This window comes from Bacillus sp. HMSC036E02 (assembly GCF_001836235.1).
Lineage (GTDB): Bacteria > Bacillota > Bacilli > Bacillales > Bacillaceae_G > Bacillus_A > Bacillus_A cereus.
Map to the genome: position 1 here is coordinate 257,696 of NZ_KV827816.1, position 57,671 is coordinate 315,366.

Here is a 57,671-nt window from a genome sequence, read left to right on the forward strand (position 1 = left end):
CCTTTATAAAGGGCGTTGTTTTTTTATTTTTACGCTTCAACAGATTTCTTTTTCTTAGCAGCTCTTTCGCGCTCACTCTTATCAAGAATCTTTTTACGTAGACGAATTGATTCTGGAGTTACTTCACAGAACTCGTCATCGTTTAAGTACTCTAATGATTCTTCTAAAGTCATTAGGCGTGGTTTCTTCATTGTTGAAGTTTGATCTTTCGTCGCAGAACGAATGTTAGTTTGTTGTTTCATTTTCACAACGTTAACTGTTAAGTCGTTCTCACGAGTGTGTTCTCCTACAATCATACCAGCATATACTTCTGTACCTGGTTCAACGAAGATTACACCACGGTCTTCAACTTGCATAATACCGTATTGTGATGCTTTTCCTGTTTCAAGTGAAACTAGAACACCTTGACGACGTCCACCAACTTGTCCAGCGTGTACTGGTTGGTAGCAATCGAATGTATGGTTTAAAATACCGTAACCACGAGTTAATGTTAAGAATTCTGTTGTGTAACCAATTAAACCACGTGCTGGAACCATGAAAGTAAGGCGAACTTGACCGTTTCCGTTATTCACCATATCTAACATTTCACCTTTACGTGCACCCATAGATTCCATAATAGAACCAGTGTATTCTTCAGGTACATCGATTTGTACACGCTCTACAGGCTCACATCTTACGCCATCAACTTCTTTAATGATTACTTCTGGCTTAGATACTTGTAATTCATAACCTTCACGACGCATGTTTTCAATTAAGATAGATAAATGTAGTTCCCCACGTCCAGATACGATCCACGCATCAGGAGAATCTGTATTATCTACACGTAAACTTACATCTGTTTCTAATTGTGAACGAAGACGCTCTTCAATTTTACGAGATGTAATGTATTTACCTTCACGACCTGCAAATGGGCTGTTATTTACAAGGAACGTCATTTGTAGTGTTGGCTCATCAATACGTAATAATGGTAACGCATCTTGATGTTCAACTGGACATACTGTTTCACCTACGTTAATGTCTTCCATACCAGAAACGGCTACTAAGTCCCCTGCTTTTGCTTCTTCAATTTCTTGACGTTTTAATCCCATGTAACCGAATAATTTCGTTACGCGGAATTGCTTCACGCTTCCGTCTACTTTCATTAAAGCAACTTGTTGTCCAACCTTCATTGTACCGCGGAATACGCGACCAACTCCAATACGTCCAACGTAGTCGTTGTAATCAAGAAGTGCTACTTGGAATTGAAGTGGCTCTTCGCTGTTATCAATTGGTGCTGGAATATGTTCGATAATTGTATCGAATAATGATTTCATATTCTCTTCTTGATTTGCTGGGTTTGAATCTAAGCTTGCTGTTCCGTTCATTGCTGATGCAAATACAACTGGGAACTCTAATTGATCTTCGTTTGCACCAAGCTCAATGAATAAGTCGATTACTTCATCAACTACTTCATCTGGACGAGCGAAGTCACGGTCAATTTTGTTTACAACTACGATTGGAGTTAAGTTTTGCTCAAGAGCTTTCTTTAAAACAAATCGTGTTTGTGGCATACAACCTTCATATGCATCAACAACAAGTAAAACACCATCAACCATTTTCATGATACGTTCTACTTCTCCACCGAAGTCAGCGTGACCAGGTGTATCTAAAATGTTAATTCTTTTATCTTCATAGTGAATCGCTGTATTTTTCGCTAAAATTGTAATACCGCGTTCTCTTTCTAGATCATTTGAATCCATTGCGCGTTCTTCAACGTGTTCGTTCGCACGGAAAGTCCCCGCTTGACGTAATAACTGGTCAACAAGTGTTGTTTTACCATGGTCAACGTGGGCAATAATTGCTATATTACGTAAATCTTGTCGTTTTTTCAACATGTCCAACTCCTAATGTCTTTTTAATCCTTCTCTATTATAAGAGCGAAGGGGATACAATAGCAATTAAAATAAAAGCAAGAATGAAAATATAGTTGTATTCTTACTTTTGTGAAAGTAAAATGAGATTGGAGGGTGAAGAAATGGAACACATTCAATATCGCTTTTTATTAACTGCAATTATCGGTGTTATTTTCTTAATCGGTATCGGCATTATGATTGCTGAAAATAGTCCAATCGGTATTATTATTTGCATTATCGGCACATTTGTTACAGTTGGATACGGTTTTGTAACAAAAAGAAAAATGCGCAAATCACAATAACGCTAAAAAGTAAGAAGCTTATACACAGCCTCTTACTTTTTTTGTTGCTCTCATATAAACGATAACACTTCTTCATACACTCCTGGTTTTGCAACTAACACACTGCTCTTCTCTATGATAGAAAGTGGCGCTCCAGAGAATGTCGTCACCTTACCTCCAACTTCTTCTACAATTATCTGTCCTCCGCCAAAATCCCATGGTGATAATCTCGGCGTTACATATGCATCTATTCTTCCTGTAGCAACGTATACCATCTCTAACGCTGCACAGCCATATGATCTTGTGCCTCTTGCTTTCTTAACAAGTGCCATCATACTTTCCATATTAAGCAATGGATTATCTGTAAGCCATATCGCATTTAAAGCTACAATACCTTGCTCTACAGTTCCTTTTTTCAGTGGAGGAATTGATATATCATTACAAAAAGCTCCAGATCCCTTGACTGCATGATATAGTTCATCATGCACTGGATCATATATAAGTCCAATCTTTCCGATACCGTTCTCATAAATCCCAATTGAAATCGCAAAATTTCTTTTTTGATGAACAAAGTTCATCGTGCCGTCAATTGGATCAATTAACCAAACAACCCCGTCAGAAGACGTTATCTCGTCTCCATAACCCTCTTCTCCTAAAATATTATGATTCGGGAATGTTTCTTTAATTTTCCCAATTAAAAACTGTTCTATCTCTCGGTCCATATTTGTAACTAAGTCAGCTGCATTTGATTTTGTTTCTATAATAAGTGCTTTTTTCATTGATGCCATTAAATGCTCTCCTGCATCCCGAATCCACCGTTTGGCGTGTGCATCAATGTCTTTCCATACTTCTTGCATGTTTAAACACTCCGATCTATACTGTTCACAGAAAAAACGAACCCTTTATAAGGTTCGCACCAACTAATTTTTTATACATATACTATTATTACGCTTCTAAACGAATCATTTCAAGTCTTAACACTTCTAACTTTTGTACACACTCTTCTTTTTTCTGTTTATCATCTTCCATCATCGCATCATATAAAGTTGCTAATTCATAATCTAGCTCCAAACGTAGCACCGGTATTCTCTTTTCAGCATCTGTTCTCTTTAACGCATTAATCACCTGTCTCATATTATTTGCCTCCTCCCAATATTCGTCTGCCCTCGGACTAGAATTAATTCAATTTTCTGATTTTTTGTTTTATACTATACTATGTTGGATAAATCATCTATGCAACAAAATTATATTTTTTTATTTAAATTTTTTTGTGCTGTTTTTTTTATGAATAGTACAAGCTATGCTAAAATAAAAGCAAAATAGGAGTTGGAGGAACAATCATGACAATACAAACATTCAAGTCAACTGATTTTGATGTCTTTACAGTTGATGGTCTCGAAGAACGAATGAGTGCAATTAAAACGAACATTCATCCTAAGCTAGAAGCTTTAGGGGAACAATTTGCAGAATACTTATCCAAACAAACTGATGAGAACTTTTTTTATCATGTTGCAAAACACGCACGCCGCAAAGTCAATCCACCAAACGATACTTGGGTTGCTTTTTCAACAAATAAACGAGGATATAAAATGCTACCGCATTTCCAAATCGGCTTATGGGGTACTCATGCCTTCATATACTTTGGTTTAATCTATGAGTGTCCACAAAAAGTTGAGACGGCTCATGCCTTCTTAGAACATTTAAATGATTTAAAAACAAATATTCCAAATGACTTCGTTTGGTCCATTGACCATACTAAACCAAGTGTGAAATTACATAAAACACTTGAAACCGAAGACTTACAAAAGATGATTGAACGATTAGCTACTGTAAAAAAAGCAGAATTATTAGTTGGTATTCATATATCACCAGAGGAGTTTTCAGCAATGACCAACGAACAATTCCTTGCTAAGATTGAATCTACGATGCAATCACTCCTTCCTTTATATGCACTTTGTAATCGATAGTAGAAAACGGACAATTTATATTGTCCGTTTTTAGTTGTTATCACATTATATCACTTCAGTTTTTATTTTTCAAAATATTTTTTACATTTTTACAAGCTTTTGTTCTTCGACTTCTTTTGCCCTTTGAATAGCACGATATATAGAGTATCCACTTACTTCTTCAAATTCTTTATCAATTTTCTTTTCTTCTGCTTTCGATGGAACAATCTCTTTAAAACGACGATATAAACCCATTAATTCTTCTCTTATAATCCCTTTTTCATAAGCTTTCTCAATCGCTTCATAAAACTTAACAATTGTAACCATTTCCTCATTTGACCAATCATAATCTAACGGATATTGATATTCCATTTCGCACCTCATTTATCATTTCTTCTTGTTTCATTATGCTATCTTAAAGAGAATATTTTATTCTTCATTATAGCCACTCTGCATTATACACTATTTATTCATTTTAATGGAATTGTCTTCCTCTATTCATTAATTGAGGCTAACTATTAAACATACTCACCTTAAAAACATTTTTTTCTATACATCTATAATTATTGGTGATATAATGCTTTTGTTTTATAGAAAGTAAAGTGAAGCTACCATCTCAAAAACGATTTTTTGAATGGCAGAAAAACAAGCCTTATTCTAAAAAGACTAAACTTTTTAGAGCAGGATTATATAAAACAAATTACACTAAATATTATGAAGAAGAAGGGGTGTATAGATTGTCCCAATACGAAACACCATTGTTTACCGCTTTAGTTGAGCACAGTAAGCGAAATCCAATTCAATTCCATATTCCTGGTCATAAAAAAGGACAGGGCATGGATCCTACATTTCGCGAATTTATTGGGCATAATGCATTAGCAATTGATTTAATTAATATTGCGCCACTCGATGATTTACATCATCCAAAAGGTATGATTAAAGAAGCACAGGATTTAGCAGCCGCTGCATTCGGTGCAGATCATACTTTCTTTTCTATTCAAGGTACAAGTGGTGCTATTATGACAATGGTGATGAGCGTTTGCGGTCCTGGTGACAAAATCCTAGTACCACGAAACGTGCATAAGTCAGTAATGTCAGCTATTATTTTCTCAGGCGCAAAACCGATTTTCATGCATCCTGAAATCGATCCGAAGCTCGGTATTTCTCATGGAATCACAATTCAATCTGTCAAAAAAGCACTTGAAGAGCACTCAGATGCAAAGGGCTTACTTGTTATTAACCCAACGTACTTTGGGTTTGCTGCAGACTTAGAACAGATTGTACAATTAGCACATTCTTATGACATCCCTGTACTAGTCGACGAGGCTCATGGTGTTCATATTCATTTTCACGATGAATTACCCATGTCAGCGATGCAAGCTGGTGCAGATATGGCAGCAACAAGTGTTCACAAATTAGGAGGCTCTTTAACTCAAAGTTCTATTCTTAATGTGAAAGAAGGCTTAGTGAATGTAAAGCATGTCCAATCTATTATTAGCATGCTTACGACTACATCAACTTCTTACATCTTGTTAGCATCCCTTGATGTTGCGAGAAAGCGTCTTGCTACAGAAGGAACAGCACTCATAGAACAAACAATACAATTAGCTGAACATGTTCGTGATGCTATAAATTCTATTGAGCATCTTTACTGTCCTGGAAAAGAAATGTTAGGTACAGATGCTACCTTTAACTATGATCCAACAAAGATAATTGTATCTGTAAAAGATTTAGGTATTACCGGCCACCAAGCTGAAGTATGGCTTAGAGAGCAATATAACATTGAAGTAGAACTCTCAGATCTATACAACATACTATGTCTTATCACTTTGGGAGATACAGAAAGTGATACAAATACACTTATTGCAGCTTTACACGATTTAGCAGCAACATTTAGAAATAGGGCAGATAAAGGTGTTCAAATACAAGTAGAGATTCCAGAAATTCCAGTGCTAGCACTTTCTCCTCGAGATGCTTTTTATTCGGAAACAGAAGTCATTCCATTTGAAAATGCAGCGGGTCGTATTATAGCTGATTTTGTTATGGTTTATCCGCCAGGGATTCCAATCTTTACTCCGGGGGAAATTATTACACAAGAAAACTTAGAGTATATTAGGAAAAACTTAGAAGCAGGTTTACCTGTACAAGGTCCTGAAGATATGACCTTACAAACATTACGTGTTATTAAAGAGTACAAGCCTATCAGTTGATAGGCTTTTTTTTTCACCTTTTTTCCTTTTCTTCATACGATACTTAAGAATGTAACGTATAGGTGGGGATACTATTATGATTGTAATAGGCCGTTCTATTGTACATCCTTATATTACAAATGAATATGAGCCATTTGCAGCAGAGAAACAACAAATTTTATCAATAATGGCAGGAAATCAAGAAGTTTATTCCTTCCGAACAGCTGATGAACTCAGCTTTGATCTCAATTTACGAGTTAATATTATTATCTCTGCACTAGAGCTTTTTCAAAGTGGATTTCAGTTTCGCACATTTCAACAATCCTTTTGCAACCCCCAGTATTGGAAAAGAACATCCCTTGGAGGATTCGAGCTTCTTCCAAACATACCATCTTCTATTGCCATACAAGATATTTTTAAAAATGGAAAACTATATGGAACTGAATGCGCAACCGCTATGATCATTATTTTTTATAAAGCTTTACTATCATTGTATGAGGAAGAAACTTTCAATCGTCTATTTGCAAATCTTTTACTTTATACATGGGACTACGATCAAGATCTAAGGCTCATAACAAAAAACGGTGGCGATCTTGTTCCAGGTGACCTCGTTTACTTTAAAAACCCACAAGTGAATCCAGCTACGATTGAGTGGCAAGGAGAAAACACAATCTATTTAGGAAATTTCTTTTTTTACGGACATGGCGTGGGTGTAAAAACAAAAGAAGAAATTATTTATTCATTAAATGAACGAAGAGTCCCTTACGCTTTTATTTCAGCTTTCTTGACTGATACTATTACCCGTATCGATAGCCGTATAATGAGCCAATATGCTTCTTCTAGTACACCACAGACATCCATAAGCTTTATTCCAATTAGAGATGATGCAATCGTTGCAACAGTTGGTCATACAACTACAATTTATTAAAAAAGCGCCTACACATGTAGGCGCTTTTTCTTATTATTAAGCTTTTGTATGTTCTTTATGGTCACATTCGCAATGAGATCCACATTTCCCGTATAGTACTGTTGATTTTTCATCTTCAAAATGTCCAATTGTTCCTTCACATACTTGGCATACGATTGTTCCCATTTTCATTTCCCCCTGAGTTTTAATAGTAATCTATTTATTTATCATTAAGCTTTCGCATTATCTTTTCTAGCACAGTCACAATTTGTTCCACATTTTCCGTAAAGTACCGTCGTTTTCTCATCTTCAAAATGTCCGATTGTTCCTTCACATACTTGGCATACGATTGTTCCCATTTTTCATTTCCCCCTAAGTTTATAATCCCAAAAACTTTTTTGTAACCGCTTAACTTTCTGTCTTTATTTTAATATGTTATACTTTTTACGTCAATAGGTTTTTAGTATAACACATTAAATATTTTTAATTTAAATTAGTATGCGATATTAAAATAAAAAACAGCCATATTTATAAGTACGACTGTTTCACATTAATTATTCTTCATATTCCGCATGTAAAGAAGTTGACGGAACTAGAAATTTGAAAAACTGAGCTAACTCCTTTGCTTCCTCTTCTGATCCTAATTTAAAAATCTCCTGTATATATTGAACATTCTCTACATCATCTCGTCCGAGTAAAGTAGACCTTCCTGTTTGCATACAAACAATGAGCGGCTTTCCAAAAAACATATTTGTATAAATAACACCAAAATCATAACGTGTATCATGTGTCATAAACCCTAAAAATCGTACCTTCACACTTTCATGCTCATCATACAATTTTTCAAACATTAGTTTCCACCTTTCTACATCACGTTTCATTAATAGTATATTAAACAAAACATGTAATACTCCTTTTAATTGTCAAAAAATTCAGTAGGATGTAGAATGATAGTATTCTACTAAGCTAGGGGGAACTTATATGCAACACGCCTTTATTACGCTTGTACCGAAATCCAACCAACAATCAGTTTCAATAGATGATATAAAACAACTTTTTCATTATTATAAAACAGTTACTTCTAAAACTGGTGCCCAAATTAATTACACGTATACAAATACCGCTTTTCCTTATGAAATTTTAGATACATCTACAACAACATTAAAACTTCAATCCACTCACGACCGGTATGACTCAATTTATATTGGTGTTGGTATAGAAAATGAACAATCTTTCATCCAAGTTTCTTTACCACCTAATGCAACATTTGGTGACAAAGGGAAAGCAAATGAATTTTGCCGTTTTTTAGCGAAGAAATTAGAAGGAGAGTTACAATTATTTAATGGAAGAACAATGTATTTTTATAAACGCTAATTTAAAAAATAGATAATATGATTAAAAATAATATACAATTCGAACATGTAAGAAATAAAGCTTGCTTTCTTACGTGCAATACAAAATATGCTATTACATAGGCTAAATATAGAAATACGAAAAAAAGAATAACTTTATAATGAAACTTATCACCATTCGATAATGTTAATACAGTGGAAAAGCCACTCCATAGTAGTAAATGATAAAATATAACATGTAATATTTTCATGGAACCTTCTCCTTTGACATGCTCTATTTTATTAATATATGGGGTTAAGTTTGAATCAATTACATATTATAGGATGATATATATTACCTTTGAAGTAAGTTAAGCCTGAATCATTTGTTAAAGTATTATATATTCATTCGACAAGTACGTTTAAAGACCTTGCAAGTCATTTGATGAAAATAAAAATAGCCCTTCTCTTATTGTAAGAGAAGGGCTATTTACATTACTTAAATTATTTTACAATGTGAATTGGCATTCCAAGAGCAACTTCAGCTGCCTCCATTGTGATTTCACCTAATGTTGGGTGAGCATGGATTGTTTGAGCGATATCTTCAGCTGTCATTCCAGCTTCGATAGCTAAACCAATCTCAGAAATAATATCAGAAGCACCTGCACCTGCAACTTGAGCACCTACAAGAAGACCATCTTCTTTACGTGTTACAAGTTGTAGGAAACCGTCAGTGCTGTTTAATGATAATGCACGACCGTTAGCAGCGAATGGGAACTTAGATACAGTTACAGTCATTCCAGCTTCTTCAGCTTGTTTTTTAGTGTAACCAACAGATGCTAGTTCTGGATCAGTGAAGCATACTGCAGGAATTCCGATGTAATCGATAGCTGATGCATGGCCACTAATTGCTTCTACAGCTACTTTACCTTCGTAAGAAGCTTTGTGAGCTAATGGTGGTCCAGGAACGATATCACCGATTGCATAGATGTTTGGTACATTTGTACGACATTGCTCATCGATTTCGATGATGCCGCGGTCAGTCATTTTAACTCCAACTTGCTCAAGACCGATTTCTTGAGTGTTTGGACGACGACCTACAGTTACTAATACGTAGTCTGCTTCTACAGTTTGGATTTCACCTTTAACTTCAAAGCTAACTTTTACGCCAGTTTCTGTTTCTTCAACGCCTTTAGCCATAGCTTTTGTATGGATATTTACGTTACCTTTTTTCTGTAGAGCACGTTTAACAACAGAGCTCATAGCTTTTTCGAAACCAGCTAAGATTTCGTCGCCAGCTTCTACTACAGTAACTTCTGTACCGAAGTTAGCATATGCAGTACCTAATTCCATACCGATGTAACCGCCGCCGATTACAACAAGTTTTTTAGGAATTTCAGGTAAGCTTAAAGCACCTGTAGAGTTGATAACACGTTTAGAGTATTTGAATCCTGGAATTTCGATTGGTGTAGAACCAGTTGCAAGAACAGCATTTTTAAACGTATAAGTTTGAGCTGCATCTTCAGTCATAACGCGTAATGTATTAGCATCTACGAAGTAAGCTTCACCGCGAATGATTTCAACTTTGTTACCTTTAAGAAGGCCTTCAACACCGCCAGTTAATTTCTTAACTACGCCGTTTTTCCATTCTTGAACTTTTGTAAAGTCAACTTTTACGTTTTCTGCAGTAATACCCATGTCATCAGAATGCATTGCATTCTCATAACGATGACCTGCATTGATTAACGCTTTTGAAGGAATACATCCAACGTTTAAGCATACGCCACCAAGGTTAGCTTTTTCAATGATTGCTACCTTTTGACCTAATTGTGCTGCACGAATTGCCGCAACGTATCCACCAGGACCTGCACCAACAACGACTGTATCTAATTCAATTGGGAAATCTCCTACTACCATTGTTATTACGCCTCCATTACTAATAATTGTGGGTCATTCAATAGACGTTTAATTTGGTTTAACGCTTTTTGAGCAGTTGCACCGTCAATTAAACGATGGTCAAAGCTTAGAGATAATGCTAATACTGGAGCTGCAACGATCTCACCGTTTTTCACAACTGGTTTTTCAGCGATACGGCCGATACCAAGGATTGCTACTTCTGGGTGGTTGATAACTGGAGTGAACCATTGTCCACCTGCAGAACCAATGTTTGTAATTGTGCAAGAAGCACCTTTCATTTCAGCTGGAGCTAGACGACCTTCACGTGCTTTACCAGCAAGATCATTGATCTCGTTAGAGATTGTGAAGATAGACTTACGATCTGTATCTTTAACAACTGGTACTAATAGACCTTTGTCTGTATCAGCTGCGATACCGATGTTGAAGTAATGTTTATGAACTACTTCTTGAGATGCATCGTCTAAAGAAGTGTTTAACATTGGGTATTCACGTAATGCAGATGTTAAAGCTTTAACAACGTACGGAAGGTAAGTTAATTTAATACCTTTGTCAGCTGCTACTGCTTTGAACTTCTTACGGTGAGCAACAAGTTCTGTTACATCTACTTCATCCATTAATGTTACGTGAGGAGCTGTGTGTTTAGAGTTAACCATTGCTTTCGCAATCGCTTTACGGATACCACTCATTTTCTCACGAGTTTCTGGATATTCACCAGCTGGGATTGGTTGTGCTTTTGGTGCTTCTTCTTTCGCTGCTGCTGGAGTAGCTTCTACTGCTGCTGGAGCCTCAGTTGCTGCTACAGTTTGTCCACCATTTGCAAATGCATCGATGTCAGCTTTTACGATACGGCCATTCTTACCAGTACCAGCTACTTTATGAATGTCTACACCTTTTTCACGAGCGTATTTACGAACAGATGGCATAGCAATTACGCGCTCATTTACTACTTCTGCAGTTGCTGCTGGAGTAGCTTCCGCTGCTGGAGCTTCTACTGCTGCTTCTTCAGCTTTTGGAGCTTCATCATGATCGTCACCTTTAAATTTAAGGTTTTCGTATCCAGGAGCATCAAATTTAATTAATGTATCTCCTACGATTGCAACTGTTCCTTCTTCTACAAGTACTTCAAGTACTTTACCTTTAACAGGAGAAGGGATTTCTACTACTGCTTTATCATTTTGTACTTCAAGAAGTACATCGTCTTCGTTTACTTCATCGCCTGGTTTAATAAACCATTTTACGATTTCACCTTCGTGGATACCTTCACCGATATCTGGTAGTTTAAATTCAAATGCCACGGAATTCAGCCCCCTGATTCATTTCATTATTATGGAATATGTACAAAAGAAACCAGCATGTGCTGATTTCTTTTGCACATGAAAAGCTAAAAATTAGAAGTTCATTACTTTGTTTACAGCTTCAACAATATCTTTGTGGTTTGGTAACCATACGCTCTCTGCTTGAGAGAATGGGAATACTGTATCAGCAGCTGCAACACGTACAACTGGAGCTTCTAAGTTTAAGATTGCACGGTCGTTAATTTCCGCTACAACGTTAGCTGCAATACCAGCTTGTTTTTGAGCTTCTTGAACTACAACTACGCGACCTGTTTTTTCAACAGAAGCGATGATTGTTTCGATATCTAATGGTTGAACTGTACGTAAGTCAACAACCTCTAAAGAGATACCTTCTTTTTCAAGTTCTTCAGCAGCTTTTAATGCAGCGTGAACCATAGCACCGTAAGCGATAACAGATACATCTGTACCTTCACGTTTGATATCAGCTTTACCTAAATCAATTGTGTAATCACCTTCTGGTACCTCTTGACGGAATGAACGGTACAATTTCATATGCTCTAAGTAGATAACTGGATCGTTGTCACGAATCGCAGAGATTAAAAGACCTTTAGCATCGTATGGAGTAGATGGAATAACAACTTTTAGACCAGGTTGTTGAGCCACTAATCCTTCTAAGCTATCAGCATGTAGTTCAGGAGTATGAACACCACCACCGAATGGAGAACGAACTGTTACTGGAGCAGTCCAACGTCCACCAGAACGGTAACGCATACGAGCTAATTGACCAGAAATTGAATCCATTACTTCATAAACGAAACCGAAGAATTGGATTTCTGGAACTGGACGGAATCCTTCAAGTGCAAGACCAACTGCAAGTCCACCAATACCAGACTCTGCAAGTGGAGTATCCATTACACGATCTTCACCAAATTCAGCTTGTAAACCTTCAGTAGCACGGAATACACCGCCGTTTACACCAACGTCTTCACCAAATACAAGTACGTTAGGGTCATTTTTCATTTCAACGCGTAAAGCATCAGTGATTGCTTGAATCATTGTCATTTGAGCCATGGCTTACTTCGACTCCTTTTCTTTGTAGATTTCATATTGTTCAGCTAAGTTGTAAGGCATTTTTTCGTACATGATTTCCATTAAATCAGTTACTTTTTGTTTTGGAGCTTGGTCAGCCTTAGCAATTGCTTGTTTGATATCTTCTTTTGCTTCTTCGATTACTGTCTCTTCAACTTCTTGAGACCATAGGCCTTTAGCTTCTAAGAACTTACGGAAGCGTACGATTGGGTCTTTTTGTTCCCATTCGTTTTCGATATCTTTTGTACGGTAACGAGTTGGGTCATCACCAGCCATTGTATGTGGACCGTAACGGAATGTTAAAGTCTCGATTAAAGTAGGGCCTTCGCCATTTACTGCGCGCTCACGAGCAAAAGCAGTTGCTGCGTATACAGCTAATGGATCCATACCGTCTACTTGAATTCCGTAAATACCTGCTGCTACTGCTTTTTGTGCTACAGTTTTAGCTGCAGATTGCTTTTCTACTGGAGTAGAGATTGCATAACGGTTGTTTTGAACAACGAAGATTGCTGGAGCTTTGAATGCACCTGCAAAGTTCATACCTTCGTAGAAGTCACCTTGTGAAGCACCACCGTCACCAGTATAAGTAATTGCAACAGATTTTTTACCACGTAGTTTCATACCTAACGCAACACCAGCAGTTTGGATGATTTGCGCACCGATAATGATCTGTGGAGCTAATGCATTTACATTCTCAGGCATTTGGTTACCCATGAAGTGTCCACGAGAGAATAAGAATGCTTGGTATAATGGTAATCCGTGCCATACTAATTGTGGTACATCACGGTATCCTGGTAAGATGAAGTCTTCTGCTTCAAGTGCGAAATGACTTGCTAATTGAGAAGCTTCTTGTCCAGCTGTAGGTGCGTAGAAACCTAAACGTCCTTGACGGTTTAAAGAAATAGAACGTTGATCTAATACGCGAGTATACACCATACGACGCATTAATTCTTTTAATTGATCATCAGATAATTCAGGCATAGCTGCTTCATTCACAACTTCACCGTTTTCATTTAAAATTTGTAATGTTTCAAATTGAGCTGCGATAGCTTTCATTTGCTCATCAACATTAAATAGGGTCTTTTTTGTTTTAGTACCCATTCCGTTCACCTCTTCCTCTCTTGAACCATATTCTGAAACGCTTTCACTGGCTATTTTCCAGTTTAAAAAGCGCAACGATGTAAACCAACATGTTTGTATGTCGGTTGAGAATAATTTTGTGTACCTAACAATCTGTACTAATGTTTTTTCAGAAACATATTAATACAATCTTGATCACGTTTTTTAGTTTACAACTATTCTAATTACGATGTCAATTACTTTGAATACGTTTTTTTATAAATAATATGCAGGTTTCTACTACACAAACGTGTTTTTATTTTTTACATCTGTATTAGTAAGCATTGACCTACTGTTATATTATTCCCTTTTTCACTTATTTTTTCTCTTAGAATAATATGTAAACGATTTAATTCTCTTTAGTTTTTCTCTCTTCGTAACAAAAATATACAAACTACTCTTCCTTTTTTAGGTAAATACCTATACATTTCTACCCTCTCTTCCATACATTATAGTAACCGCAGTATTAGCGGGAAATGATAAAGGAGGTCATCTCATGTACGGATACTCATATTGCTATCCAACTTGTTCATATCCTTCCTACGGTTATGGCGGTTCTTGTGGCGGGTCTGGACGCGGCTTCGCCTTAATCGTTGTGTTGTTTATTCTTTTAATTATCGTTGGTGCTGCTTGCATTCGCTAATGTAAAACGAAACAACTATGGAAAGAAAAAGACGGCTTTGCCGTCTTTTTCTTTTTATCACATACATAACTACTCTATAATAGAACAATTTCCAAAATGCCTTCCCTTTCTTGCCGATGACTTTTTCCATCTCCTTTGGTAGACTAAAGAGGAAAGGAGAGATTACATATGCTTACAATGAAAGATGTTATTCGCGAAGGAGATCCTATTTTGCGCAACGTTGCAGAAGAGGTGTCATTACCGGCAAGCGAAGAAGATACAACTACCTTAAAAGAAATGATTGAATTCGTAATAAATAGCCAAGATCCTGAAATGGCTGAAAAATATAGTTTACGCCCTGGAATCGGATTAGCGGCTCCGCAAATCGGTGTTTCAAAAAAAATGATTGCAGTTCATGTAACCGATGCGGATGGTACATTATATAGCCATGCATTATTCAATCCAAAAATCATTAGCCATTCTGTTGAACGTACATATTTACAGGGTGGTGAAGGCTGTCTGTCTGTAGACCGCGAAGTACCTGGTTATGTTCCTCGTTATACAAGAATTACAGTAAAAGCAACTTCTATTAACGGAGAAGAAGTAAAATTACGTTTAAAAGGTTTACCAGCAATCGTATTCCAACACGAGATTGATCATTTAAATGGCGTTATGTTCTATGACCATATCAATAAAGAAAATCCTTTTGCCGCTCCTGATGATTCCAAACCTCTAGAGCGATAATAATAAAAAGGCGGAAGTTAATCTTCCGCCTTTTTATTATGAAATGGGTTCCATATTCACTTATAGCAATCCAGCCCACTTTAGTCCATGATATATACCGTCTTCATTAACATCCTTTGTCACATGATTTGCAAGTTTTTTCAAGTCTTCATGGCCATTTCCCATCACAATACCTGTGCCAACGGCTTCGATCATTTCTAAATCATTTAAGCCATCTCCAAATGCATACACTTGATCACGATTAAAACCTAACTTTTCAATGTATTTCTCAATTCCTTTTGCCTTAGAACCACCATTCGGAATGATATCCATTGAATATGCATGCCAACGAATAAAATGAAAATCTGGATAATGATTAATAAACTTTTCCTCTTCATTTACTTCACAAAAAAGTAGTGTTTGATAAATATTACGTTCCTCATAAAAATTAGGCTCATATGCTGGATGCTCAAAGTTTAAGCTTCCAAAGCCTTCTTTCACATAATCATGATATTCCACTGATGCTCTCATATCTTGATGGTCAAGATATACAAGTGGATATCCTTCTTGTTTTGCAAACTGAGTAAACCTATGTAAAGCATCTGGATGTAACGGATTATTAAATATTACCTCATCTTCAAAGACAACATATTGTCCATTAAAACTAACATAATTATGTATATTAAGTTCCCTGCGAATATCTTCGAACATAAATGGCGCGCGCCCTGTCGCAATTGCTACATGTACACCTTTTTCTTGTAACTGTTTTACTGCATCTCGTGTAGATTGCGGAATTTTTTTATCATGATCTAATAATGTTCCATCAATATCAAAAAAGACAATTTTATCATTCATTTGTCAAAATCCTTTCTGGCACTCTATATTCCTATTTTGAATATCACTTTTCAAATTCTAAAAAAAAGTATAACATATTAAACATCTGTGAAGAAAGCGTTCCCTTTCTGACCTTATTTGTAAACTTTGCATATATATATTAGTAAAACATGTAGATACTTGTTCGGATGAATTTTCTTTTCCATTCTTCCTCATACTATACCTATAACTAACGGCTACTGATCGTTACTATAGAATAACTTTCACTGTATGGGAAAGGACAAGATTCACCATTCACTTTTGTCCTATCTCTTATATCAGAGATAGAGTTTTCACTAGTAATAGGCATGTTTAAAATAAGGAAAGGAAGGAGTAATCATGCTGAAGAAGCTGAAGAAAAAGCTCAAGCGTTATTTAAACGGTCTAGTCCGTAAAAAGACAATCGCTTAAATTGTGCCCATTTCGGGCTTTTTCTTCATTCTCATTCGAAAAAACATGAAAATCGTGACTGTTTGCTTTATAATAAGTAACAGATAATGCAAAACATAGACAAGGAGAGGTTTTCCAAATGATTTTTAAAGTATTTTATCAAGAAAAATTAACTGAGGTTCCAGTACGTGAAAATACAAAAGTTTTATATTTAGAGGCTACGTCTGAAAAGGATGTTCGTACAAAGTTAAATAAGTTCGCATATAATATCGAGTTTGTTCAGTCTGTTACTGGCGCTCATCTTGAATATGAAAAAGAAAACGCTGATTTAACATTAGCGGAAATCGTATAGCGATATGAAATTTCTAAAAAACGACCAAGTTGCTGTATTTGCTCTCGGTGGGCTTGGTGAAATCGGTAAAAATACATACGCTGTTCAATTTCAAGATGAAATTATTATAATTGATGCTGGAATTAAATTTCCAGAGGACGAACTTCTCGGAATCGATTATGTAATACCAGACTACACTTATTTTGTGCGAAACGAAGATAAAATTAAAGGGTTATTCATTACACATGGTCACGAAGATCATATCGGCGGAATCCCTTACCTATTACGTCAAGTGAACATTCCAATTTACGGCGGAAAATTAGCAATTGCACTCATCAAAAATAAATTAGAAGAACACGGCTTACTTCGTAAAGCAAAACTTTACGAGATTCAAGAAGATGACGTTATTAAATTCAAAAAAACGTCTGTATCCTTCTTCCGTACAACTCACAGTATTCCAGATTCGTACGGCGTTGTTGTGAAAACACCTCAAGGTCAAGTTGTTCATACTGGTGACTTCAAATTTGACTTCACACCAGTTGGTGAACCAGCTGATTTAACAAAAATGGCTGAAATCGGTAAAGATGGCGTACTATGTCTATTATCTGATAGTACGAACAGTGAAGTTCCAAACTTTACTATGTCTGAGCGTCGCGTTGGTGATAGCATTCAAGACATTTTCCGTAAAGTAGAAGGACGGATTATATTTGCAACCTTTGCATCAAATATCCACCGCTTACAACAAGTTGTTGAAGCTGCTGTTGAAAACAACCGTAAAGTAGCTGTGTTTGGTCGAAGTATGGAAGCAGCGATTGAAATTGGACAAAACCTTGGTTATATTCGTTGCCCGAAAGATACATTCATAGATGCATCTCAACTAAACCGCTTACCAGCTAATAAAGTTGTTATTTTATGTACAGGTAGTCAAGGTGAACCGATGGCAGCACTTTCACGTATTGCAAATGGTACACACCGCCAAATTCAAATTATTCCTGGAGATACAGTTGTTTTCTCTTCTTCACCAATTCCAGGAAATACAATTAGCGTAAGTCGTACAATTAACATGTTGTACCGCGCTGGCGCTGATGTAATTCACGGGAAACTTTCAAATATCCATACAAGTGGACACGGTGGACAAGAAGAACAAAAGTTAATGTTACGTCTAATTAAACCGAAGTACTTCATGCCAATTCATGGTGAATATCGTATGCAGCGTATGCACATGAACATAGCAAATGATTGTGGCATCCCTGAAGAAAATTGCTTCATTATGGATAATGGCGATGTTCTTGCTTTACGTTCGGATGAAGCTAGCGTAGCTGGAAAAATCCCATCTGGTTCGGTCTACATTGATGGAAACGGTATTGGAGATATTGGCAATATCGTATTACGCGATCGTCGTATCCTTTCTGAAGAAGGACTTGTAATTGTAGTTGTAAGCATTGATATGAAAGAATTTAAAGTTGCAGCAGGACCTGATATCATCTCACGCGGTTTCGTTTACATGCGTGAAAGCAGCGATTTAATCAATGATGCACAAACATTAATTACAACTCATTTAGAAAAAGTAATGGAGCGTAAAACAACACAATGGTCTGAAATTAAAAATGAAATTACAGACACATTAGCCCCATTCCTATATGAGAAAACGAAACGTCGTCCAATGATTTTACCAATCATTATGGAAATATAAGAAAAAGGACAATGCCATGAAGGCATTGTCCTTTTCTTTTCTCTTATCTTAAAAAGTGTTTAAATCGATCCACTTCATCGTCATGACCAATGACAATTAATATATCTCCTGCTTGAATATTCTCCGTAGCTCGAGGGGATACGATAACTTCTTTACCTCGTTTAATTGCTACAATATTCAATCCAAACTTCGCACGAATATCTAATTCAATTAAAGAGTGCCCATCAATTTTTTTATTCGCAATAATCTCTACAATACTATGCTCATCTGAAAGCTCAAGGTAGTCTAGCACATTGCTTGATGCAATATTATTAGCAATCCTTTTTCCCATATCACGTTCTGGATGCACAATATGATCTGCACCTATTTTACTTAACACTTTTTCATGATAATCATTTTGAGCTTTTACAGTAATATTTTTTACACCCAACTCTTTCAAAATCAAAGTCGTTAAAATACTTGAATTTAAATTATCTCCAATAGCAACGACTACGTGATCAAAATTTCGAATACCAAGGCTTTTTAATACCATCTCATCTGTTGAATCTGCAATTACAGCATGCGAAGCTATATTTGCAAATTCATTAATTTTATCCTCATCTGAATCGATTGCCATTACTTCCATGCCTAATTGAGCTAGTTCTCGGCAAATACTTCCACCAAAGCGACCAAGTCCAATGACAGCAAATTCTTTTTCTTTCTCACCCACAAGAATTCCTCCAATAACTTCAAGTACTATTTATTTTCAGTGTAACACACTTTATATGCGTCACAAAAACTATGATTAGCTCTTATTTTTGTTTTTGTATATAAAAATATTGTTGCAAGTAAAAAGCGATACCAACAAGTAGCATAGCAAATACAAATATATTTCCAAAAGAACTAAATGTTTCAAAAACGAATAATAATGTTTCTTGACCAAAAAAGGCAAATAGAAGCTGTGTGAATGCAAATAACAACGCCCATATGTAATGATGTTGATGGAATAAATAATGCGTTGCACCTAAAAAAGCAATAAACGAAAAGATAAAGATCCACCAATTTTCTAAAAATAGTTGCCAATTAGAAAATTGATATCCATTTACTAATATCGCAATAAGCGCGATAACTGCCATCGTCGGCACACTCCAAAATAATGCCCGTCCTCTAAAGAAACGAGTGCCTTTAACATCTCCTTTTTCATGTGCAATATATGTTAGTACTACTGTGCTTATATACAAAACAGAAAGAATTGTTAAAACGATAATAAGCCAAAAATGTAATTGATAATATTCATGCTCTATATTTGTCACGATTGCAGCTAACATGCACGGAATTAACATTCCCGTCCAACCATCTACTTTTCTTTCATTCCAAAAGACCGTATTACCAATCCTTATTCCTAACAACATAAAAATAATGATACCCAATACAAATAACGTAGTTTTATTCCCTACTAAACTCGTTGAGAAAGCAATTAATCCAATAAATAAAAAGAGCACAAACCCATTCATAATTTCTAGTACAGGTGATAAATATCTCTTCACCCATTTGTATGTTTCGTCATATTCATTATTATCTACTAGACGATAGGCATAAAAACTTATCCCAAAATAAACCGCCGCAATAATAACATACGCATATAAGACGAAACATAAAATCGCACTGCTAATTTGCACGTAATTCCCCACCCTTTTTTCTATGTTTCACATTGATTTTACACACTTTTCATACTAAAAGTAAACATATATAAGTTAGTCAAATAATTAATAATGAGCAGTGGCTAAACCCCCTGCTCATTATTAAAACAGTACAATTAACTTTAATTCTTCCATTTGTATGTAAATGTCTAAAATCAATCTATACGAGCGTTACTTACACCTCAGAACAAAAAGTTTTTTGGAACCTTCAAGAGAGCGGAAGTTTTATTTTCTATTCCCTTTCCACTTTACATATTGGCTTAAAAATGTGATTGCCTTTTCAATCACTTCTTCGTCTGGTTTTAATTTTGCATGATGTAAACCATATTCTGAATTTACTCCAAGCCAAAACATAAATCCAGGGATTTCTCGAAGCATATAACCAAAATCTTCACCCGTCATTGCCTCAGTACATGTAATAACATTCATATCAGTTTGTTTATGTACAAATTCCATAAACTCTCTCGTTAACTCTTCATGGTTATATACTTGATGATACATTGCTCCGTAATCTATAATCGCCTCACACTGGAAAGAAGCTTCGATACCTGCAACAATTGACTCAATTCTGCTTTTCACACGCTTCATTGATTCCACTGATAATGTTCGAATCGTTCCTTCTAAACGAGATTTTTCTGCAATAATATTTTGAACCGTACCACCTGTAATTTTCCCGATTGTAATTACTGCACTATCAAGAGGATTTACATTGCGACTAATAACGGATTGAAGCTGTGTAACAAGGTGACTCGCTGCAACAATCATGTCATTTGCAGTATGCGGATAGGCAGCATGGCCACCTTTCCCTTTTAAATCAATATATAATTCTGAAGTATTGGCAAATAACAGTCCTTCTTTCGTTGCAATTGTCCCCACAGCGTATTCTGGTGCAATATGAAGACCAAGAATTATATTTGGTTTCCATTCTTTTAACTCTTCACTTTCTAACATAGGAAGAGCACCGCCTGGTCCTTCTTCTGCTGGCTGGAATAGAAATACAAGGTCATCATCTATTCTTTCGCTCACAGCTTTCGTTAGAAGGCCTAAACCGATTGTTGTATGTACATCATGGCCACATGCATGCATCATTCCTTCATGAATAGAAGCAAACTCGTATCCAGTTTCCTCTGTAATTGGTAAACCGTCTATATCTGCACGATAACCTATTATTTTTTGGGGATTTTTTCCATTTACTTTAACGATTACACCCGTTTTCCATGTCTTCACTTCCACAAATTCATGAGAAAGTGTTCCTATATAATCTAAAATATACTGTTGTGTTTTCCATTCCTTAAATCCGATTTCTGGAATTCTATGTAAATCTCTACGAATTTGGATAAATTTGCTTACTGTCATTTTTGCACCTCTATCTATAAAAAGCGTAAGAGCCCATTTACGCTCTTACGCTTTTTTTACTTTTTATTTCTCTGGGTTTAATTGACGAAGCTCTTGTTTAATTTCTGTTTTTGCTTTTGTCTTCTCATCAATTTCTTTAATTACACGTGCTGGAGTACCTGCAACAACTGTGTATGGAGGCACATCTTCTGTTACAACAGCTCCTGCTGCTACGACTGCACCTTTCCCTACTGTAACACCCTCTAAAACAACCACGTTTGCACCGATTACTACATCATCTTCAACGATAACTGGTTTTGCAGAAGGTGGCTCAATAACACCTGCAAGTACAGCACCTGCACCTACGTGACAGTTTTTACCGACTGTTGCACGTCCACCAAGTACTGCGTTCATGTCGATCATAGAACCTTCACCAATTACAGCACCAATGTTAATTGTTGCATTCATCATAATTACAGCGTTGTCACCAATTTCAACATGGTCACGAATAATAGCACCTGGCTCGATGCGAGCTTTAATACCTTTTAAATCAAGCATCGGGATTGCAGAATTACGACGATCGTTTTCTACAACGTAGTCAACGATGTGCTTATTATTCTCATCAAGAATTGTCTTAATTTCAGACCATTCTCCGAATAATACACCTGACTTTTTATTCACAAATGCTTGTACTGTTTCAGGGAATGTTACTTCTTTTAAATCCCCTTTTATGTATACCTTTACAGGAGTTTTCTTTTCACTTTTTTGAATAAACGAAATAATTTCGTTAGCGTCCATCATTTTCATTCTTGTTGCCTCCTAAATCCATTTATAATGTTACTCTACCAAACGAAAGAGCGAGTAGCAAGATAATAATCTTATTTTTCCCTTTGAATTTCTTCTATAATTTCTAAAAATGCTTGTACTTGCTTCAACTGCCTTGCCGAGTCACTTGTTAACAACCATGTTTCTCTCGTCAGTTGAACAGGTGTTTTATACATATTTTCCTGTACTTCCTTTAAAACAGTAGAAGGTAAAAGGGCATAACCTATACCATTTAAAACAAGTTGTTTACATGTTTCAATTTGGTCAACTACAATCGTTCGCTTAGGCGGATTAGAAAATAAACCATACCACCAATTTTGTATTTGTCCATAATAAGTCGAATCACTTTTAAATTGAATGAACGGCCTATTTGTTTCTTTTAACATCGAAATATCTTTTATTTCTTTATCAACTAAATACAGTTCATCTTCAAATAATTGTTGCTTCTGACCTTTATATTCTTGTGTTCCCCTCAGTATAGCAACATGAACGTCTCCTTCATAAAACTGCTTTTGCACTTCACTACTCCATCCAGTAAACAGCGATATCTTGACAGAAGGATATTTATGCACAAACTTTTTCAAAACAGGAGGGAGCCAATATTGACCAATAACTGATGCAACAGCTATTTTTAACGTTCCATGAGTTTCCGTTCTGAAAACAGCTAGCTCACTTTTTATATCTTCTTCCCTTTGCAACATTTCTTTAGCATAATTTGCAACTTTTTCCCCTTCAGGTGTAATTGTCAATCCTTTTTGTGAGCGAATAAAAAACTTCATTCCCCATTGTTTCTCCATAGATTGTAATCGTTGACTCAGCGCAGGTTGGGAAACAAATAAACGTTCCGCCGCTTTTCTCATATTTGATTCCTGAGCTAACACAACCATCATTTGAAAATCATCAATTTGCAACTTTCTCCCTCTTTCCTTAGCTTCCATACACCTTATTTCAATAAGCTTTTCATCCTTAATTTACCCGAATGCTTTCATTCAGAAAATACAATTGTCCAGCGCAAACTTTCCTTATGTTTTATGTCTTTTTAAATATAATACATACACAAGTGATATGCACGAAAAAAAAGTGACTTCTTCGTTTCTATGAAGTCACTTTTCTTACGTTATCGATTATGTTGCCTTACTTTCTTATTCAACAATTTTAAAATAGCCCGACGTGTTAAAATCCCCTCAAAATAGCCTTCTTCATTAACAGCGCAAATAAAAGGATGATCAATTGTCATTTCTAAAGCTTTTGCAAATGAATCGTCTAATTTAAGAACAGGTATATCTTCTTTCATCACCTGCTCTACTTTCATATCATCGAGTCTTTCAAACTCAATACGTTCTAATCCTAACATACCATCTAATATCATGGCAGTACTAATCAAACCATGTAGTTTATACATTGGATCTAAGACAGGTATCGCCGAATATCCAGATTTCACAAGAACGAGTAAAGCATGTTCTAAACTATTTCCAATTTGGACATGAGCTACTTTTTCCGATGAAATCATTAAATCCTTCACAAGAATTTGTTGAAATTCGTCTTTCGGAATACTAATCATATTACATCCCCCATTTTCCCTTTTTCCTGCTTATGTTCACAACTCTATTCACATTTTATGACAGCGTTTTCATATTATTATTTTGTCCTAAATTTATTTCAATAAAAATACAATCACACAGCTATTTTAGCATACAGCACAAAAAAAAGACTACCATTCCGGTAGCGCTTAATACCCTTTATTTTTTAATCTGTAAAATAACCTTGTGATTTTTTTATATTGCATCACATCTGTCTGTTTCAAACCATTCTCAATATCTGTAAGTTCCACAGCTAAAATTTCACTTGCGTAATTTTGCTGAAATAAAATATCTAGTAGTAAACTTTCTTCTTCCTTCGTTAAAACAACTTCCCTTTGCATATACCCCTCTCCTTACACTCGCATCGTTACTCTTATTATATAAAAAATTCAACCTATTTAATAGATGTAATATTCAGTTTTTATTAAAAGATATGTAGCAATCGTATACATACAAAAAAATCATTTCGTATATCGATTTGCATAGCTAAACGCCGCATAAGCATCTGGCTTAATTTTTGCAGTTAATCCCATCGCTCGAATTTTTTCTGTCATATCTAAAATAAATTCTTTTGTTAAACCATCATTCCCAATGTCTAAATGAATTTCCATTATGAATCCAGCCCCATCTTGAGCATAAGGATGCAATAACTCCCATATTGTTTGTATATGAGTAGGCGTAAATAGACATGCGATTTCTTGACTAAACTGCGTTTCTAAATATATTTTCTCACGTAAGGTTGCCGGCTTATCTTTTACTGATCTATGGTGTAAACAGCCCCAGGCACCTTTTCCAACACGATGAATATGGATTGCTGTAATAAACCTCGTATCCTTTTGATGCGCTTGTGAGTCTGTCCCAATGGATAATCGATATAAATTTCGCGGATCCTTTTCAATGAAACTACAAATACGGTTAAAGACCATATCAAAATTTAAATGTCTCTCTGAAACATTGTAAAATTTATGTGCACCGTCCACAGAGTCACGTCCTTTCAATTAGACAGACTTTTCGTATTCTCATTGTATGGGACAAAAACTAAAATTATAACTTCCTATCCTTTATTCGTTTCAATATTTCGAATTACAAAGTGACAAACTTGGCACGTATAAATTACATTTTGATTAGATTGAGCCGTTAATACATGAATAATCTCAGCAGAACTTTGACAATTAGGACAAATCACAACTGGTAAACGTTCCATACGATAACCTCCTAGTTATATTTCTCCCGCTATTTGCAGAACCCAGCGATTGTGAGAAGTTTAGCTTCACATATTCACCCGGTTGACGGGACTCATTTTCCACATGGATAAGCAAACTTGCACGGATTAAAATTTCATTTTAATACCATTGTAGGAAAAATAAAAAACTTCTATACATTCCACTAGAAAGTAATAGAACTAAAAAAGGTACTGCCACATGGCAGCACCTTTTTTATATGTATCAAGAAATGATATCGTAAATCTCAATTGCAACCATGTCGATATTATCGAATTGATACACTTGAGGTTTTTCACCTTGTTGATACACTTCTAACTCATACATTTCACTTTTATCGAAAAATTTCACGCTACATTTGCGCTCACCGTTCACTTCAAAATAGCGTTGTGCTACTTCACCGCTTTCAGCTTGTTCTTGTAGACTAACAAGTCGAGTTAAAATTCCTTGGAGTAGAGACATGAAATCTCTCCTTTCTCTGATCTTCCTACCAATAGGTTTTACAGCTATACTCATTCTATCCGTCATAACAGAAAAAATGTTCCACACTCTAGGATAAAGGTTATTGGCCAGAAACTCAACTAAAAATTTGTCGAAATGCGAAGGAAAAAACAGAAAGAACATATTTCCCCTTCTTTATTGCGGTTTTTATACTGGAAGAATATAATAAAAAACAGAAAAAAGGAGGAATAACAATGAAAAAAATTGAGGTTTATACACAACCCGATTGTCCGCCCTGTGTTATTGTGAAAGAATTTTTGAAGCATAATAACATTGCATATGAAGAATTTGACGTAAAAAAAGACGCTGCTGCTCGCAATCGTCTTTTATACGACTATGATTCTTATTCAACTCCAACAGTCGTAATTGATGGCGAAGTAGTTGCAGGGTTTCAAATTGAAAAGTTACAACAACTACTCAATATAGAATAGGAATAGGTAAATACCTATTCCTATCCTTATCCCGCTATTTGTAGGTAGTAAAACTCCTACCCCAAATTTAGCTACAGCAAAGAAGTTAGATGGAAGAGTAATCCCTCCCACTGATTAAAAGTTTCACTTTATAATTGTTGCAACCTTTTTATTTCAGTTAAAAGTTCCTGACTTTCATGATATCCTGCTAGCTTCCATTTATCTTGATCCCTTTTCAATGTTACAATTTGATACTGTCCACTTTTTGTCCGCTCATATACATATAAATTTTTATGTTCTTCATCATACGACATTTTTGTTTCTGAATTAAAAGAAAACGGTGCTTCTTTTGCCGGAAGTAAATATTCACCACTTTGTTTATCACTTCTGCTATTTTCATCTGTAAATACTTGAAGGAAATTATCTGTAAAATACGGTGATAACGTCTCTATCATCTTATTCATCGGCAAATGCTTCCCACGAATTGAAAACTGGGTTTCATAGCCTTTTTGTATCGTTGTAAATACTTCTTTCCGATCGACTTCCACTTCCTCTTTTCCTAAAACAGTCGTAACACTATAACCAACTAGAAAGGCAACACATACAAATAGAACAAGCCATATTCCATATTTCCTCATTTTTTCACCTTCCTTTTAAAAGAACTTGTCTTTGTAGTATTCATTGTAACAATGATTATGCAAAGAAAGGACAGATTTCGTTCGTAAAATCTTTACAACGATAGACAGCATTTTCATCACCATTTTCACTATTACCAATTTATGATAAAAACAAACAAAAAATGCACGAATCTCTTCGTGCATTAAAATAAAACATCTTCTTCATATAAATATTCATAAGATAAATCTATAAATAAAAAGTTGTCATCATCAATCGGGAAAGAAAATGTTCGTACCATTTCTCCCGTTTCAATATCTGCATATAAATCTGAAAGCCTCGCCTTATTCTCAAAACGCATTTTCATGATATTCTCGAGAAAATACGGGCGCCAACTCCAGTTCTTCATATAATAATCCGGCATCACAATCCATTCTCCATCTTTTTTCATAACATTTCCTGATTGTTGGAAACCATCTTCATTACAAATAAATATACGAAAACTACACTGTGATACACTTTGACTAAATTGTAATAACCAATCATTTATATCTTCATTCTTTTTTTGTTTTGATAAAACATCGCCAATGCGATCGCGTAACATCTCTGTTAAATTATAAATTTTTTGTAACTTCTTCTTTTCATGCTGAATAAACTGATGACATTCATTACCTAGTCGCTCTTTCAAAACATTCGTTTCAATAAAATCAGGTAAACATTCTTTCAAATAATTACCTTGATAATATCTTCCGCCGTTCTTCCAAGCATATTGCAGTTGATAAAAAGCATCTATTTCTTCATATAACAAAGTTGCACCAATTCTTCTAGCAAGTAATGATAAAGAATATAAAATATCTTGATAAGATTGTAAAAGTGCTGTTTGCCTTAAGTTCGTTAAATCTACTTTTAAAATATCAGGTGCTAACACGCTAATACGCTCTAAATTACTTGTGCCCGTTCCGACTTTATTAATCGAAATTTGAATACCATATGTACGATAATACATAAGCAAATGATTAAATTGCTCTATATCTTCTTTACATTCATGCTCTGTAATCTCTAAAACAATTTGTTTTAAATTTAAACCTTGTTCTTCATACCTCAATAAAAGTTGAAGCAAGCTTTCATCATCATCATTCATTAATACATTAGCATTCCGATGTATAAATAATAATAATTTTTGATCGCTTTCTAAATAACGATTTAAAGCTTTTTCTACTATAATATTATCCGCTTCCAGTTGAAATTCACTTGGAATCGAATCATCGTGAAAGAAAGAAGCTAAACTTTGTATGCCCTCTTCTGTTTGAATACGTCCTACTACTTCGTATCCAATTACAGTATGCTCATCAGCACTAAAAATAGCTTGATAATAAGGAAGGACTTTATCCAAGTTACTCATTACATCTAATGCATCTATCAACGTGCTTCCCTCCCTTTACTTTTCAAAAATTATAACATGATATTTACGGAAAAATAATAAAAAATCCCTTCAGTTTTCCTGAAGGGATTAGAGGGGTAAAATGCTAAGGGGAATTAGCAATTCTACTATGAAGAAAAAAGAGGTCTTAAATATAACGTATATATGACCTCTTGTAAATACTTTTCTTTCATATGTCACAATTCCGTCACATTTAGCCATAAAAAAATGAATCAAATATTCATTTTTTTATCCCTTTAAAATGGATATTGATGTAAATGTTGTCCTCCATCCATTGTCATGCAAGTTCCATTTATGTACGCAGCTTCATCTGAACATAAATAATAAGCTAGACCAGCGATTTCTTCTGGCGTACCCAGCCTTCCAAGCGGAACACTTTGTATCGTACGTTTAGCCATTTCTTCTGAAATCCATAATTTATCAGCACCGCCCGTACGTTCAATTGGTCCTGGCGCGATAGCGTTAACTCGTATTCCATATTTACGTCCCCACTCAACAGCGAGCGTCTTCGTCATCGCTAATACTCCTGCCTTCGCTGCAGCCGAATGAATAACTCCTGGACCAGCATCCCATGCATATGTTGCTACCATGTTAATGATATTCCCTTTTATACCTTTTTCAATCCAATATTTTCCGACAGCATGACTACAGTAAAACGTACCGTTTAATACAATATTAATGACTGAATTCCAGCCATTCACAGATAAATCTTCTGCTGGACAAATAAAGTTTCCAGCTGCATTATTTATTAAAACATCAATTCTACCAAACTTCTCATCAATCTGTTCAATCATTTTCTGAATGTCATCCGTATTTCTTACATCCATTTGTACAGGTAATACTTGCCCTGGAAATTGTTCAATTTCCAACTTTGTTTCCTCTAGTTTTTCCTTTGTACGTCCTGTAATAACAACTCGTGCCCCTTCTTTTGCAAAACGAGTCGCCATTCCTTTTCCCATTCCACTCGATCCACCTGTTATAATAACTACCTTTTCTTTCACATACATCCCCTCCAAAAAATGAATACACATTCATTTTATCACTTTATTTAATAGAAATCTTTATATTTTTAAACTTTTCTGATATTTTAGCGTAAAGAACTTTCTTTTTATTCATTTTTTTTCGTAATCTATACTACTTTTTATTATGTAAAGTATATTTTAAATAAACTGAAAGGAGATTTGAGTAGCCTATAAATGGAATGAAAACATTGAGGTATACTCATATTTTTATGAAGCACATTACAAGAAGAAATTTTTTGAAAATTGGTATGCGCACTTGTCTCTATTCATTTATAACCAGTAGCATCGGATACTACTATGCTAAATATATAGAGCCCCATTTCATTTCTTTTACACAGCACACATTAAAATCACAACTCATCCCAAAAAGTTTTCATGGTATGAAAATTCTTCAATTCAGCGATTTACATCTCGGATACTATTTCTCGCTTCAACATTTATCTAAAGTTGTTTCTAAAATTAATGCTGTAAATCCAGATATTGTCCTTTTTACCGGAGATCTCATTGATAATTATCAAACGTATACTGACACTCCTTTCGTTGCATCCATTTTAAAAAATATACAAGCCCCCTTTGGTAAATTCGCTATTTATGGTAACCATGATCACGGTGGATATGGAACTGAATACTATGAGCACATCATGCGTGAATCAGGATTTGAGCTATTGCTCAATAGTGAAAAAAGAATTCGCTTAATGGATAATAGTGAAATTTCTATTTTCGGTCTCGATGATATACTATTAGGCAAACCAAAAATAGAGAAAACATTAGAACATGCACGGCAAAGTACTTATAACATTGTTCTTGTTCACGAACCAGATATCGCGCCCAAAGTTTCTAGATATCCAATCAACTTGCAACTTTCTGGTCATAGTCACGGCGGACAAGTACAAATTCCTTTTTTAGGAGCTATTATTACACCTTCACTCGCCAAAGACTATATTGAAGGCTTCTATACAATTCAGGATTTAACTCTCTATGTCAATCGAGGCCTGGGAAGAACACGTGTCCCATTTCGTTTTATGTCAAAACCTGAAATCACAATTTTCACACTCCAACATTCGTAATAATTCGCCTATTTTCTTACATATCCTTTCTTGTACGCGCTCATCCACGTTTTGTTTACCATATGATAAAAGTGAGTCCAATAAAGGAGGTATGTTCATGTATCCATATTATCAACCAATTCCAGTCCGTTCAGCACCTATTGGTCCAGTAGGCGACTCACGCTTCTTCCCGTTTTTTGGCGTTCCCTTTCTAGCTGGAATTGCTGGTGGATTGCTCGGCGGAGCATTAGCTTTTGGCCCTCGACCATTTTATCCACCTTATCCACCACCTTTCCCGCCGCCAGCACCTTATCCTTGTTACGGTGGACCATGTCAGCAACCATACTATTACTAAGTTAAAATAACGATTCTTTCAAATATTATTCTCTCAACGAGCCATCTCATTACACGCTTATAATAAAACTATTGTTTCTACTCATCCTTCCATTTTTGGAGCATATGAGTAGAAAAAAGTAAAAACCTCTTATTGACATAAGAGGTTTTTACTTTTTTCATTATTCAGCGTCTGTATTTTGATATGCCATCTTAAACAACTTCACTTGGCTATCAATTTCTTCTGTACTACTATTAATAACATAATAGTAATCACCATCTTTATTTTGTTCACGTGTTTTCACATTATCAGCTAATGTAAGCTGTAAAATCGCCTTAATTCGTGCCTTCATTTCAATATCTAATATCGGGAAAGATATTTCCACTCGCTTCTCCATATTTCGCGTCATCAAATCAGCTGAAGATAAATATATTTTCTCCTCCCCATTATGATGGAAATAATAAATACGGCTATGCTCTAAGTATCTTCCAACAACACTAACTACACGAATATTTTCACTTACATTTGGAATGCCAGGTCTTAAACAACATGTTCCTCGAACAATGAGCTCTACCTTTACTCCAGCTTGTGATGCTTCGTACATTTTTTTAATTAATGGTTTATCTGTTAATGAATTCATCTTAGCAATAATATATCCATTTCCATATTGCCTATGATAACGGATTTCTTCATCTATTAAATCTATAAATTGCTCTCTTATATCAAATGGAGCAACCGATAAATGATGAAAATGTGGCTTTGTTGTATAACCACTTAAATAATTAAAGAAATTGGTTGCATCAACCCCAAAGTCTTTTCTTGATGTAATATATCCAAAATCAGTATATAACTTCGCTGTTGCATCATTATAGTTTCCAGTTCCGAGATGTACGAACCTTTCGATTTTTCCGTTTTTTCTTCTTACAACTAATGTAATTTTACTATGTGTTTTCAAGTGACTTACACCGTAAATAACATGACAGCCTGCCTGTTCCAATTCTTTAGCCCAATGAACATTGTTTTCTTCATCAAATCTTGCCTTTAATTCAACTAATACTGTCACTTGTTTTCCCTTTTCAGCCGCTATCTTTAACGCCTGAATAATCGGTGAATCACCACTTACACGATATAACGTTTGTTTAATCGCAAGTACATTCGGATCGTCCGCCGCATCACGGACAAAATCAACTACCGGCTGAAATGATTCAAAAGGATGATGTAATAAAATATCATGCTCAATTGCTTTTTCAAATACATCTTCTTCATCACCTAAATCTTGAGGTGGTTGCGGAATAAGAGCCGGATATACAAGATGTTCATATAAAGGAGCTAGTTTTTTATATAAAGAAAACAAACATGTTAAATCTAATGGACCATCCATTATATATACATCTTCATCTTTTACTTCCAGAACCTCATATAATAACGCTAGTACTCTTTCATCAATGTGTTCTTTCCCAACTTCTAAACGAACAGCAGCCCCCCACTTACGCTTTTTTAATTCTTTTTCAATTACCTTTAATAAATCTCTCGCACCTTCTTCATGAATCGTTAAATCTGCATTGCGTGTAATACGGAAACGAGTAACAGATGATACTGTATATCCCGTAAATAATTTATGAGTAAAGCTACTAATTACGTCTTCTAATAAAATAAATTTATGCTTTTGCCCTTCGCTCGGTAAAATTATGAAGCGCTCAAGTAATGAAGGAACTTGCACAATTCCTAACTTCGTCCTGTTTTCTTCTTCCGCTTGCTTCTCATCATATAAAAGAGTAGCCAAATTCAAACTTTTGTTTAATAACATTGGAAATGGGCGATATGCATCAATAGCTACAGGAGTTAACACTGGAAAAATTTGCTCATCAAAATACTCTTCTATAAATTCTCGCTGCTCTTTCGTCAAATCATTGAATGTTAAACGTTCAATTCCCTCTAACTCAAGCGCTGGTAATACATAATTTTTAAATGTATCATATTGTACTGTCATTAGTGCATGGGCTTTTATCGCAATTTTATTTAATTGCTTTTTTGGTGTTAAGCCAGCTTTATTTTCTGGCTGATTAAATCCAGCACTCACTTGATCCTTTAATCCCGCTACACGTACCATAAAAAATTCATCTAAATTCGAACTAAAAATACTAATAAATTTCAATCTTTCCAAAAGTGGATTATTTGCATCTTGCGCTTCTTGTAAGACACGTTCATTAAATGCTAACCAACTTAACTCTCGATTATTGTAATAAGCTGTATCATTTAAATTTACTGCATTCCCCTTCAATAATTCCATTCTCTTCACACTTCCCCTTGAAACTTTTTCACTATAATTTAGTTACTTTTATTTTAGCAAATTACAATATTATAAAGTGTAAATTTTTTGTAAAGACATCCGTACAACCTAATGTTTTAGTTCAAATAACAAGTTAATATTCGTTTTTAATACTCTTTCTAACTGTTTTTTTTGTTTTTCAGCCTGCACTTTTTCCGCTAATGCCGATTTTTCACATAAAGCTTTAAATGTTAATCCTTCTTCGTTTTCTGTTATAGATATGGTATCAATAAGCGATCGTTGCCTTACATTTAAAGTAGCTGAAAATTGTAAAACAGCTCCTAACAGGCGGATTTTTTTTTGTTCGCTTTTATCAAACCAACCTTCAAATGGAGATAAATGTTGTTTAAATAACATTTTTGATTTATACGATGCAATAAGCGCTAGCCTTACTCGATCTTTATGCATCATGCCATCAATTGTCTTATTCGCTAATAAATAAAACGTATGTAAACGACTTGCTTCTTCGTCTATATATTTGCCTATATTAAATACTTTCGCTACTTGATGGAACACTTCCCAGTCTTTTACTGACATAGAAATAAGTCCTATTTCCTCAAGTTGTTTGCAAATTAGTCTTCCATGTTTAATAAGCTGAATAACAAATTCCATGTCCATTTCGTATTCATGTGATAGTAAATGCAGACTTTCTTCAACTACGTTCGGATAATATGAAATCCCCAAATCTTTTGTCAACTCTTCATAGAAAACACCTTCTCTTAACCCTTTTCTACTTAATACAAATGCCGGTGCCTCTATAACATTAACAAGTGTATGAAATACTTCAACCGCTGGAATAATCGTATCTGCTCGATCTTTTGCCAATCCTTCCAATTTCTGAAGTTCTATGTACGACAATTTTTCCAATTCATCTTTTACACTTTCAATATCTTCTTCTTTCATCTTGTATAAATGTAATCCTGCTATAGGATAGCATATTAAATTTTGATGGATTTTCACTAAGTTCCTAGCACTACCACCAATTGCAATAAGAGGCAATTTCTTATTGATTAACCATGGTAACGTTCGAAATTGAAACTCTAAATACTGTTGCATTCCCTCTAACTCATCTTTAGTAGGAATATCCCCTTTAATAAATTGTTGCTTTAAAGAAAGTGCCCCAAATGGAAAACTATGGTACTCTAAAATCTCTCTATTTCTAAAGTATGTAACTTCTGTACTTCCCCCGCCGATATCTACCGTTATTCCTTCTGAAAACGATGTAGAATTCATAACCGCCAAGTATCCGTAACGCGCTTCCTCATACTCTGATAATACTCTAAGAGTAAAGTCCGTTTGTCCTTCAACAAGCTTTTTAATTTCCTCTTGATTCTCCGACTGTCTAATTGTTGCTGTTGCAACACAAAGTACATGATGCAACTGATGGAATCTTGTACTTTCTTGAAATTGAAATAATGTCTGTAATAATACTTCTATTCCCTCTTCATTCAACACACCATCAATTAAGTAATTCCTTAACCTAGCAACAACTTTCGTATTTTCAATCTCTTTATAAAAACCTCCATTTTGCTTTTCATAAATAACTAAACGCATTGTATTAGATCCAATATCTATAATGGCATACTGTTGTTTTAATATTTCTTTCAAACTTCTCACTCTTTCATTATCAAATTTCAAAAACATATTCTATTACTATTATACAAAATAGTTGTTTTTTGTAACAATATTGCTTTAATATTGAAAATATATACAATCACTTTTTGCGTATAATAAATACCTATTTTATTTATGGTATAATAATGAAAAATTGAAAGGAGATTCAATATGAAACCTTCACAACCACAATCTCAATTACAAAACCAACATTCTATTAATCGACTAGCTCAATCTATTTTCGTTGTGAATCGTCATGCTAAAGCAGCTACTAATCCTAAATATTTATACTGGTTAAAAAAGACAGCTTTAGAACGTTTGATTGCTGAAAAAAAAGCAATTAAAGAAGGATTACATTTTTCTAGAAACCCACGTTTTAGCCAACAACAATCTGATGTCCTTATACGTTTAGGCGATTATTTTTTCCACATCCCTCCTACGAAAGAAGATTTTCGAATTCTACCGCATCTTGGTCATCTTGAATCCTCCTATCGAAATCCGAAAACAACCTTATCTTTAACAGTGGCAAAAAAAACAATTCAAGATTATATTGGTCCTGAAGCATTAAAACAAGAAAAAAAATTAAGTGAACCTGTTCCATGGTATAGTCGTACTTATACAAAAAAATAAAACAGTTTGGCCAAGTGTAGGCCAAACTGTTTTATTTTTTCTCTTCTTTAATTTTAATATTTGCTTGTTTATAAAAAGCTACTTTTTCTGTATTATAAGACTTTGTGAATTCATTAAATTTATCTTTTTCTGACTCAATATCCTTATAAGATTGATTTACTACTTTTACTTTTTCACTAATATCTTTTAATTTAGTACCTTTATCTTGTAACATTGTATATAACTCTTTTTCTTGTTTTAAAGATTTGTCATAGCTGTCATACATTTTATTAAATGAATCGTGTCGTTTCTCATACGTGCTTTTCACTTTATCAGCTTGATCTTTCAATTTCTTATCTTCAATTTTCTTCACATACTTATCAGCTGACTTCACTTCTTCTTGCGCTTTATTTAAAACTTCTTTTTCTTTTGCAAGCACTTTTTCTCGTTCAGTTGTATTTTTCACTGCTTGATTCAGTTTTTCTTTAACAGTTTGATTATTATCTTTTCCTTCTTGAACAATCTGGTTATATAATTCTTGTCCTTCTTTCTCTAAAGTCTCAAGTTTTTTTGCATCTTCAAACATTGTTTTTTCTTGTTTAGCAGCGTTTTCAAACGCTACATATAATTCTTCTTCTGGTTTCGGACCGAAACAACCGGCTAATAAAATCATTGATAATGCAGTTACAATTGCTAATTTACTATATTTCAACATCTCTTCCTCCTACTTATAAACGACCATCGTGTAATATAAAAAAGTTATAAAATATGTAATTGTTCTATACACTCGCATCTTTTTTACGAAGATCATTAATATTGTTTGTACAAATTATTACTTGATATTACATTATTCTTTTTGAATTATTTAGCAATTCCATATCCATCTTTAAGTATACTACTTCGTGTTTTTTAAGGCCTGTTCACACTATGTATTACTTTAATATCCACGGAATTTCACCTCAGTCTTAATAAGACTATAATAGTTCACCTGATAAAAGGTGATCGCTCCGCTCTCACGTCTATCATTCCCTTTCCAGCTTTCTATCAATTAATCTCTTTGTTCATTTTACACAGTACAATCGATATCTCGCAACAACTTACAAATATTCTTTTCATTTCCTAAAAAGGAAAAGTGTAGAGCTTGCTTTCCTCTACACTTTTAAAATAAAACACACTGTGCAAATTGCATTGACACTACCATCATAATTATATGCTTATTTCATATATTTTTAAAGACTTTTATTACAAACGTGGCGTTTTTTTGTAATAAAAGTCAAAAAAATGTTACAAATAAAACATCTTCCTATCATATATCTTCAAATCAAAGCTTCACTCATTTTCTTGCAAATTTCTATACTGGTACAATTGATTTTGCGACTTTCTCAACAGTTCTTCAAACGTTTTTCCTTCTACTGGATAGCTAGCTGCTCCAAATAAAAGAGTGACACTGAGTAAATCACCTTCTATTTCACTTTCAATATTTTTCATTAATCGTTTTGTTATTGTTGATGTTTCATGACCATTATCAATTGCTACAATAACGTACTTATTTTCATCCCACTTTGTAACAACATCGCCCTTCCGAATTGTCTTTACAATGGTACTCTCTAATTTTTGTACTAACACTCCCAACTTTTTTTCTTGCAACGTGTCTTTTAATCCTTCCCATTCTTTTACAGAAAGAATGTACACTGTAATATTACGAGAATCTCTTTCAGATAAAGCAGCTACTTTCCCAAAAAAATCAACAACAAAATCATTGCTTGCCATTCCTCCTACTTCCATACCCATACGCTCGTTCGCTCTTTTATCGTACCAATGTCCAAAATAATAACTTAGTATCATTTGCAATATATAAATAATAAAGACGGTATAAAATGATCGTGAATCCAGTTTTGCAATTACATCCTGAAGTGCAATCCATTCTGTAACTGCCACAGTATTGCCAAGCAATAATCCACTAATTTTCCCTTTATGTTTCATACTTTTCCCCCTTTTATACCAATATATGTTTCTATATCAATAATGTTTTTCTACAAAATAAAAAATGTACATATGCAATGTACATTTCTGCTTAAGCTTGTATACCTTTTCTACTCTATTTCATATATATATAATATAACTTTTATAGAAAGGAGTAATCTATATGCTACAAAAAGAGAATCTATCAGATGCTATGCGTTTACTAGCTGGTTTTCTATTATCATTAAAATTATTATTTACCTCTTTCGGCATACACTTTATTACAAACGATCAAATCGACGCTATTGTTAATGTTGTTTCATTTTTATTTATTCTATACTTTGGCTACAAAAATAACTATGTAGGAAAAAAAGGAATGGAGCAAAAGAAAATACTCAAAAAACACAACCTTCACTAAAAAAGGAACCTTTTGTACAGGTTCCTTTTTATCATTGACGCACAACAACTTCATTTGTTTGCAGTGGGCCATATGATATCTCTTTATCTTGAAATGTATATGTAGCCTGAAAGAATGTTTGTTTAAGAGCTTTATCTTTATTAGCTTTTATTTTACAACGTAGTGCCACCTTCTCATTCGGTAACAAATCATCAATTCGCCATCTGACAAGCTGGAATAAAAACTCACTTATCCCCTTATCAACTTTTAAAGAATTAGGAATATAAGCAAAGTAATCTCGAATCATATGACTTACAACAACTCTCGAAATCATTTCTACTCCTTTATTTTCCACTTCAATTCGCATAATAAGTATGTCGTTTACATCGTAGGTCAATTCATACGAAAACTGTTCTGTATACATACTACCAATTTGTAATGTAACGGCTACTTGAGGAAATTCGTTTTCCTTTTTCGATCCGTCAATCCACAATACTGGTTGTAGCGGTATTGAATACTTTCCTGTATCCGAAATTCGTCCCCATATTTTCATAATATATATTCACCTCATTTCAGATGTAACATACACACAATGAATTCCCCAAATTACTAAAGCTTGCTACAAGCAATGTTTAATATTTCTCTTCCTTTTATCCTATTCGACAATATGAAGAAAAAACCATTTTTCATCTATTAACAGAAGGTGTTCTTTATGAAATTTTTTTACAATTTACTTCATTTCCTTTATAGCAATATTCAGTATGGCTCACTCGTTCTCTACTCATACGAAAGAATATTTTGACGGAAGAAAAAGTTTGCCTTATAGTCAAATTTGACTATAATATTCTTTATGGCATATCAGTGCACTTATGGAAAAGAAATTAAAATCAACTATACATTAAAATTTTTTATCCACTGCACTCAAAACTTAATATAGTTTACTTATTTCTAAAGGAGGGTTATATTTGGAAACTCAACCATTAAAAAAAGACGCCAACAAGACAAAATTTGTTGTTGCTGGTTTACTGCTTGGTATATTAATGGCCGCAATGGATAATACAATCGTTGCAACCGCAATGGCAACAATCGTTGGAGACCTAGGAGGATTTGATAAGTTTGTTTGGGTCACATCAGCTTATATGGTAGCAACAATGGCAGGGATGCCTATCTTCGGGAAACTTTCTGATATGTACGGACGGAAACGTTTTTATATTGGTGGCCTCATTCTTTTCTTATTCGGTTCTGCGCTCTGCGGAACAGCTTCAAGTATTGAGCAATTAAGTATTTATAGAGCTATTCAAGGTATCGGTGGTGGTGCCCTTATGCCTATCGCCTTCACAATTATGTACGATATCTTCCCACCAGAAAAACGCGGAAAGATGACAGGACTATTCGGTGCTGTTTTCGGGACATCTAGTGTATTCGGTCCTTTATTAGGTGCTTATATTACAGACTATATAAGTTGGCATTGGGTCTTCTATATTAATATTCCATTAGGACTTATCTCCTTTTTCTTCATTACTAAATACTACAGTGAGTCTCTAGAATTTAGAAAACAAAAAATTGATTGGGCTGGTGCTATTACACTTGTCATAAGTATCGTTTGCTTAATGTTCGCATTAGAACTTGGTGGTAAAGAATATGCCTGGAATTCTACTGTAATTATTGGCTTATTTACAACAGTAGTTATTACGCTTATTATTTTCTTCTTTGTAGAACGAAAAGCAACCGAGCCTATTATTTCGTTCCATCTATTTAAAAAACCTTTATTCGCAGCTAGTCAAGGAGTTGCCTTTTTCTATGGTGCCGCTTTTATTATCTGTACAGTTTATATTCCAATCTTCATTCAAGGCGTTCTTGGAGGTTCCGCCTCTAATGCTGGATTAATTTTAACACCAATGATGGTTGGTTCTGTAATTGGAAGTCAAACAGGAGGACAATTAGCGTCTCGAACAAGCTATCGTAACATTATGATGGTATCTGGTGTCTTCTTCGTTCTTGGTATTTATTTATTAAGTACTTTAACAATGGACACACCTCGTTTACTCGTAACACTATTTATGATTCTCGCTGGACTTGGTGTCGGTTTCTCATTCTCAGTATTAAGTATGTCTTCTATTCACAAGTTGGAAATGCGAGACCGTGGTTCGGCGACATCAACAAACTCATTCTTCCGATCACTCGGTATGACTCTTGGTGTAACGATTTTCGGTACAATTCAAAATCATATTTTTACAGATAAACTAAACTCTGTATTCCCCCCTGAACTAGCAAAATTAGCTCCAAAAGGCGGAGACACAAGTTTCTTATTATCACCAGGCGCTACCGCAAAAATTCCTGCTGAAATATTAGCGGGTATTAAAGAAGCTCTCGCTACATCTATTGCGAATACATTCTTCTGGGCACTCATCCCGGCTGTACTAAGTATTATTTGTATTTTACTTATGGGAAATGAACGCCTCTTTACTGGCCCTAAAAAGAAAGAAAAACAAAAGCAAGTTAGTTAATATAAAAAAGAAGCGGCATATTCCTTTATGAAAAAGGATATGCCGTTTATAATATGTATAAAGTGAAACTTTAATCAGTGGGGGTTGTTCATCTCCCACTGATTATTAGCCCTCACCAATCTGGTTTTTACGGGCAGTTAATCCCCACCTAACTTCTTTGCTTCCACTGAATTTTGAGGTGGGGGTCTTACTGCCCGTTAATGCGGGATAAAGTTTTTGTATACAGGAGTTGAGACAGCATGAGCATGAAATTAGTCATTCTCGGCTTGCTACTCGAAGGAGATAAACATCCATATGAAGTGCAGCATATTATGAAAGAACGACAAATGGATTGTTACATTAAATATGCTAAAGGATCACTTTATTACGCCTTCGAGCAATTAGAAAAGCAAGGTGCAATTCATATTACAAATGTAATTAGAGACACAAATCGACCGGACAAAACAATTTTTCATATAACAGAAGAAGGCAAAAAACTATTCCATACTTTACTATTAAAACAATTTGAAGCCAAAAACCAAATATATAAACCTATTTATTCAGCATTATCTTTCGCTCACTTTAGCAATGATCACGAATTAGTTCCTATTTTAGAAAAAAAGAAAAACGATACTCTTCAATATTTACATACTATGCAAACGATATATGATTGTAATAAAGGAAAGGTTCCACGTGCACAACTATATATTTTGCAAAGTGTAATTGAGCATATTACAGTTGAATTACAATGGTTAAACACCCTCCTTAAAGATGCTATAGCAGGCCGACTTTCAGAAGTTGCTATAGATGAAAATTGAGCTATGAAAGAAGACATCCCTACTTCTTTCATAGCTCAATTTCTCTTTTTATACAGTACTATTATTAATTAATTCAGAATAAAAATTCAGAATAATAAGAAATAAAAACTTTAGAATTTTCTTATTTCAAAACAGTAGACAAAATTCCAAAAATTGTGTTAGAATTTGTTTCAATATCATATCGCTTGTTAAATTCCTTTCAAAAGGAAAATAGGTACACGAAAGTTTCGTTTCGTGTTTAAAAGGGAAGCTTGGTGAAACTCCAACACGGTCCCGCCACTGTAAATGCTGAGATTTCTTTTTAGTACCACTGTGAAAACGGGAAGGTGAAAGAAATTATATGAAGCATAAGTCAGGAGACCTGCCTGTTTTAACAACACTGATAGATTCACGGATGATGATGAGGTGTTAAAACAAAAAGGAAGGCTTATTTTCTATGTCTTTGTACTTTTTGTTATAGGTATTTCCTAGTAAACGGAAATGCTTACTTTCAATTAGGGAGGAATTTAAAATGGCAATTCAAACAAGTAACTTAGGTTATCCACGTATCGGACTACAACGAGAGTGGAAAAAAACATTGGAAGCATTTTGGTCCAATAAAATCGATGAAGAACAATTTTTAACAACAATGAAAGAAATTCGCCTTCAACACGTAAAAGTACAGCAAGAAAAAGGGATTGAACTCATTCCAATTGGCGACTTTACATATTATGATCACGTTTTGGATACTGCCTATATGCTAGGATTTATTCCATCACGTTTTTCTGAGTTTACATCTTACCTTGATGTATATTTCGCAATGGCGCGTGGCTCTAAAGATCACGTAGCTTCCGAAATGACAAAATGGTTTAACACAAACTATCACTATATCGTTCCTGAATATGAAGAGGGATTACAAATCTCTTTAAAAGATAATCGTCCACTTCGCTTATACGAAGAGGCAAAACAAGAATTAGGAGTAGATGGAAAGCCTGTTATTTTAGGACCATATACTTTCTTAAAATTAGCTAAAGGCTATACACAAGAACAATTTTCTACCATTTTAAAACAGTTAGTTGTACCTTACGTACAACTGCTTTCAGAACTACATGCAGCTGGGGCACAAGCCATTCAAGTTGATGAACCGATTTTCGCTTCTTTAACGAAAGAAGAAGTTCAACAAGCAAAAGAAATTTATGAAGCTATTCGTAAAGAAGTTCCAAATGCGACTCTTCTTTTACAAACATATTTTGATAGCGTAGAAGAAAACTATGAAGAAATTATTACATTCCCGGTATCCGGTATTGGATTAGATTTCATTCATGGTAAAGAAGGCAATTTAAATGCTATTTCAAAATATGGGTTCCCAGCTGATAAAACTTTAGCTGTCGGTTGTATAGACGGCCGTAACATTTGGAGAGCTGACCTTGATGAAGTACTTACGTTATTTACAACGTTACAAAAACAAGTCCAAACGAAAGATATCATCGTTCAGCCTTCTTGTAGCTTATTGCATACACCAATCGATAAAACAGAAGAAACTCACTTATCGACTGAGCTGTTTGATGCGTTAGCATTTGCAAATCAAAAATTAGAAGAGTTAGTTCTTATTCATTCCGCTCTCACTCAAGGTACAGAAAGCATTAGTAATGAGCTGGAAACATATCGAAACGTACATCATACAATTCGTTCATCTGCTGCACGTAACCGAGAAGATGTCAAAGCAGCACGAACAGCACTAAAAGAAGAAGATTTTTCACGTCCTCTTCCATTTGAAAAACGATACGAATTACAACAAGTTGCCCTGGAGTTACCGCTATTACCAACAACAACTATTGGTAGCTTCCCGCAAACAACTGAAGTTCGTCAAACGCGAAAAGAATGGCGTAACGGTGTTATTTCAAATGAACAATATGAACAATTTATTGAAAAAGAGACAGAAAAATGGATTCGTTACCAAGAAGAAATTGGGCTTGATGTACTTGTACATGGTGAATTTGAAAGAACTGACATGGTTGAATATTTTGGTGAGCGCCTTGCTGGTTTCTCATTCACTAAAAACGGTTGGGTACAATCTTACGGTTCCCGCTGCGTAAAACCACCTGTTATTTATGGTGATGTAGCCTTTATTAACGGCATGACTATTAAGGAAACAGTTTATGCACAAAGCTTAACGGAAAAAGTTGTAAAAGGAATGTTAACCGGACCTGTTACAATTTTAAATTGGTCCTTCGTTCGAAATGATATTCCAAGAAAAGAAGTTTCGTATCAAATTGCACTAGCTCTTCGTCACGAAATTGAACTACTTGAATCTTCCGGAATTAGAGTAATCCAAGTCGATGAGCCCGCACTTCGTGAAGGAATGCCACTAAAAGAAAAAGATTGGGATGCTTATATTACATGGGCAGTACAATCCTTCCTTTTAGCAACTTCTTCTGTAGCAAATGAAACACAAATTCATACTCATATGTGTTACAGTAACTTCGAAGATATTGTTGACGCGATTCGCGCATTAGATGCAGATGTAATTTCTATCGAAACATCAAGAAGTCACGGAGAATTTATTGATACATTAAAACATACAACATATGAAAAAGGCATTGGCCTAGGTGTATATGATATTCATAGCCCACGTGTACCGAGTAAAGATGAAATGTATAAAATCGTAGAACAATCTTTAGAAGTATGTGATCCTAAATATTTCTGGATTAATCCCGATTGTGGTTTAAAAACGAGAAGAACAGAAGAAGTTATTCCAGCTTTAGAACATATGGTGCAAGCAGCGAAAGATGCTCGTTCCCTTTTAAAAACAAACGCATAACAAAAATGGGTTATCCTTTTCTCAGGATAACCCATTTTTTATTCTTTACTTTCAAAAAAGAATTCATATTGTATTTTATATAATTCATCATCCGTTGGCTCTTCAAGAGGAATTGCTTGTAATACAACTGTATACTCACCATTTGGAATAGGTATTTGAAATTTATTAGAAAGAATACTCGTTATAACGATACTTTCATTTTCAACTGTAAAAGGAACCGTAATCGTTCTAACTACTTCTTCTTTTTCAATATGTTTCCCTGGGGTCACTTTCACTTCACAAGTATAATCAGAAAGTGCTTCAAAAATAACAGTTCCATCTGCCTTAGCATAACCTCTTTCAAAATCTTCATCAGTCCAATCTACATAAGGCTGCTCACCGTCATAGTTCATCAACATTAATTGCGAATAAGAAATCGTTAACTCCATAGTTCCCCTTCTCCTTCATTATGAAATATACAACTACTACTTCACTTCAAATTTTACTCGCGTACCATCTGGGTATTTATCTAACTTATTCCCTACCCAAGAGCCTGCTCCACGGTTATCCGCCGGACTTATATATTCAATATGTGCTCCTTTTCCGCCTTCCTTGCACATCGCCATTGGCCATTCATCACGATCATACCCTTTTTTTGATGGATATGGTGCTAACGACAATTTCCTTCTATCTGCAGCACCACCACGATCGATTGTACAAACTTCTGAATGTCCTTCTTTTATAGCATCCGTAATATGTTTTCCTGTCTCTGGATAACGTTCTTTCGGAAATTCTAACACTTGATCATACGTATTCGTTTTCTTTACACTTGTTTCCTCTGGCACAAGTACTTCATAAACTGCTACTAAAATAGACAGAATTGCGATAATTGAAATGATAATACCTTTTAATTGCTTCATGTATACCTCCATGTTTCTACCAGTTTCTTTTCCTCCGTTATTATAACAAACTTCTCCTGTATATGTTTTCAGACATTATTTTAGTTATTCCTTGCCATTCCGCCAAAAATTTTCATTTTTTCACTAATGCTGTAGAAAACTAATAGCCTTCCGACATTCTTTTTCAAAGGAAGTCCTCATAAAAGATTGAAATGATATATACGATACTTTTTGGGGAGGAAATATGATGGAAGCTACCTATAAAACGAAAGATGTCACGAATAAAACAGGCATCCCAAAACATATAGTTCGCAAATATAGTCAACTGTTAGAGGAACATGGTTATATGATTTCCAAAACAGCTGATGCTCGTATTTATAAACTTGATGATTTAAAATTATTGAAATCTATACACGAAAGAGCTGCTACATTACAAGAAGATATTTCAGAAACGATACCGATTATTTTAAAAGAAAAAGAGGCCCCACCTGTACCAGTTATACAAGATAAGCAAGAGATACAAACGAAAGAAAAAGAAGATGGGCGTAACTTTGAGGAGTTCATGTTAAAACTTGAAATGCTAGCTCAATTAAATGAAGCAATTATTCATCAAAATTCTACTCTAATTACACAAAATCGTTTAAAGGATGAGAAACTAGACGAATTGATGCAACAAGTTTATGTAAAAGAAGGCTCTCAAGAAAAAATGCTTCAAGAGTTAGTCGATCACGCCGCTCAAACAGATGCACTGCAAAAAGAAAAGATGGACTTATTAATGAATCATATGTATAAACGAGAATCCAAACAGGAAGAAAAAATGAATAAACTTGTTAGTCAAATTTATAACAAAGACAGTAACCGTGATGCACAGCTTATGCAAGTTATTCGAGAAATTCAAGAAACAAAAAGAATGGTTGCTGCCTCAAAAGAGCAAAGCTTCTTTCAATCATTTAAAAGTTTATTTAGCCGAGCAAAACAAGAAAAAACAAATGAATAAACAATATAAAATAAAAAGTTACCTTTCATCGGTAACTTTTATTCCTTATTTTGTACAGCTGGTAATATAATAATTGCTTCAGTGCCTTTTCCGCTCTCACTCTTATATTCCAATGTACCATTATGCGCTTGTAAAATACTAAATGTTACCATAAGTCCTAATCCTGTCCCTTTTTCTTTTAAAGAATAATATGGTTGCCCAAGCCTTGCTAACTGTTCTTTCGTCATACCAACACCACTATCTTTAACTCTTATTATGATTGTTTCATCTTTTTGAATAGCTGTTACTTTTAAATATCCTTTATTTCCTTGAATTGCTTCAATACCATTTTTAACAACATTCATAATAGCTTGCTTCAATTTTGTCTTATCACCAATCGTATAAAGACTTTCTGAAATTTCAACTTGTAAATATACACCTTGCATCGCTGCAAATGACGACATAAGAGTGGTCATTTCTATTAATTGGGCTGATAAACAAATGTGTTCTTTTTTCTCAATTTGCGGCCTTGCTAAATTTAAGTAATCTGAAATAATTTGTTCCGCCCGATCCAATTCAGCTAATACGAGACGCATATAATCCTTATTCTTCACATCTTCCGTACTTTCTAGCAATTGGATAAATCCACGAACAACAGTTAGTGGATTTCGAACTTCATGTGCCACACTTGCTGCTAACTCACTTACAATATTAAGCTTTTCTGATTTTTGCATCTCTGTACGTAGCAATGCATTTTCATTTAAATATTCAGTTAAATACACCTGGAATACCATTGTCATGACCATGATAAGCGAGGCAAATATAAATCCGCTATATATTTGCGAAATATACGGTGTAAATCCTGTTTCCAAAAGAACATTAATCATGCCTAATACTAAAGAAACAAGCACATAAAATGATGAAATCATAAATGCTAAAATTAATTTCTTATCCCTTGAAAAAAGAGACCATTTCTTTGATAAAAATAGCGGAACTATCAATAAAAATATTACTTCTAAAACTGGAAGAAAGCTCATTCCCTTTAGTAACCATTCATATGCAACAAAAATAACCGCTGGGATTAAACCAACAATCCCACCATATAAAAAACCACTGACAATTGGAATGGGGTGAAAGTTATACCCACACACATTGCCAAAACAAATAGAGTATGTCATGGAGAGAACGAGCGTAACGCTAGATAAAAACATAATAAAGTAACGATTTGGCTTCGGAGGCATTTCTTGATAGCGATTTAAACGAATCGCTTCATATAAAAATAGTGGCAAAATTATGATGGCAATTTGAATCAATAAATCACGGATAAGCTCCATAACCTCTCATCCCCTATATGTATTTTGATATGATTATATCATTTTATAGGTGTATTTGTTTTAAAATTTTGATTTTTCTTAACATATTTGTTAATTCTTTGTTAACAACTCATAATAATTGTTACAGATTTTCGAAATGATTGTAAACCCTGTACCAAATTTCCTTCGTGCAGTATACAATGAATACGGATTACAAAGAAAATATAAAAATACTTTTTTAGACGGACAACTATAGCAAAATACAGCATATAATCCATACTATCTATGTTTACAAATAAGTGATCATTACTTTAGTAGGAGGAAGATAAATATGGCGGGTACTACGCTTGTTTTAAAAGAAGAAAATTTGGTTGTTCTAGAAAATGTTGAAAAATCAGTATATGAAGAGTTACAGCATAAAGCGGGAGAAGAAAACTGCACATGTGCTGTGAACGAATCAGTTGTTCACCTTGGCAAGGTATCCTCTGTACTCTGGAATGAAGATGAAATAGATTGGGAATACGGATATTAAAAAGTCGCTTATAGCGGCTTTTTTTCTCTTTTCTCTCTCTTTCTAAATAACATATACAAAGCGTAATCATAGAAAATGTGATAAAATGAACTTAATTTTCAAACGGAAGAAAGGGAGATACAATGGAACAATTCATTAACCCTAGAGTGAAGGATATTCAAATTTCTGGAATCCGTCAATTCTCTAACATGATTCAAAACTATGGTAATTTGATTTCTTTAACAATTGGACAACCCGATTTCCCTACACCTTCTCTCGTGAAAGAAGCGGCAAAACGGGCTATTACAGAAAACTATACAAGCTATACACATAACGCTGGTTTACTAGAATTACGTAAGGCAGCTTGTAACTTCGTAAAAGATAACTACGATTTACATTACTCACCTGAAAACGAAACCATCGTTACAATCGGTGCTAGCGAAGCAATTGATGTTGCATTCCGAACGATTTTAGAGCCAGGAACAGAAGTAATTTTACCTGCTCCTATTTATCCAGGCTACGAACCTATTATTCGATTATGCGGTGCAACGCCTATTTTTGTAGATGTTCGTGAAACTGGATTTCGTTTAACAGCTGAAGCGCTTAAAAATGCTATTACAGAAAAAACAAGATGTATCGTACTACCGTATCCTTCTAACCCAACCGGTGTAACTTTATCAACAGAAGAGCTAAAAGATATTGTAGATGTTTTAAAAGATAAAAATATTTTCGTCCTTTCAGATGAAATTTATAGCGAGCTTGTATATGAACAAAAGCATACATCTATCGCTCATTTCCCAGAAATGCGTGAAAAAACAATTGTCATTAACGGTTTATCTAAATCACATTCTATGACTGGCTGGCGTGTTGGACTTTTATTTGCACCAAGTTATTTAGCAGGACACATATTAAAAGTTCATCAATACAATGTAACGTGTGCTACTTCAATCGCTCAATACGCTGCAATTGAAGCATTAACAGCAGCTAAAGACGCACCAAAAATGATGCGCCACCAATATAAAAAACGCCGTGATTACGTATATAATAGACTCACTCAAATGGGATTAACAGTTGAAAAGCCAACAGGTGCATTTTACTTATTCCCATATGTTGGTCATTTGACATCTTCATCATTTGATTTTGCACTTGATCTTGTCAAAGAAGCGGGACTAGCTGTAGTTCCTGGAACAGCATTCTCTGAATACGGTGAAGGCTACCTTCGCTTGTCCTATGCGTATAGTATCGAAACTTTAAAAGAAGGCTGCGACCGATTAGAAGCCTTTCTAATGAAAAAAGCTAAGAGTTAAACTCTTAGCTTTTTTATGCATAATGATCACAAGTTTGACGTTTTAGTAATTTATGAGGAATAATGATACACTTTGCAGTGGATTCTGCATTCTCTACTTTATCAACTAAAGCTTTTGCTGCCTCATATCCTAGCTGATAAATATTCACATCAACTGTCGAAAGTGGAGGGCTCGCAATTTCTGATAATAAAGCATTATTAAAGCTTACAATAGAAACATCTTTCGGTACAACGAATCCTTTTTTAGAAAGAGCACTTAACACACCAAGTCCAATTAAGTCATCCGTTGCCATAATTGCCGTTGGCGGTTGCTGCAGTCCCATTAATTCCTCAACAGCTTGTTGACCACTTTCCCTCGAAAAATCAAAATGTAAAATATATTCTTTTGGTAATACAATGTCTGCTAATTTCAAGGCATCACTCATACCAGCTAAACGATCTCTCGTTACAAGTAAATCTGATCCACCACCAATGAACGCGATTTGCTTATGCCCTAATGAAATTAAATATTCTGCCACTTCTCTTGCAGCTGTATAATTGTCATTATCTACATATGTAATTTCATCTTTTCGATCATATGGTTTTCCTATTAAAACAAACGGGAAATTTTGTTCATGTAAATATTGAATAATCCGATCATTCTCCCTTGAATATAAAAGAATAATGCCACCAATTTGGCGTCCCTGTACCATCTTTACGACACCATTAAAAATTTCTTCTTCCGTTTCACCTGTCGACATGTAAAGCGCATAACCTTCTACGTGTGCAAATGAACTAATCCCTCTTATAACTTCTGGGAAAAATGGATTTTGAAAAGCTTTACTTGCAGAACTTGGCATAACAAGACCAAGTGTTTTCGTCGTTTGGTTCGCAAGATTTCTCGCATTTAAATTGGGATGATACCCTAATTCACTCATCACTTTCCTAACACGGCGCTTTGTCTTTTCACTTATACTTGGATTATCAGCAATTACACGAGAAACTGTTGATGGTGCAACATTCGCTTGCTTCGCCACATCTTTAATTGTAACTGTCATAAAAATCCCCCTCCTCTCATTTCTCTGCCATTTTTCATATATTTTATCTCGCACTCATTGCAAGTCATAAACTTTCATTTCTTATATCTTGCAAAACTAATCCTATTCTCCCTCTTCATGTATTGTAAGGGATATAGCTATTTTTTCCTATACTATAATATACTATTTATTTCACTTCTTTTCACATGTGATGTCAAATCTCTTTTCATCTCCCTATAAACTTATTTATAGGGAGATGAAAAGAAAAATGGGACGTAATGTCCCATTTTTCATCCTTTTGTACCTCCAGCTGTTAAACCAGAAATAAAGTATTTTTGTAGTGATAGGAATAAAATTGAAATTGGGATCGCAATTAACACAGAACCCGCTGCAAACGTTGTAAATTCATTACCGAATTTCTTCGCAACCATTTCATATAATCCAACTGCTAAAGTATAATTTTCTGGTGTTCGCAAAATAATACTCGCTAAAATGAAATCTGTAAATGGACCAATGAAAGTAAATAACGCTACAACCGCTACGATTGGCTTTGCAAGTGGCATAATGATTTGCCAAAAAATACGAAAATGTCCTGCTCCATCCATTCGAGCTGATTCATCCAGTTCTTTCGGAATCGTATCAAAATACCCTTTCATAAGCCATGTATTCATCGGAATAGCCCCGCCTACATAAATTAAAATTAATGCAAGGTGTGTATCAATTAATCCTGTTAATTGAGCTAATACGTATAAAGCAATTAACGCTGCAAAGTTTGGAATCATTTGCAGAATTAAAAATGTTAATAAACCATTTTTTCTTCCAACAAAACGATATCTCGAAAATGCATAAGCGGTAAAACTAATTGCTAACACTGAGAAAATCATCGTTAAAACACTTACTTTTAATGTGTTTTTATACCATAGTAAGTAATTACTATTCTCTAGATCTAATAACTTACGATAATGATCTAACGTTGCATTTTGTGGAATAATACTTGATCCAGATAAACTATCACCTGGATTAAACGATGAGCCAATAATCCATAATAACGGATAGAAAATGATGGCACACATTACGAAAATAACTAAATAACTTAATGAGAGACGTAACATCTTCTGTCTTTTAATATTCATTTACATCATATCCTCTTCTTGGAATGATTTTGTTCTCTTAAATTGCCATAACGCAACTGTAATAACAATTAACGATAATATCATTGTAAGAGCTGCTGCTTTTCCGTACTGCGCTGAAGTCATCGTTAACTTATAAATCCATGAAATTAAAATATCCGTTCCACCTGCGTCTTGTCCAGCTACAGCAGGACCTCCACCATTAAATAGATAGATGATACTAAAGTTATTAAAGTTAAACGTATATTGCGTAATTAATATTGGTGCTGTTGCATATAACACCAGTGGCAATGTAATTTTACGAAACTGTTGCCAAGCTGTCGCTCCATCTACTGTAGCCGCTTCATATAATTCTCCCGGAATCGATTGCAGTATACCTGTTGTCATCGCAAAGATAAACGGGAACCCAAGCCACGTTTGAATCATAATTAAAGCAATCTTCGCCCAAAATGGATCTGTCATCCAAGCAATCTTTTCAATTCCGAATAAAGCTAATACTTGATTGTTAATCGCTCCGAATGTTTCATTAAACATACCAGAGAAAACAAGAATAGATACGAATGCTGGAACCGCCCACGGTAAAATGAAGATTGTTCGAATAATCGCCTTTCCTTTAATACCAGGCTGATTTACGATAATCGCTAAGAAAATACCAAGTGCAACTTGTAATGTTGTTGCAACGAATGTCCAAATGACAGTCCAAGAGAATACACTTACAAATGTCTCTCTCCACATCGGTAAAGTGAAAATATCAATAAAGTTTTTAAAGCCCACCCAATCTACTAATTTAGCTGGAGGAGAATGATATAAATCATAGTTTGTAAATCCAATTAAAATTACGAAGATGATTGGAAATACGACAACAAAGATAAGTAGTAGAAAACCTGGTGAAACCATTAAATAAGGAAAACCTTGATCTAACAAATTACGATATTGCTCTTTTACAGAATTTAACGGTGTTCCGCTATCACGTTTCTTTCCATTTTGGTATGCATCATATAAGTTAAATGCATATATGCCTAGCCCAAAAGCGATAACGATAAGGGCCAAGATTCCTTCTACTAATAGAAAGACAGAATGGTCACGTGGAACTTCTGTACCAAGCGTTACAATACCCCATAATCCCATATTTAATAAATCAGCAAAGGCTACAATAAAAGAACCTGTTAATACTAGAAAAATAAGACCTTTTACAAATTGTTTATTATACATTTGGCCCACGCCTGGAATGATTGATAACATGGTTGCCATTTTCCTATGCTTTGAACGGTTTAACCCATTTGCTGGTTCCATAGATGTTTGCATGTTCCTTCCCCCTTTTTTCTTCCTACATGGAAGGGAGAGAATTCGTGCCTCTCATATTAGAGGCACGAATTTCACCTTATTTTTTCTTGTTATGATTTGCCTCAATATTACCTTTAATTTGTTTCACTGCACTATCAAGCGCCGCTTTTGGTGCCTCTTTATCTGTAACAACTAATTGAAGCGCATCTCCAGCTGGTTTCCAAACTTCTTGCATTTCTGGAATGTTTGGCATTGGAATTCCATTTTCAGATTGCGTTGCAACTGCTTTTGCAGCTTCGTTATCTTTAATAATTGGATCTTCCATTACTGATTTTACTGGAGGAATTTCTTTTGTTTTCTCAAATCGAATTTTTGCGTTTTCTTCATTTGTTACCCACTCAGTGAATTTTGTAGCTAAATCATTTTGTTTAGAGAAACTTGTTACATGCCATCCTTTAACCCCAACAAACGTTTTCATTGGTTGACCATTTGGTAATTTCGGCATTGGAGCAACGCCATAATCAATCCCGTTCTTTTCCATTGCTTGGAATGCCCATGGGCCATTCATGATAGAAGCTGCTTTTCCTTCATTGAATAGTCCATCAGCAGCAGGCCCACCTGATTCACCGATAATACCTTTTGGGAATAATTTTTCCTTGTACCATTTTTGAAGATATTCAGCACCTTGTACTGCTCCACTATTATTTAATCCAACATCACTTGCATTTGGCTTTCCATCTTTTTCACCAAATACATAACCGCCCATACCTGCCATGAATGCATTAGCAAAGTAGAAGTTATCTCCTAATGCTAAAAATCCGTACTTGCCATCTTTCGTAAATTCTTTTGAGAAGTTAAACAGCTCGTCCATCGTTTCTGGCGCTTTTGGCATTAGTTTTTTATTGTAAATAAAGACTGGTGTCTCAATTGCTTTTGGTAAACCATATAATTTTCCGTTATATGTCTGTGCTTCTATTGATGAATTAGTAAATTTACTCTTTACAGCATCATCTGCTTTCACTTCAGAAAGTAAACCTTCTGTTACTGCATTTCCGATTTGATCGTGTGGCAATGTTACAACATCTGGTCCAGTCCCCGCTGGCCCATCAAGGCGTAACTTCTTCACTTGATCTGTCATTTGCATTTCAACAACTTTTACTTTTACTTTATATTTTTCCTCAAAGCTTTTCACTGCTGGTTCTAAACCAACACCTTTTTTATCATCTTCCCAAACAAGAAGATCATAGTCTTTTTTCGCTTTACTTTCCTCTTTTTTCCCTGAATCTTTCGGTCCACATGCAGATAACATACCAATAGATAATGCTGAAACCGTTAATAATGATAATGCTTTCTTCATCCCAAAAACCTCCCTAAATTGTCTATGTACCTCAGTGACTGAAAACGTTTGCATTTGATAGTTTAATTGAAGCGCAAACAATATCTCAATCTATGAAAACGTTTGCGCTATTTGTCTATCATTATACATTCTTTTATTCATTTTGCAAATATTAATTTAAAAATTATGTCATTATACTCTTTATACATTGACTTTATATAAAATGAATACTACTCTTATAAGCAATATTAAAGCTACGAGAAAGGCAATCGTTTGCAATACAGGCTTTATTATTACACTTAAGGGAATACTATGTATAGAGATATTGAAGGGGGATTTTCTATATGTTTAAAGAAGCCATTTATCATAGGCCGAAAGATAATTATGCATACGCTTATGATGAACAAACAATTCACATCCGAGTACGTACTAAGAGAGATGATATTCAAAGCGCCGATCTTATTTACGGTGATCCTTACGAATGGAAAGACGGGAAATGGATATCAGCAAGTACACCCATGAAAAAAACGGGTTCTACTGCATTATTTGATTATTGGTCCATTGCAATCGAACCAAAATTTAAGCGCTTACGTTATGGGTTTGAATTAAAATCTGAAACAGACACTCTTATTTATGCAGAGCGAGGATTCTTTTCTAGCATTCCAAATGATGATGTTGGTAACTTTTTCTGTTTTCCATTTATTCATGCAGATGATGTATTCAAAGCACCATCTTGGATTAAAGACACCATTTGGTATCAGATTTTCCCTGAGCGATTCGCTAATGGCGATAGTACGCTGAATCCAGAAAACACCCTTCCTTGGGGAAGTGCGAATCCAACTCCAACTAATTTTTTCGGCGGAGATTTTTCTGGTGTTATTCAAAACCTTGATTACCTTGTTAAGCTTGGCATTTCCGGAATATATTTCACACCTATTTTCAAAGCTCATTCAAACCATAAATATGACACAATTGACTATATGGAAATTGACCCACAATTTGGGACGAAAGAAACTTTTAAAGAGCTCGTTGAAGAATGTCATAAGCACGGTATAAAAGTAATGCTCGATGCTGTGTTTAATCATAGTGGATACTTTTTCGAGAAATTTCAAGACGTACTAGAGAATGGTGAGAAGTCCGCATATAAAGAGTGGTTCCACATTCATGAATTTCCGATTATAACCGAACCACTTCCAAATTATGATACTTTCGCCTTTACACCGTATATGCCTAAATTAAATACAGCTCATCCAGATGTAAAAGAATACTTACTTGAAGTAGGACGTTATTGGGTACGAGAATTCAATATAGATGGCTGGCGCCTTGATGTCGCCAATGAAGTCGATCACAACTTTTGGAGAGAATTCCGAACTGAAATAAAGACACTAAATCCTGAAGTATATATTTTGGGAGAAATTTGGCACGATGCCCTTCCGTGGCTACAAGGCGATCAATTTGATGCTGTCATGAGCTATCCTGTTACAAATGCTCTACTTTCTTACTTTGCTAACGATTCCATTAAAGCAAGTGAATTCATGAAGCAAATTACAGAATCTCTACATTCCTACTCTATGAATGTAAATGAAGCAGCATTTCATTTATTAGACAGCCATGATACTCCAAGAATTTTAACAACATGCAACGGAGATAAAAATAAGTTGAAATTGCTCTATGTATTCCATCTTTCTTTCATCGGCTCTCCTTGTATTTATTACGGGGATGAAATTGGTATGGATGGCGGCATGGACCCTGATTGCCGTAAATGTATGATTTGGGATACTAAAGAACAAGATCATGCATTATTTACCCATATACAAACATTGATTTTATTACGTAAACAACATAAAGCATTTGGAGGACATGGTACTTTTCAATTCATCGAAGCAAATGATGAACATAATTATATTTCTTATACGAAAACATATGAGGATGAAACTATCTTTTTCGTTTTAAACCCTACTAATAGTGAAGTTACAGTTTCACTCCCTCTTCATGTTACTGGTAAGAAAATAATTAACATTTATACAAACGAAGAATTTTCAGCGGAAGCAAGTGTATTACAAGTTACACTTCCTCCATATGGATTCTCCATATTAAAATGGTAATCCAAAAAAGCCTTATGCCAAGTTCGAAATGGCATAAGGCTTTTTCTTATTTCAATTTGAACACTATCGCTTCATACGGACGTAATGGAATGTTATCTATTGATCCGATTTCTACATCGTAATTGTGTATAAATAACTCTGATTCACTATAACTAATATCCTTAGGCATTTCAAATACACTTTCATCCGCAGTAAAGTTTGCAATGACAAGTAGTTTTTCATCTCCATATGTTCTTACATAAGCAAAAATAGAAGGGTCATTATCTAATATTAAATCATATGATCCATACACAACTATTTCATTATTTTTGCGTAGTTCAATTAATTTCTTATAGTAATAAAAAATTGAACCTTCATCTTGGATTGCTTGTTTCACATTAATCTCTTTATAGTTAGGATTTACAGTAATCCAAGGTTCACCTTTTGTAAATCCAGCGTGATTCTGATCATTCCACTGCATCGGAGTTCTAGCATTATCACGACCCTTTATATAAATAGATTCCATTACTTTTTCTATATCTTCACCATGGTCTATCACTTTTTCTTTATACATATTTAACGTTTCAATATCTCGATATTCATCAATTGATTGGAATCGAACGTTCGTCATTCCAATTTCCTCTCCTTGATAAATATATGGCGTTCCTTTCATCATATGAAGAACTGTCGCTAACATTTTTGCTGATTCAATGCGATACATTCCATCATTACCAAAACGAGATACAACGCGAGGCTGATCATGATTATTCCAATAAAGGCTATTCCATCCGGTATGCTCTAATGCTTTTTGCCACTTTGTTAAATTCTCTTTTAAAGTAAGAAGTGAGCATGGTTTTACATCCCACTTTCCACCTTCTCCTGAATCTAAATCCATATGTTCAAATTGGAATACCATTTGCAACTCTTTTCGTTCTTCTCCAGTATACAATTTCGCTTCTTCTGTCGTTACACCAGGCATTTCACCAACCGTCATAATATCATAATGCGATAATACTTCCTCATTCATTTCATGTAAATATTTATGAATGTTTGGACCGTTCATAAAATGCTTATGACCTGAAACATACCCCTCTTCTTCTGTTTCAACAGCTGGTAATCCCTCTTCTTTAGAAATAAAATTAATAACATCCATACGGAAGCCATCAATTCCTTTTTCTAACCAAAACTTCATCATTTCATAAACATCTTGTCTTACCTTTTCATTATCCCAATTTAAATCTGGCTGTTTTTTAGAAAACAGATGTAAATAATATTCATCCGTCATTTCATCATACTGCCATGCAGATCCACTAAAAGCAGCTCCCCAGTTGTTCGGTTCTTTCCCTTCTTTTCCAGGGCGCCATATATAGTAATCTCTATATTTATTATCTTTTGATTTACGTGATTCAATAAACCAATTATGTTCATCCGAAGTATGATTAACAACTAAGTCCATCATAAGTTTCATATTACGTTCATGCATTTCATATAATAGCTCATCCCAATCTTCCATTGTTCCGAACTCGTTCATAATTTTACAATAATCGCTTATATCATAACCATTATCATCATTTGGAGATTCATAGACTGGTGATAACCAAATCACATCAATCCCTAACTCTTTTAAGTAATCTAGCTTTGAAATAATCCCTTGAAGATCTCCTATACCATCACCATTACTATCCATAAAGCTACGAGGATAAATTTGATATACTACACTTTCTTTCCACCATTGTTTTTCCATTATGCTACCCCATTTCATTCATCATTCATTTTTCTCTTTTTTAAGGCGCAAACGTTTTCATTAATGAATGATAACAGATTCTATCTCAATTTAAAATAGCGCTTACAATTTTTATTGTTCTTTTTCTAAGAAAACATATGAAAACCACTAATAAATCTCCAATAAATGAAAACGTTTTATTTTTTTATTTATTTTTTGAATCTATTCGTTTATAATGAACTCAAAGAAAACGTTTGCATAATTATTTCTAGGGGGAAATACCATGGCAGAACTTAAATTAGAAAACATTTATAAAATATATGATAATAACGTAACAGCTGTAACTGATTTTAATTTACACATTCAAGATAAAGAATTTATTGTATTTGTCGGTCCTTCTGGATGCGGAAAATCTACAACATTACGAATGGTAGCTGGACTTGAAGATATTTCAAAAGGCGAGTTTTCAATTGATGGTAAACTAATGAATGAT

Annotated in this window: 61 protein-coding genes and 1 riboswitch (1 of these 62 cut by a window edge); of the genes, 22 read left to right on the forward strand and 39 right to left on the reverse strand. The window is 34.7% G+C overall.

What is annotated here, in order from left to right:
* Positions 1–29: 29 nt before the first annotated feature.
* The gene (typA, locus tag HMPREF2590_RS05625; RefSeq protein WP_000914762.1) at positions 30–1,874 is read right to left on the reverse strand and encodes a translational GTPase TypA; all 1,845 of its coding nucleotides are present in this window, start codon (positions 1,872–1,874) and stop codon (positions 30–32) included.
* A 140-nt stretch (positions 1,875–2,014) separates the two neighbouring features.
* On the opposite strand from typA, the gene HMPREF2590_RS05630 reads away from it, so the two are divergent.
* Positions 2,015–2,194: a DUF5325 family protein gene (locus tag HMPREF2590_RS05630; RefSeq protein ID WP_000400127.1), complete on the forward strand. Its 180-nt coding sequence runs from the start codon at positions 2,015–2,017 to the stop codon at positions 2,192–2,194.
* 50 nt (positions 2,195–2,244) lie between these two features.
* Here the strand turns inward: HMPREF2590_RS05630 and HMPREF2590_RS05635 are convergent, their stop codons facing one another.
* Positions 2,245–3,030: an inositol monophosphatase family protein gene (locus HMPREF2590_RS05635; RefSeq protein WP_001158703.1), complete on the reverse strand. Its 786-nt coding sequence runs from the start codon at positions 3,028–3,030 to the stop codon at positions 2,245–2,247.
* An 88-nt stretch (positions 3,031–3,118) separates the two neighbouring features.
* Positions 3,119–3,307, reverse strand: a complete 189-nt coding sequence (locus tag HMPREF2590_RS05640; RefSeq protein WP_001250164.1) for a hypothetical protein — start codon at positions 3,305–3,307, stop codon at positions 3,119–3,121.
* Between the two features lie 206 nt (positions 3,308–3,513).
* Here HMPREF2590_RS05640 and HMPREF2590_RS05645 point away from each other — a divergent pair, with 206 nt between their 5' ends.
* Positions 3,514–4,140, forward strand: coding sequence for a YktB family protein (locus HMPREF2590_RS05645; RefSeq protein ID WP_000155317.1), 627 nt, complete (start codon positions 3,514–3,516; stop codon positions 4,138–4,140).
* An 81-nt stretch (positions 4,141–4,221) separates the two neighbouring features.
* On the opposite strand, the gene HMPREF2590_RS05650 is transcribed toward HMPREF2590_RS05645, so the two are convergent.
* Entirely contained in the window at positions 4,222–4,491 is a 270-nt protein-coding gene (locus HMPREF2590_RS05650; protein ID WP_000456549.1) for a UPF0223 family protein, read from the reverse strand.
* Positions 4,492–4,856: 365 nt separating this feature from the next.
* On the opposite strand from HMPREF2590_RS05650, the gene speA reads away from it, so the two are divergent.
* Together speA and HMPREF2590_RS05660 are read left to right on the forward strand one after the other, a co-directional pair.
* Entirely contained in the window at positions 4,857–6,329 is a 1,473-nt protein-coding gene (speA, locus tag HMPREF2590_RS05655) for an arginine decarboxylase (protein ID WP_000084897.1), read from the forward strand.
* 76 nt (positions 6,330–6,405) lie between these two features.
* Positions 6,406–7,236 carry a protein-glutamine gamma-glutamyltransferase gene (locus tag HMPREF2590_RS05660; RefSeq protein WP_000635342.1) on the forward strand — a complete coding sequence of 277 codons (831 nt, stop codon included), beginning with the start codon at positions 6,406–6,408 and terminating at the stop codon, positions 7,234–7,236.
* 36 nt (positions 7,237–7,272) lie between these two features.
* On the opposite strand, the gene HMPREF2590_RS05665 is transcribed toward HMPREF2590_RS05660, so the two are convergent.
* The 3 genes from HMPREF2590_RS05665 to HMPREF2590_RS05675 form a co-directional block, all read right to left on the reverse strand.
* On the reverse strand, positions 7,273–7,401 hold the full coding sequence (locus tag HMPREF2590_RS05665; protein WP_000536796.1) for a GapA-binding peptide SR1P: 129 nt from the start codon (positions 7,399–7,401) through the stop codon (positions 7,273–7,275).
* A 44-nt stretch (positions 7,402–7,445) separates the two neighbouring features.
* A complete protein-coding gene (locus HMPREF2590_RS05670; protein ID WP_000536803.1) occupies positions 7,446–7,574 on the reverse strand; it encodes a GapA-binding peptide SR1P in 129 nt (42 codons plus the stop codon).
* 195 nt (positions 7,575–7,769) lie between these two features.
* The gene (locus HMPREF2590_RS05675; protein WP_000462038.1) at positions 7,770–8,066 is read right to left on the reverse strand and encodes a DUF3055 domain-containing protein; all 297 of its coding nucleotides are present in this window, start codon (positions 8,064–8,066) and stop codon (positions 7,770–7,772) included.
* A gap of 130 nt (positions 8,067–8,196) precedes the next feature.
* On the opposite strand from HMPREF2590_RS05675, the gene HMPREF2590_RS05680 reads away from it, so the two are divergent.
* Positions 8,197–8,589 (forward strand): DUF1885 family protein, encoded by a 393-nt coding sequence (locus HMPREF2590_RS05680; RefSeq protein ID WP_001163302.1) that lies wholly within the window; start codon positions 8,197–8,199, stop codon positions 8,587–8,589.
* A gap of 1 nt (position 8,590) precedes the next feature.
* Here the strand turns inward: HMPREF2590_RS05680 and HMPREF2590_RS05685 are convergent, their stop codons facing one another.
* The 5 genes from HMPREF2590_RS05685 to pdhA all read right to left on the reverse strand — a co-directional run bounded on the left by HMPREF2590_RS05685 (position 8,591) and on the right by pdhA (position 13,948).
* Positions 8,591–8,818, reverse strand: a complete 228-nt coding sequence (locus tag HMPREF2590_RS05685) for a hypothetical protein (RefSeq protein WP_000697469.1) — start codon at positions 8,816–8,818, stop codon at positions 8,591–8,593.
* 232 nt (positions 8,819–9,050) lie between these two features.
* Positions 9,051–10,463, reverse strand: coding sequence for a dihydrolipoyl dehydrogenase (gene lpdA / locus HMPREF2590_RS05690; protein WP_000260104.1), 1,413 nt, complete (start codon positions 10,461–10,463; stop codon positions 9,051–9,053).
* Positions 10,464–10,468: 5 nt separating this feature from the next.
* Positions 10,469–11,758 carry a pyruvate dehydrogenase complex dihydrolipoyllysine-residue acetyltransferase gene (gene pdhC, locus HMPREF2590_RS05695; protein ID WP_000863419.1) on the reverse strand — a complete coding sequence of 430 codons (1,290 nt, stop codon included), beginning with the start codon at positions 11,756–11,758 and terminating at the stop codon, positions 10,469–10,471.
* A 93-nt stretch (positions 11,759–11,851) separates the two neighbouring features.
* Positions 11,852–12,829 (reverse strand): pyruvate dehydrogenase complex E1 component subunit beta, encoded by a 978-nt coding sequence (gene pdhB / locus HMPREF2590_RS05700; RefSeq protein WP_000068168.1) that lies wholly within the window; start codon positions 12,827–12,829, stop codon positions 11,852–11,854.
* Between the two features lie 3 nt (positions 12,830–12,832).
* Positions 12,833–13,948, reverse strand: coding sequence for a pyruvate dehydrogenase E1 component subunit alpha (pdhA, locus tag HMPREF2590_RS05705; protein ID WP_000536895.1), 1,116 nt, complete (start codon positions 13,946–13,948; stop codon positions 12,833–12,835).
* A 514-nt stretch (positions 13,949–14,462) separates the two neighbouring features.
* On the opposite strand from pdhA, the gene HMPREF2590_RS05710 reads away from it, so the two are divergent.
* Together HMPREF2590_RS05710 and def are read left to right on the forward strand one after the other, a co-directional pair.
* Positions 14,463–14,609, forward strand: coding sequence for a YjcZ family sporulation protein (locus HMPREF2590_RS05710; protein ID WP_000274562.1), 147 nt, complete (start codon positions 14,463–14,465; stop codon positions 14,607–14,609).
* A 168-nt stretch (positions 14,610–14,777) separates the two neighbouring features.
* The gene (def, locus tag HMPREF2590_RS05715; protein WP_000957048.1) at positions 14,778–15,332 is read left to right on the forward strand and encodes a peptide deformylase; all 555 of its coding nucleotides are present in this window, start codon (positions 14,778–14,780) and stop codon (positions 15,330–15,332) included.
* Between the two features lie 60 nt (positions 15,333–15,392).
* Here the strand turns inward: def and HMPREF2590_RS05720 are convergent, their stop codons facing one another.
* Positions 15,393–16,166: a Cof-type HAD-IIB family hydrolase gene (locus tag HMPREF2590_RS05720; protein WP_000998279.1), complete on the reverse strand. Its 774-nt coding sequence runs from the start codon at positions 16,164–16,166 to the stop codon at positions 15,393–15,395.
* A 547-nt stretch (positions 16,167–16,713) separates the two neighbouring features.
* Here HMPREF2590_RS05720 and HMPREF2590_RS05725 point away from each other — a divergent pair.
* Both HMPREF2590_RS05725 and rnjA read left to right on the forward strand, forming a co-directional pair.
* The gene (locus HMPREF2590_RS05725) at positions 16,714–16,926 is read left to right on the forward strand and encodes a DNA-dependent RNA polymerase subunit epsilon (protein WP_000576435.1); all 213 of its coding nucleotides are present in this window, start codon (positions 16,714–16,716) and stop codon (positions 16,924–16,926) included.
* A gap of 4 nt (positions 16,927–16,930) precedes the next feature.
* A complete protein-coding gene (rnjA, locus tag HMPREF2590_RS05730) occupies positions 16,931–18,598 on the forward strand; it encodes a ribonuclease J1 (RefSeq protein WP_000670377.1) in 1,668 nt (555 codons plus the stop codon).
* A 43-nt stretch (positions 18,599–18,641) separates the two neighbouring features.
* On the opposite strand, the gene HMPREF2590_RS05735 is transcribed toward rnjA, so the two are convergent.
* From HMPREF2590_RS05735 to HMPREF2590_RS05780, 10 genes are all read right to left on the reverse strand, one after another.
* Complete coding sequence (locus HMPREF2590_RS05735) at positions 18,642–19,307, reverse strand: potassium channel family protein (RefSeq protein ID WP_000504032.1); 666 nt, start codon at positions 19,305–19,307, stop codon at positions 18,642–18,644.
* 82 nt (positions 19,308–19,389) lie between these two features.
* Positions 19,390–20,256 carry a cytochrome c oxidase assembly protein gene (locus tag HMPREF2590_RS05740; protein ID WP_001167321.1) on the reverse strand — a complete coding sequence of 289 codons (867 nt, stop codon included), beginning with the start codon at positions 20,254–20,256 and terminating at the stop codon, positions 19,390–19,392.
* Between the two features lie 246 nt (positions 20,257–20,502).
* Positions 20,503–21,633, reverse strand: coding sequence for an N-acetyldiaminopimelate deacetylase (locus tag HMPREF2590_RS05745; protein WP_000218664.1), 1,131 nt, complete (start codon positions 21,631–21,633; stop codon positions 20,503–20,505).
* A gap of 63 nt (positions 21,634–21,696) precedes the next feature.
* The gene (gene dapD, locus HMPREF2590_RS05750; RefSeq protein WP_000783241.1) at positions 21,697–22,419 is read right to left on the reverse strand and encodes a 2,3,4,5-tetrahydropyridine-2,6-dicarboxylate N-acetyltransferase; all 723 of its coding nucleotides are present in this window, start codon (positions 22,417–22,419) and stop codon (positions 21,697–21,699) included.
* 71 nt (positions 22,420–22,490) lie between these two features.
* Positions 22,491–23,375, reverse strand: a complete 885-nt coding sequence (locus HMPREF2590_RS05755; protein ID WP_001987174.1) for a LysR family transcriptional regulator — start codon at positions 23,373–23,375, stop codon at positions 22,491–22,493.
* 179 nt (positions 23,376–23,554) lie between these two features.
* On the reverse strand, positions 23,555–23,998 hold the full coding sequence (cbpB, locus tag HMPREF2590_RS05760; RefSeq protein ID WP_000623579.1) for a cyclic-di-AMP-binding protein CbpB: 444 nt from the start codon (positions 23,996–23,998) through the stop codon (positions 23,555–23,557).
* Between the two features lie 168 nt (positions 23,999–24,166).
* Positions 24,167–24,358 (reverse strand): antirepressor AbbA, encoded by a 192-nt coding sequence (gene abbA / locus HMPREF2590_RS05765; protein ID WP_001188692.1) that lies wholly within the window; start codon positions 24,356–24,358, stop codon positions 24,167–24,169.
* Between the two features lie 120 nt (positions 24,359–24,478).
* On the reverse strand, positions 24,479–24,997 hold the full coding sequence (locus HMPREF2590_RS05770) for a ribonuclease H-like YkuK family protein (protein ID WP_000348489.1): 519 nt from the start codon (positions 24,995–24,997) through the stop codon (positions 24,479–24,481).
* 74 nt (positions 24,998–25,071) lie between these two features.
* Positions 25,072–25,221: a hypothetical protein gene (locus tag HMPREF2590_RS30280; RefSeq protein ID WP_000440540.1), complete on the reverse strand. Its 150-nt coding sequence runs from the start codon at positions 25,219–25,221 to the stop codon at positions 25,072–25,074.
* Positions 25,222–25,462: 241 nt separating this feature from the next.
* On the reverse strand, positions 25,463–25,699 hold the full coding sequence (locus tag HMPREF2590_RS05780; protein WP_000055151.1) for a YkuJ family protein: 237 nt from the start codon (positions 25,697–25,699) through the stop codon (positions 25,463–25,465).
* Between the two features lie 233 nt (positions 25,700–25,932).
* Here HMPREF2590_RS05780 and HMPREF2590_RS05785 point away from each other — a divergent pair, with 233 nt between their 5' ends.
* Complete coding sequence (locus HMPREF2590_RS05785; RefSeq protein WP_000717870.1) at positions 25,933–26,169, forward strand: glutaredoxin family protein; 237 nt, start codon at positions 25,933–25,935, stop codon at positions 26,167–26,169.
* A gap of 128 nt (positions 26,170–26,297) precedes the next feature.
* On the opposite strand, the gene HMPREF2590_RS05790 is transcribed toward HMPREF2590_RS05785, so the two are convergent.
* The 3 genes from HMPREF2590_RS05790 to fadH form a co-directional block, all read right to left on the reverse strand.
* A complete protein-coding gene (locus HMPREF2590_RS05790; protein WP_001233804.1) occupies positions 26,298–26,786 on the reverse strand; it encodes a DUF3993 domain-containing protein in 489 nt (162 codons plus the stop codon).
* 182 nt (positions 26,787–26,968) lie between these two features.
* The gene (locus HMPREF2590_RS05795) at positions 26,969–28,186 is read right to left on the reverse strand and encodes an EAL domain-containing protein (RefSeq protein WP_000564306.1); all 1,218 of its coding nucleotides are present in this window, start codon (positions 28,184–28,186) and stop codon (positions 26,969–26,971) included.
* A gap of 254 nt (positions 28,187–28,440) precedes the next feature.
* Complete coding sequence (gene fadH / locus HMPREF2590_RS05800; protein WP_000660913.1) at positions 28,441–29,205, reverse strand: 2,4-dienoyl-CoA reductase; 765 nt, start codon at positions 29,203–29,205, stop codon at positions 28,441–28,443.
* Between the two features lie 230 nt (positions 29,206–29,435).
* Between fadH and HMPREF2590_RS05805 the strand changes: the two genes are divergently transcribed.
* Together HMPREF2590_RS05805 and HMPREF2590_RS05810 are read left to right on the forward strand one after the other, a co-directional pair.
* Positions 29,436–30,293: a metallophosphoesterase gene (locus HMPREF2590_RS05805; RefSeq protein ID WP_030027732.1), complete on the forward strand. Its 858-nt coding sequence runs from the start codon at positions 29,436–29,438 to the stop codon at positions 30,291–30,293.
* Between the two features lie 97 nt (positions 30,294–30,390).
* Complete coding sequence (locus tag HMPREF2590_RS05810; RefSeq protein ID WP_000283738.1) at positions 30,391–30,627, forward strand: hypothetical protein; 237 nt, start codon at positions 30,391–30,393, stop codon at positions 30,625–30,627.
* A 160-nt stretch (positions 30,628–30,787) separates the two neighbouring features.
* Here the strand turns inward: HMPREF2590_RS05810 and HMPREF2590_RS05815 are convergent, their stop codons facing one another.
* On the reverse strand, positions 30,788–32,896 hold the full coding sequence (locus HMPREF2590_RS05815; RefSeq protein ID WP_000421677.1) for a polyphosphate kinase: 2,109 nt from the start codon (positions 32,894–32,896) through the stop codon (positions 30,788–30,790).
* Positions 32,897–33,004: 108 nt separating this feature from the next.
* A complete protein-coding gene (locus tag HMPREF2590_RS05820; protein ID WP_003318198.1) occupies positions 33,005–34,579 on the reverse strand; it encodes a Ppx/GppA family phosphatase in 1,575 nt (524 codons plus the stop codon).
* Positions 34,580–34,720: 141 nt separating this feature from the next.
* Between HMPREF2590_RS05820 and HMPREF2590_RS05825 the strand changes: the two genes are divergently transcribed.
* Positions 34,721–35,179 (forward strand): YkyB family protein, encoded by a 459-nt coding sequence (locus HMPREF2590_RS05825; RefSeq protein ID WP_000804862.1) that lies wholly within the window; start codon positions 34,721–34,723, stop codon positions 35,177–35,179.
* Positions 35,180–35,210: 31 nt separating this feature from the next.
* Here HMPREF2590_RS05825 and HMPREF2590_RS05830 read toward each other — a convergent pair whose 3' ends face one another.
* Complete coding sequence (locus HMPREF2590_RS05830) at positions 35,211–35,873, reverse strand: YkyA family protein (RefSeq protein WP_000922482.1); 663 nt, start codon at positions 35,871–35,873, stop codon at positions 35,211–35,213.
* Between the two features lie 614 nt (positions 35,874–36,487).
* Positions 36,488–37,141: a diguanylate cyclase domain-containing protein gene (locus tag HMPREF2590_RS05835; protein ID WP_000680811.1), complete on the reverse strand. Its 654-nt coding sequence runs from the start codon at positions 37,139–37,141 to the stop codon at positions 36,488–36,490.
* A gap of 163 nt (positions 37,142–37,304) precedes the next feature.
* On the opposite strand from HMPREF2590_RS05835, the gene HMPREF2590_RS05840 reads away from it, so the two are divergent.
* Entirely contained in the window at positions 37,305–37,538 is a 234-nt protein-coding gene (locus tag HMPREF2590_RS05840; RefSeq protein WP_000939448.1) for an SPP1 phage holin family protein, read from the forward strand.
* A 31-nt stretch (positions 37,539–37,569) separates the two neighbouring features.
* On the opposite strand, the gene HMPREF2590_RS05845 is transcribed toward HMPREF2590_RS05840, so the two are convergent.
* Entirely contained in the window at positions 37,570–38,070 is a 501-nt protein-coding gene (locus tag HMPREF2590_RS05845; RefSeq protein ID WP_000708117.1) for a hypothetical protein, read from the reverse strand.
* Positions 38,071–38,482: 412 nt separating this feature from the next.
* Here HMPREF2590_RS05845 and HMPREF2590_RS05850 point away from each other — a divergent pair, with 412 nt between their 5' ends.
* From HMPREF2590_RS05850 to metE, 3 genes are all read left to right on the forward strand, one after another.
* Positions 38,483–40,024, forward strand: coding sequence for an MDR family MFS transporter (locus HMPREF2590_RS05850; RefSeq protein ID WP_000449901.1), 1,542 nt, complete (start codon positions 38,483–38,485; stop codon positions 40,022–40,024).
* A 239-nt stretch (positions 40,025–40,263) separates the two neighbouring features.
* Complete coding sequence (locus HMPREF2590_RS05855; RefSeq protein WP_000062063.1) at positions 40,264–40,821, forward strand: PadR family transcriptional regulator; 558 nt, start codon at positions 40,264–40,266, stop codon at positions 40,819–40,821.
* Positions 40,822–41,016: 195 nt separating this feature from the next.
* Positions 41,017–41,204: riboswitch (cobalamin riboswitch) on the forward strand.
* Positions 41,205–41,332: 128 nt separating this feature from the next.
* Positions 41,333–43,621, forward strand: a complete 2,289-nt coding sequence (gene metE, locus HMPREF2590_RS05860; protein ID WP_001007613.1) for a 5-methyltetrahydropteroyltriglutamate--homocysteine S-methyltransferase — start codon at positions 41,333–41,335, stop codon at positions 43,619–43,621.
* Between the two features lie 38 nt (positions 43,622–43,659).
* Here the strand turns inward: metE and comJ are convergent, their stop codons facing one another.
* Positions 43,660–44,049: a competence protein ComJ gene (comJ, locus tag HMPREF2590_RS05865; RefSeq protein ID WP_000424030.1), complete on the reverse strand. Its 390-nt coding sequence runs from the start codon at positions 44,047–44,049 to the stop codon at positions 43,660–43,662.
* A 36-nt stretch (positions 44,050–44,085) separates the two neighbouring features.
* Positions 44,086–44,520, reverse strand: coding sequence for a DNA-entry nuclease (gene nucA, locus HMPREF2590_RS05870; RefSeq protein WP_000811494.1), 435 nt, complete (start codon positions 44,518–44,520; stop codon positions 44,086–44,088).
* Positions 44,521–44,746: 226 nt separating this feature from the next.
* On the opposite strand from nucA, the gene HMPREF2590_RS05875 reads away from it, so the two are divergent.
* On the forward strand, positions 44,747–45,496 hold the full coding sequence (locus tag HMPREF2590_RS05875) for a DUF3967 domain-containing protein (RefSeq protein ID WP_000388471.1): 750 nt from the start codon (positions 44,747–44,749) through the stop codon (positions 45,494–45,496).
* Positions 45,497–45,534: 38 nt separating this feature from the next.
* Here the strand turns inward: HMPREF2590_RS05875 and kinB are convergent, their stop codons facing one another.
* Entirely contained in the window at positions 45,535–46,809 is a 1,275-nt protein-coding gene (gene kinB, locus HMPREF2590_RS05880; RefSeq protein WP_000420369.1) for a sporulation sensor histidine kinase KinB, read from the reverse strand.
* Between the two features lie 310 nt (positions 46,810–47,119).
* Here kinB and HMPREF2590_RS05885 point away from each other — a divergent pair, with 310 nt between their 5' ends.
* Positions 47,120–47,320, forward strand: coding sequence for a hypothetical protein (locus HMPREF2590_RS05885; protein WP_000929280.1), 201 nt, complete (start codon positions 47,120–47,122; stop codon positions 47,318–47,320).
* Positions 47,321–47,442: 122 nt separating this feature from the next.
* Positions 47,443–48,606: an aminotransferase A gene (locus HMPREF2590_RS05890; RefSeq protein ID WP_000434600.1), complete on the forward strand. Its 1,164-nt coding sequence runs from the start codon at positions 47,443–47,445 to the stop codon at positions 48,604–48,606.
* A 13-nt stretch (positions 48,607–48,619) separates the two neighbouring features.
* Here HMPREF2590_RS05890 and malR read toward each other — a convergent pair whose 3' ends face one another.
* From malR to HMPREF2590_RS05910, 4 genes are all read right to left on the reverse strand, one after another.
* On the reverse strand, positions 48,620–49,642 hold the full coding sequence (malR, locus tag HMPREF2590_RS05895) for a maltose operon transcriptional repressor MalR (RefSeq protein ID WP_000219053.1): 1,023 nt from the start codon (positions 49,640–49,642) through the stop codon (positions 48,620–48,622).
* Positions 49,643–49,911: 269 nt separating this feature from the next.
* Complete coding sequence (gene malD / locus HMPREF2590_RS05900; protein ID WP_001022608.1) at positions 49,912–50,754, reverse strand: maltosaccharide ABC transporter permease MalD; 843 nt, start codon at positions 50,752–50,754, stop codon at positions 49,912–49,914.
* On the reverse strand, positions 50,755–52,056 hold the full coding sequence (gene malC, locus HMPREF2590_RS05905) for a maltosaccharide ABC transporter permease MalC (RefSeq protein WP_001194997.1): 1,302 nt from the start codon (positions 52,054–52,056) through the stop codon (positions 50,755–50,757).
* A gap of 76 nt (positions 52,057–52,132) precedes the next feature.
* A complete protein-coding gene (locus HMPREF2590_RS05910) occupies positions 52,133–53,392 on the reverse strand; it encodes an extracellular solute-binding protein (RefSeq protein ID WP_000709923.1) in 1,260 nt (419 codons plus the stop codon).
* Positions 53,393–53,715: 323 nt separating this feature from the next.
* On the opposite strand from HMPREF2590_RS05910, the gene HMPREF2590_RS05915 reads away from it, so the two are divergent.
* Complete coding sequence (locus tag HMPREF2590_RS05915) at positions 53,716–55,476, forward strand: alpha-glycosidase (RefSeq protein WP_000471776.1); 1,761 nt, start codon at positions 53,716–53,718, stop codon at positions 55,474–55,476.
* 46 nt (positions 55,477–55,522) lie between these two features.
* Here HMPREF2590_RS05915 and malL read toward each other — a convergent pair whose 3' ends face one another.
* Positions 55,523–57,199, reverse strand: coding sequence for an oligo-1,6-glucosidase (gene malL / locus HMPREF2590_RS05920; protein ID WP_000415182.1), 1,677 nt, complete (start codon positions 57,197–57,199; stop codon positions 55,523–55,525).
* Between the two features lie 262 nt (positions 57,200–57,461).
* On the opposite strand from malL, the gene HMPREF2590_RS05925 reads away from it, so the two are divergent.
* A protein-coding gene (locus HMPREF2590_RS05925) for an ABC transporter ATP-binding protein (protein WP_000818931.1) crosses the window boundary here: on the forward strand, positions 57,462–57,671 show its 5' end (the start). It continues 891 nt past the right edge of the window; the window shows 210 of its 1,101 coding nt (coding positions 1–210); the start codon lies at positions 57,462–57,464; its stop codon lies off the right edge, out of view.

What these genes read in the sequence shown, in the direction of transcription:
- malR (WP_000219053.1), bottom strand. Translation starts at nt 49,642, where the DNA reads ATGACAGTTACAATTAAAGATGTGGCGAAGCAAGCGAATGTTGCACCA.
- HMPREF2590_RS05890 (WP_000434600.1), top strand. Translation starts at nt 47,443, where the DNA reads ATGGAACAATTCATTAACCCTAGAGTGAAGGATATTCAAATTTCTGGA.
- HMPREF2590_RS05755 (WP_001987174.1), bottom strand. Translation starts at nt 23,375, where the DNA reads ATGGAAGCTAAGGAAAGAGGGAGAAAGTTGCAAATTGATGATTTTCAA.
- dapD (WP_000783241.1), bottom strand. Translation starts at nt 22,419, where the DNA reads ATGAAAATGATGGACGCTAACGAAATTATTTCGTTTATTCAAAAAAGT.
- metE (WP_001007613.1), top strand. Translation starts at nt 41,333, where the DNA reads ATGGCAATTCAAACAAGTAACTTAGGTTATCCACGTATCGGACTACAA.
- HMPREF2590_RS05630 (WP_000400127.1), top strand. Translation starts at nt 2,015, where the DNA reads ATGGAACACATTCAATATCGCTTTTTATTAACTGCAATTATCGGTGTT.
- HMPREF2590_RS05665 (WP_000536796.1), bottom strand. Translation starts at nt 7,401, where the DNA reads ATGGGAACAATCGTATGCCAAGTATGTGAAGGAACAATTGGACATTTT.
- typA (WP_000914762.1), bottom strand. Translation starts at nt 1,874, where the DNA reads ATGTTGAAAAAACGACAAGATTTACGTAATATAGCAATTATTGCCCAC.
- HMPREF2590_RS05745 (WP_000218664.1), bottom strand. Translation starts at nt 21,633, where the DNA reads ATGACAGTAAGCAAATTTATCCAAATTCGTAGAGATTTACATAGAATT.
- malC (WP_001194997.1), bottom strand. Translation starts at nt 52,056, where the DNA reads ATGCAAACATCTATGGAACCAGCAAATGGGTTAAACCGTTCAAAGCAT.
- HMPREF2590_RS05660 (WP_000635342.1), top strand. Translation starts at nt 6,406, where the DNA reads ATGATTGTAATAGGCCGTTCTATTGTACATCCTTATATTACAAATGAA.
- HMPREF2590_RS05875 (WP_000388471.1), top strand. Translation starts at nt 44,747, where the DNA reads ATGGAAGCTACCTATAAAACGAAAGATGTCACGAATAAAACAGGCATC.
- HMPREF2590_RS05830 (WP_000922482.1), bottom strand. Translation starts at nt 35,873, where the DNA reads ATGTTGAAATATAGTAAATTAGCAATTGTAACTGCATTATCAATGATT.
- HMPREF2590_RS05650 (WP_000456549.1), bottom strand. Translation starts at nt 4,491, where the DNA reads ATGGAATATCAATATCCGTTAGATTATGATTGGTCAAATGAGGAAATG.
- malD (WP_001022608.1), bottom strand. Translation starts at nt 50,754, where the DNA reads ATGAATATTAAAAGACAGAAGATGTTACGTCTCTCATTAAGTTATTTA.
- HMPREF2590_RS05815 (WP_000421677.1), bottom strand. Translation starts at nt 32,896, where the DNA reads ATGGAATTATTGAAGGGGAATGCAGTAAATTTAAATGATACAGCTTAT.
- malL (WP_000415182.1), bottom strand. Translation starts at nt 57,199, where the DNA reads ATGGAAAAACAATGGTGGAAAGAAAGTGTAGTATATCAAATTTATCCT.
- def (WP_000957048.1), top strand. Translation starts at nt 14,778, where the DNA reads ATGCTTACAATGAAAGATGTTATTCGCGAAGGAGATCCTATTTTGCGC.
- HMPREF2590_RS05645 (WP_000155317.1), top strand. Translation starts at nt 3,514, where the DNA reads ATGACAATACAAACATTCAAGTCAACTGATTTTGATGTCTTTACAGTT.
- HMPREF2590_RS05835 (WP_000680811.1), bottom strand. Translation starts at nt 37,141, where the DNA reads ATGAAACATAAAGGGAAAATTAGTGGATTATTGCTTGGCAATACTGTG.
- HMPREF2590_RS05670 (WP_000536803.1), bottom strand. Translation starts at nt 7,574, where the DNA reads ATGGGAACAATCGTATGCCAAGTATGTGAAGGAACAATCGGACATTTT.
- HMPREF2590_RS05725 (WP_000576435.1), top strand. Translation starts at nt 16,714, where the DNA reads ATGATTTTTAAAGTATTTTATCAAGAAAAATTAACTGAGGTTCCAGTA.
- HMPREF2590_RS05785 (WP_000717870.1), top strand. Translation starts at nt 25,933, where the DNA reads ATGAAAAAAATTGAGGTTTATACACAACCCGATTGTCCGCCCTGTGTT.
- HMPREF2590_RS05790 (WP_001233804.1), bottom strand. Translation starts at nt 26,786, where the DNA reads ATGAGGAAATATGGAATATGGCTTGTTCTATTTGTATGTGTTGCCTTT.
- HMPREF2590_RS05710 (WP_000274562.1), top strand. Translation starts at nt 14,463, where the DNA reads ATGTACGGATACTCATATTGCTATCCAACTTGTTCATATCCTTCCTAC.
- HMPREF2590_RS05820 (WP_003318198.1), bottom strand. Translation starts at nt 34,579, where the DNA reads ATGTTTTTGAAATTTGATAATGAAAGAGTGAGAAGTTTGAAAGAAATA.
- cbpB (WP_000623579.1), bottom strand. Translation starts at nt 23,998, where the DNA reads ATGATTAGTATTCCGAAAGACGAATTTCAACAAATTCTTGTGAAGGAT.
- kinB (WP_000420369.1), bottom strand. Translation starts at nt 46,809, where the DNA reads ATGGAGCTTATCCGTGATTTATTGATTCAAATTGCCATCATAATTTTG.
- comJ (WP_000424030.1), bottom strand. Translation starts at nt 44,049, where the DNA reads ATGGAGTTAACGATTTCTTATTCGCAATTAATGTTGATGAACTATGAC.
- HMPREF2590_RS05640 (WP_001250164.1), bottom strand. Translation starts at nt 3,307, where the DNA reads ATGAGACAGGTGATTAATGCGTTAAAGAGAACAGATGCTGAAAAGAGA.
- pdhA (WP_000536895.1), bottom strand. Translation starts at nt 13,948, where the DNA reads ATGGGTACTAAAACAAAAAAGACCCTATTTAATGTTGATGAGCAAATG.
- HMPREF2590_RS05810 (WP_000283738.1), top strand. Translation starts at nt 30,391, where the DNA reads ATGTATCCATATTATCAACCAATTCCAGTCCGTTCAGCACCTATTGGT.
- HMPREF2590_RS30280 (WP_000440540.1), bottom strand. Translation starts at nt 25,221, where the DNA reads ATGGAACGTTTACCAGTTGTGATTTGTCCTAATTGTCAAAGTTCTGCT.
- pdhB (WP_000068168.1), bottom strand. Translation starts at nt 12,829, where the DNA reads ATGGCTCAAATGACAATGATTCAAGCAATCACTGATGCTTTACGCGTT.
- HMPREF2590_RS05910 (WP_000709923.1), bottom strand. Translation starts at nt 53,392, where the DNA reads ATGAAGAAAGCATTATCATTATTAACGGTTTCAGCATTATCTATTGGT.
- HMPREF2590_RS05780 (WP_000055151.1), bottom strand. Translation starts at nt 25,699, where the DNA reads ATGTCTCTACTCCAAGGAATTTTAACTCGACTTGTTAGTCTACAAGAA.
- HMPREF2590_RS05845 (WP_000708117.1), bottom strand. Translation starts at nt 38,070, where the DNA reads ATGAAAATATGGGGACGAATTTCGGATACAGGAAAGTATTCAATACCG.
- nucA (WP_000811494.1), bottom strand. Translation starts at nt 44,520, where the DNA reads ATGAAGCAATTAAAAGGTATTATCATTTCAATTATCGCAATTCTGTCT.
- HMPREF2590_RS05720 (WP_000998279.1), bottom strand. Translation starts at nt 16,166, where the DNA reads ATGAATGATAAAATTGTCTTTTTTGATATTGATGGAACATTATTAGAT.
- HMPREF2590_RS05635 (WP_001158703.1), bottom strand. Translation starts at nt 3,030, where the DNA reads ATGCAAGAAGTATGGAAAGACATTGATGCACACGCCAAACGGTGGATT.
- HMPREF2590_RS05885 (WP_000929280.1), top strand. Translation starts at nt 47,120, where the DNA reads ATGGCGGGTACTACGCTTGTTTTAAAAGAAGAAAATTTGGTTGTTCTA.
- HMPREF2590_RS05825 (WP_000804862.1), top strand. Translation starts at nt 34,721, where the DNA reads ATGAAACCTTCACAACCACAATCTCAATTACAAAACCAACATTCTATT.
- HMPREF2590_RS05915 (WP_000471776.1), top strand. Translation starts at nt 53,716, where the DNA reads ATGTTTAAAGAAGCCATTTATCATAGGCCGAAAGATAATTATGCATAC.
- HMPREF2590_RS05680 (WP_001163302.1), top strand. Translation starts at nt 8,197, where the DNA reads ATGCAACACGCCTTTATTACGCTTGTACCGAAATCCAACCAACAATCA.
- rnjA (WP_000670377.1), top strand. Translation starts at nt 16,931, where the DNA reads ATGAAATTTCTAAAAAACGACCAAGTTGCTGTATTTGCTCTCGGTGGG.
- lpdA (WP_000260104.1), bottom strand. Translation starts at nt 10,463, where the DNA reads ATGGTAGTAGGAGATTTCCCAATTGAATTAGATACAGTCGTTGTTGGT.
- HMPREF2590_RS05675 (WP_000462038.1), bottom strand. Translation starts at nt 8,066, where the DNA reads ATGTTTGAAAAATTGTATGATGAGCATGAAAGTGTGAAGGTACGATTT.
- HMPREF2590_RS05855 (WP_000062063.1), top strand. Translation starts at nt 40,264, where the DNA reads ATGAGCATGAAATTAGTCATTCTCGGCTTGCTACTCGAAGGAGATAAA.
- HMPREF2590_RS05685 (WP_000697469.1), bottom strand. Translation starts at nt 8,818, where the DNA reads ATGAAAATATTACATGTTATATTTTATCATTTACTACTATGGAGTGGC.
- HMPREF2590_RS05805 (WP_030027732.1), top strand. Translation starts at nt 29,436, where the DNA reads ATGAAGCACATTACAAGAAGAAATTTTTTGAAAATTGGTATGCGCACT.
- abbA (WP_001188692.1), bottom strand. Translation starts at nt 24,358, where the DNA reads ATGCAAAGGGAAGTTGTTTTAACGAAGGAAGAAGAAAGTTTACTACTA.
- HMPREF2590_RS05840 (WP_000939448.1), top strand. Translation starts at nt 37,305, where the DNA reads ATGCTACAAAAAGAGAATCTATCAGATGCTATGCGTTTACTAGCTGGT.